Annotated in this window: 51 protein-coding genes (2 of these 51 cut by a window edge); 46 read left to right on the top strand and 5 right to left on the bottom strand. The window is 44.1% G+C overall.

All coding sequences use genetic code 11. From position 1 onward, the window contains the following. The 9 genes from J3A84_RS13615 to J3A84_RS13575 form a co-directional block, all read left to right on the top strand. Positions 1-164: the 3' portion of a CBS domain-containing protein gene (locus J3A84_RS13615; protein ID WP_207600592.1), read on the top strand. The gene continues 571 nt to the left of window position 1, outside the view; the window shows 164 of its 735 coding nt (coding positions 572-735); its start codon lies beyond the left edge, outside the window; it ends in the stop codon at positions 162-164. A gap of 281 nt (positions 165-445) precedes the next feature. Next, positions 446-1,801: a YjiH family protein gene (locus J3A84_RS13610; RefSeq protein WP_207600591.1), complete on the top strand. Its 1,356-nt coding sequence runs from the start codon at positions 446-448 to the stop codon at positions 1,799-1,801. Between the two features lie 307 nt (positions 1,802-2,108). Continuing rightward, the gene (locus tag J3A84_RS13605; protein WP_207600590.1) at positions 2,109-2,774 is read left to right on the top strand and encodes a sigma factor; all 666 of its coding nucleotides are present in this window, start codon (positions 2,109-2,111) and stop codon (positions 2,772-2,774) included. Further along, positions 2,771-3,814, top strand: coding sequence for an anti-sigma-I factor RsgI family protein (locus J3A84_RS13600; protein ID WP_207600589.1), 1,044 nt, complete (start codon positions 2,771-2,773; stop codon positions 3,812-3,814). The genes J3A84_RS13605 and J3A84_RS13600 overlap by 4 nt, the downstream gene beginning before the upstream one ends. Positions 3,815-4,264: 450 nt before the next feature. Then, entirely contained in the window at positions 4,265-4,780 is a 516-nt protein-coding gene (locus J3A84_RS13595; RefSeq protein ID WP_207600588.1) for a GNAT family N-acetyltransferase, read from the top strand. A 398-nt stretch (positions 4,781-5,178) separates the two neighbouring features. Further along, complete coding sequence (locus J3A84_RS13590; protein ID WP_207600587.1) at positions 5,179-6,528, top strand: dihydrolipoyl dehydrogenase family protein; 1,350 nt, start codon at positions 5,179-5,181, stop codon at positions 6,526-6,528. A gap of 138 nt (positions 6,529-6,666) precedes the next feature. Beyond that, positions 6,667-7,056, top strand: coding sequence for a VOC family protein (locus J3A84_RS13585; RefSeq protein ID WP_207600586.1), 390 nt, complete (start codon positions 6,667-6,669; stop codon positions 7,054-7,056). Positions 7,057-7,094: 38 nt separating this feature from the next. Beyond that, positions 7,095-7,409 carry a hypothetical protein gene (locus tag J3A84_RS13580; protein WP_207600585.1) on the top strand — a complete coding sequence of 105 codons (315 nt, stop codon included), beginning with the start codon at positions 7,095-7,097 and terminating at the stop codon, positions 7,407-7,409. A 50-nt stretch (positions 7,410-7,459) separates the two neighbouring features. Next, positions 7,460-8,593, top strand: a complete 1,134-nt coding sequence (locus J3A84_RS13575) for a plasmid pRiA4b ORF-3 family protein (protein ID WP_207600584.1) — start codon at positions 7,460-7,462, stop codon at positions 8,591-8,593. 108 nt (positions 8,594-8,701) lie between these two features. On the opposite strand, the gene J3A84_RS13570 is transcribed toward J3A84_RS13575, so the two are convergent. Further along, the gene (locus J3A84_RS13570) at positions 8,702-9,406 is read right to left on the bottom strand and encodes a ferritin-like domain-containing protein (protein WP_207600583.1); all 705 of its coding nucleotides are present in this window, start codon (positions 9,404-9,406) and stop codon (positions 8,702-8,704) included. 228 nt (positions 9,407-9,634) lie between these two features. On the opposite strand from J3A84_RS13570, the gene J3A84_RS13565 reads away from it, so the two are divergent. The 9 genes from J3A84_RS13565 (at position 9,635) to J3A84_RS13525 (ending at position 15,752) form a co-directional block, all read left to right on the top strand. Beyond that, positions 9,635-9,898, top strand: a complete 264-nt coding sequence (locus J3A84_RS13565; protein ID WP_207600582.1) for a DUF421 domain-containing protein — start codon at positions 9,635-9,637, stop codon at positions 9,896-9,898. After that, the gene (locus J3A84_RS13560; protein WP_207600581.1) at positions 9,888-10,037 is read left to right on the top strand and encodes a hypothetical protein; all 150 of its coding nucleotides are present in this window, start codon (positions 9,888-9,890) and stop codon (positions 10,035-10,037) included. Before J3A84_RS13565 ends, J3A84_RS13560 begins: the two co-directional genes overlap by 11 nt. 238 nt (positions 10,038-10,275) lie before the next feature. Continuing rightward, positions 10,276-10,794 (top strand): DUF7000 family protein, encoded by a 519-nt coding sequence (locus tag J3A84_RS13555; protein WP_207600580.1) that lies wholly within the window; start codon positions 10,276-10,278, stop codon positions 10,792-10,794. Between the two features lie 22 nt (positions 10,795-10,816). Further along, positions 10,817-12,013, top strand: coding sequence for a chromate efflux transporter (gene chrA / locus J3A84_RS13550; RefSeq protein ID WP_207600579.1), 1,197 nt, complete (start codon positions 10,817-10,819; stop codon positions 12,011-12,013). A 114-nt stretch (positions 12,014-12,127) separates the two neighbouring features. Next, positions 12,128-12,694, top strand: a complete 567-nt coding sequence (locus J3A84_RS13545) for a DUF4256 domain-containing protein (RefSeq protein WP_207600578.1) — start codon at positions 12,128-12,130, stop codon at positions 12,692-12,694. Between the two features lie 175 nt (positions 12,695-12,869). Further along, the gene (locus J3A84_RS13540; RefSeq protein WP_207600577.1) at positions 12,870-13,325 is read left to right on the top strand and encodes a DUF2975 domain-containing protein; all 456 of its coding nucleotides are present in this window, start codon (positions 12,870-12,872) and stop codon (positions 13,323-13,325) included. Between the two features lie 221 nt (positions 13,326-13,546). Then, positions 13,547-15,007, top strand: coding sequence for an asparagine synthase-related protein (locus J3A84_RS13535; protein WP_207600576.1), 1,461 nt, complete (start codon positions 13,547-13,549; stop codon positions 15,005-15,007). Positions 15,008-15,135: 128 nt separating this feature from the next. After that, complete coding sequence (locus J3A84_RS13530) at positions 15,136-15,522, top strand: VOC family protein (RefSeq protein ID WP_207600575.1); 387 nt, start codon at positions 15,136-15,138, stop codon at positions 15,520-15,522. Then, positions 15,522-15,752 (top strand): hypothetical protein, encoded by a 231-nt coding sequence (locus J3A84_RS13525; RefSeq protein ID WP_207600574.1) that lies wholly within the window; start codon positions 15,522-15,524, stop codon positions 15,750-15,752. Before J3A84_RS13530 ends, J3A84_RS13525 begins: the two co-directional genes overlap by 1 nt. Before the next feature lie 90 nt (positions 15,753-15,842). Here the strand turns inward: J3A84_RS13525 and J3A84_RS13520 are convergent, their stop codons facing one another. Next, complete coding sequence (locus J3A84_RS13520) at positions 15,843-16,109, bottom strand: late competence development ComFB family protein (protein WP_207600573.1); 267 nt, start codon at positions 16,107-16,109, stop codon at positions 15,843-15,845. Positions 16,110-16,426: 317 nt separating this feature from the next. On the opposite strand from J3A84_RS13520, the gene J3A84_RS13515 reads away from it, so the two are divergent. The 5 genes from J3A84_RS13515 to J3A84_RS13495 all read left to right on the top strand — a co-directional run bounded on the left by J3A84_RS13515 (position 16,427) and on the right by J3A84_RS13495 (position 21,596). After that, the gene (locus tag J3A84_RS13515; protein WP_207600572.1) at positions 16,427-16,861 is read left to right on the top strand and encodes a MarR family winged helix-turn-helix transcriptional regulator; all 435 of its coding nucleotides are present in this window, start codon (positions 16,427-16,429) and stop codon (positions 16,859-16,861) included. A gap of 186 nt (positions 16,862-17,047) precedes the next feature. Next, a complete protein-coding gene (locus J3A84_RS13510) occupies positions 17,048-17,701 on the top strand; it encodes a DUF2179 domain-containing protein (protein ID WP_207600571.1) in 654 nt (217 codons plus the stop codon). A 146-nt stretch (positions 17,702-17,847) separates the two neighbouring features. Further along, positions 17,848-19,650, top strand: a complete 1,803-nt coding sequence (locus tag J3A84_RS13505) for a glycerophosphodiester phosphodiesterase family protein (protein WP_207600570.1) — start codon at positions 17,848-17,850, stop codon at positions 19,648-19,650. A 58-nt stretch (positions 19,651-19,708) separates the two neighbouring features. Next, positions 19,709-20,761, top strand: a complete 1,053-nt coding sequence (locus tag J3A84_RS13500) for a 1-aminocyclopropane-1-carboxylate deaminase/D-cysteine desulfhydrase (RefSeq protein ID WP_207600569.1) — start codon at positions 19,709-19,711, stop codon at positions 20,759-20,761. 106 nt (positions 20,762-20,867) lie between these two features. Beyond that, positions 20,868-21,596, top strand: a complete 729-nt coding sequence (locus J3A84_RS13495; RefSeq protein ID WP_207600568.1) for a TVP38/TMEM64 family protein — start codon at positions 20,868-20,870, stop codon at positions 21,594-21,596. 57 nt (positions 21,597-21,653) lie between these two features. Here J3A84_RS13495 and J3A84_RS13490 read toward each other — a convergent pair whose 3' ends face one another. Both J3A84_RS13490 and J3A84_RS13485 read right to left on the bottom strand, forming a co-directional pair. Continuing rightward, positions 21,654-22,127 (bottom strand): VanZ family protein, encoded by a 474-nt coding sequence (locus tag J3A84_RS13490; protein ID WP_207600567.1) that lies wholly within the window; start codon positions 22,125-22,127, stop codon positions 21,654-21,656. A gap of 31 nt (positions 22,128-22,158) precedes the next feature. Next, entirely contained in the window at positions 22,159-23,502 is a 1,344-nt protein-coding gene (locus J3A84_RS13485; RefSeq protein WP_207600566.1) for a pyridoxal-phosphate dependent enzyme, read from the bottom strand. Between the two features lie 444 nt (positions 23,503-23,946). On the opposite strand from J3A84_RS13485, the gene J3A84_RS15490 reads away from it, so the two are divergent. From J3A84_RS15490 to J3A84_RS13470, 3 genes are all read left to right on the top strand, one after another. Further along, complete coding sequence (locus J3A84_RS15490; protein WP_207600565.1) at positions 23,947-26,196, top strand: EAL domain-containing protein; 2,250 nt, start codon at positions 23,947-23,949, stop codon at positions 26,194-26,196. Between the two features lie 467 nt (positions 26,197-26,663). Continuing rightward, positions 26,664-28,196, top strand: a complete 1,533-nt coding sequence (locus J3A84_RS13475) for an AbgT family transporter (protein WP_207600564.1) — start codon at positions 26,664-26,666, stop codon at positions 28,194-28,196. A 101-nt stretch (positions 28,197-28,297) separates the two neighbouring features. Continuing rightward, the gene (locus tag J3A84_RS13470) at positions 28,298-29,410 is read left to right on the top strand and encodes a M20/M25/M40 family metallo-hydrolase (RefSeq protein ID WP_483434096.1); all 1,113 of its coding nucleotides are present in this window, start codon (positions 28,298-28,300) and stop codon (positions 29,408-29,410) included. Between the two features lie 117 nt (positions 29,411-29,527). Here the strand turns inward: J3A84_RS13470 and J3A84_RS13465 are convergent, their stop codons facing one another. Further along, positions 29,528-30,217, bottom strand: a complete 690-nt coding sequence (locus tag J3A84_RS13465; RefSeq protein WP_207600562.1) for a pseudouridine synthase — start codon at positions 30,215-30,217, stop codon at positions 29,528-29,530. 197 nt (positions 30,218-30,414) lie between these two features. On the opposite strand from J3A84_RS13465, the gene J3A84_RS13460 reads away from it, so the two are divergent. The 20 genes from J3A84_RS13460 to J3A84_RS13365 all read left to right on the top strand — a co-directional run. Next, positions 30,415-30,804 carry a DUF1475 family protein gene (locus J3A84_RS13460; RefSeq protein ID WP_207600561.1) on the top strand — a complete coding sequence of 130 codons (390 nt, stop codon included), beginning with the start codon at positions 30,415-30,417 and terminating at the stop codon, positions 30,802-30,804. Further along, complete coding sequence (locus J3A84_RS13455; protein WP_207600560.1) at positions 30,788-31,459, top strand: DUF3159 domain-containing protein; 672 nt, start codon at positions 30,788-30,790, stop codon at positions 31,457-31,459. Before J3A84_RS13460 ends, J3A84_RS13455 begins: the two co-directional genes overlap by 17 nt. Before the next feature lie 153 nt (positions 31,460-31,612). Continuing rightward, positions 31,613-33,880 carry a putative bifunctional diguanylate cyclase/phosphodiesterase gene (locus tag J3A84_RS13450; protein ID WP_207600559.1) on the top strand — a complete coding sequence of 756 codons (2,268 nt, stop codon included), beginning with the start codon at positions 31,613-31,615 and terminating at the stop codon, positions 33,878-33,880. A 352-nt stretch (positions 33,881-34,232) separates the two neighbouring features. Beyond that, positions 34,233-35,432 carry a GGDEF domain-containing protein gene (locus J3A84_RS13445; protein WP_207600558.1) on the top strand — a complete coding sequence of 400 codons (1,200 nt, stop codon included), beginning with the start codon at positions 34,233-34,235 and terminating at the stop codon, positions 35,430-35,432. Positions 35,433-35,454: 22 nt separating this feature from the next. Next, on the top strand, positions 35,455-37,737 hold the full coding sequence (locus J3A84_RS13440; protein ID WP_207600557.1) for a putative bifunctional diguanylate cyclase/phosphodiesterase: 2,283 nt from the start codon (positions 35,455-35,457) through the stop codon (positions 37,735-37,737). Positions 37,738-37,792: 55 nt separating this feature from the next. Then, the gene (locus tag J3A84_RS13435) at positions 37,793-40,225 is read left to right on the top strand and encodes a diguanylate cyclase (protein WP_207600556.1); all 2,433 of its coding nucleotides are present in this window, start codon (positions 37,793-37,795) and stop codon (positions 40,223-40,225) included. A gap of 320 nt (positions 40,226-40,545) precedes the next feature. Beyond that, complete coding sequence (locus tag J3A84_RS13430) at positions 40,546-42,792, top strand: EAL domain-containing protein (protein ID WP_207600555.1); 2,247 nt, start codon at positions 40,546-40,548, stop codon at positions 42,790-42,792. A 77-nt stretch (positions 42,793-42,869) separates the two neighbouring features. Further along, complete coding sequence (locus tag J3A84_RS13425; protein WP_207600554.1) at positions 42,870-43,928, top strand: type IV pilus twitching motility protein PilT; 1,059 nt, start codon at positions 42,870-42,872, stop codon at positions 43,926-43,928. A 17-nt stretch (positions 43,929-43,945) separates the two neighbouring features. Continuing rightward, a complete protein-coding gene (locus J3A84_RS15355; RefSeq protein WP_207600553.1) occupies positions 43,946-44,698 on the top strand; it encodes a prepilin peptidase in 753 nt (250 codons plus the stop codon). Between the two features lie 433 nt (positions 44,699-45,131). After that, the gene (locus tag J3A84_RS15350) at positions 45,132-45,530 is read left to right on the top strand and encodes a prepilin-type N-terminal cleavage/methylation domain-containing protein (protein WP_242694247.1); all 399 of its coding nucleotides are present in this window, start codon (positions 45,132-45,134) and stop codon (positions 45,528-45,530) included. An 88-nt stretch (positions 45,531-45,618) separates the two neighbouring features. Then, positions 45,619-46,725, top strand: coding sequence for a DUF7305 domain-containing protein (locus J3A84_RS13410; RefSeq protein ID WP_207600552.1), 1,107 nt, complete (start codon positions 45,619-45,621; stop codon positions 46,723-46,725). Positions 46,726-46,736: 11 nt separating this feature from the next. Further along, positions 46,737-47,054 (top strand): prepilin-type N-terminal cleavage/methylation domain-containing protein, encoded by a 318-nt coding sequence (locus J3A84_RS13405; RefSeq protein ID WP_207600551.1) that lies wholly within the window; start codon positions 46,737-46,739, stop codon positions 47,052-47,054. A 30-nt stretch (positions 47,055-47,084) separates the two neighbouring features. Continuing rightward, complete coding sequence (locus tag J3A84_RS13400; RefSeq protein ID WP_207600550.1) at positions 47,085-48,749, top strand: GspE/PulE family protein; 1,665 nt, start codon at positions 47,085-47,087, stop codon at positions 48,747-48,749. 11 nt (positions 48,750-48,760) lie between these two features. Continuing rightward, a complete protein-coding gene (locus J3A84_RS13395) occupies positions 48,761-49,957 on the top strand; it encodes a type II secretion system F family protein (protein ID WP_207600549.1) in 1,197 nt (398 codons plus the stop codon). 13 nt (positions 49,958-49,970) lie between these two features. Beyond that, the gene (locus tag J3A84_RS13390; protein ID WP_207600548.1) at positions 49,971-51,410 is read left to right on the top strand and encodes a hypothetical protein; all 1,440 of its coding nucleotides are present in this window, start codon (positions 49,971-49,973) and stop codon (positions 51,408-51,410) included. Positions 51,411-51,448: 38 nt separating this feature from the next. Further along, positions 51,449-52,192: a hypothetical protein gene (locus J3A84_RS13385; RefSeq protein WP_207600547.1), complete on the top strand. Its 744-nt coding sequence runs from the start codon at positions 51,449-51,451 to the stop codon at positions 52,190-52,192. A gap of 290 nt (positions 52,193-52,482) precedes the next feature. After that, positions 52,483-55,563 carry a sensor domain-containing diguanylate cyclase/phosphohydrolase gene (locus J3A84_RS13380; RefSeq protein ID WP_342590975.1) on the top strand — a complete coding sequence of 1,027 codons (3,081 nt, stop codon included), beginning with the start codon at positions 52,483-52,485 and terminating at the stop codon, positions 55,561-55,563. A 27-nt stretch (positions 55,564-55,590) separates the two neighbouring features. Next, positions 55,591-56,193: a PilW family protein gene (locus J3A84_RS13375; protein WP_207600545.1), complete on the top strand. Its 603-nt coding sequence runs from the start codon at positions 55,591-55,593 to the stop codon at positions 56,191-56,193. A 111-nt stretch (positions 56,194-56,304) separates the two neighbouring features. Then, positions 56,305-57,102 carry a tryptophan-rich sensory protein gene (locus J3A84_RS13370; RefSeq protein WP_207600544.1) on the top strand — a complete coding sequence of 266 codons (798 nt, stop codon included), beginning with the start codon at positions 56,305-56,307 and terminating at the stop codon, positions 57,100-57,102. Between the two features lie 414 nt (positions 57,103-57,516). Then, positions 57,517-57,671: the 5' end (the start) of a branched-chain amino acid aminotransferase gene (locus J3A84_RS13365; RefSeq protein ID WP_207600605.1), read on the top strand. 913 nt of this gene lie beyond the right edge of the window; the window shows 155 of its 1,068 coding nt (coding positions 1-155); its start codon is at positions 57,517-57,519; its stop codon lies off the right edge, out of view.

Genomic DNA, 57,671 nt, shown 5'->3' with positions numbered 1-57,671 from the left:
TTGCCTCCCGTCATGAGACCGTGGCGGATCTGGAAGAAAGACTGAAAAAGACCAGAGACCAGAGGAGAAGGATGGAAGTGGTCTTCATCACAGAGAAGGGGAAACCTTTTGAAAAGCTTCTGGGCATGGTCACCATATGGGATCTGGCCAGCGAGATGGTTTAACAGAAAAATACAGCGAAAAGGGAAGTGCCGCTCATGAAATCATGGGGGGCGCTTTCCTTTTCCTTCTTCGGGCAGGATTATTAGAACCTTCAGCGAAAATTCACATTCACGCAATCCTTCTGAACTATTATGAGAAGAAAGGCAGGAAAGGTAACGAGAGGAACAGATCGGACGGACCGAGGAATAATTATACAAAGTTTTCGTGGAAATATGCAGAAATCTATTGCATCGTTTTTCAGTATATGTTATTTTATAATCTGCTTAAGAAATGGAGGTTAGTAATGATTAATAAATTGAAATTCATCTTTTTGTCCATCTTCGGATTTATTTTCTTTCTGATGCCTTTTTCCATCAACGGAGAAAGCAAGATCGCCATCTCTCACATTGTGAATTTCGTCACGGGAAACATCCTGGATCCCTTCATTACATTCACGGTGATTGTGGCCTGGATTGTACTGCTTGCGACGCTGCTTTTCATGTTTTATACATCCAGCAGCAACTTTCTCAACTCGTTATTCAAGGCATCGCCGCTGAATGTCGTGCTTCGTGTGGCCGGGTCCTTTCTGTATCTCATGGTCATCAACAGATGGTTCGAGGGCTTCGGATTTGCAGATATGATCCTGGATGGAAATACAGGAGGCCTCATGGCGGGCGAAGGGGGGCTTCTGACCACCCTGTACATCACTTTCTTTGTGGGGATCCTTGCACTTCCACTCCTGACCCATTTCGGCATCGTGGAATTCATCGGGATTCTTCTGGGGCCAGCTGTGGTGAAGCTCTTCAGAGTACCTGGCTATTCCACCATTGATGCCATTGCCTCCTTTGTGGGAGATGGAACCATCGGTATTGTCGTGACAGACAACCAGTATCAGAGAGGGTACTACAACAGGCGTGAAGCCTACATCATTGCTACGTCCTTTTCCATCGTAGGAATCGCCTTTGCTTCCGCAGTGGCGGAGGAGCTGGGTTTCGGGCATATCTTCCCGGTGTTTTACGGGTCCATTGCACTGATCACGGTGATTCTGGCTTTCATCACTTCCAGAATGCCGCTGAAGAAGTTCAAGCCTGAATACTATGAAGGCGTCACACCGGTGACGGAAGACATCCCTGAGGGAAAAACCGTGTTTCAGCATGCCTACGACTCTGCAATCAGGCAGGCCGGGTCCGCCAGGATATCCGATGTCATCGTGGAATCTCTGAAGAATATCCTGAACATCTATGTGGGCTTTCTTCCAGTGATCATGGCGGTGGGTACCCTGTCTCTGGTCATCGCGGAATATACACCTTTCTTCAGTCTCATAAGTGCTCCACTGGTATATCTGTATGAGCTCATCGGTTACAGCACGGAAGTGGCTAAGGCTATGGCTCCAGCATCTCTGGCCGGTTTTGCGGATATGTATCTGCCTGCACTGTTCATCGGGGGATCTGTATCGGAAGCATCCAGATTCTTCATCGGAGTATTGGCCTTCACACAGTTGGTGTTCATGTCTGAAACAGGCATGATTCTGGTGAAGACGAAGATCGGTCTCAGCTTCTGGGATGTGATCAAAGTGTTCCTTTTCAGAACACTGCTGTCCATTCCACTGCTCATTCTGATCACAAACCTTCTGGCGGCCCTGGGTGTTCTGTCCTTCTGATGAAATTTCACAATGTGACAGATGCTACTGTGCAATAAATAATAGACTGCACAGGAAAGAGCGTACAGGTGAGAACCAGAATCAATGATTTTGAAGATGAAAATGATTTCCATCCAACGGGGATGGGAATCATTTTTTTGTTGAAGTTCATGGGAGAAGAGGCATCGTCTGCCTGCACAGCCATAATGTGGAGGATAGACGATTCGTGAAAATGAAGATATAATTCCTTATGAAACATGCGATAGAACGGAAACAGAAGGGGATAGAGCATTCCTGACAGAATAAAGCTGCAGTTGGAGGAGTAACCGTGAGAGAAATAGATCAGATGGCAGTGGAAGCCACAGCAGACGAAGGGAAACTTTCCACCTTTATCACAAGACATGAACCATTCATTCTGAAGACCGCGTCTAAAATCTCCAGACAGTATATAACAAAAAGTGATGATGAGTGGTCGGTGGCACTGGTGGCCTTTTCCGGTGCTGTATCGAAATACGACTATGATCGCGGCAGTTTCATGGCCTTTGCGGAAAAGATGATTCATCAGAGACTTGTGGATCACTTCCGGACCAAAGGAAGATTCAGCGTGGAAGTGCCTGTGGACTTTATTGAAGAGGAGGCCATGGTGGAAGAAAATGATGCTTGTCTGAAGAACGAGATCGAAGCAATGACAGCGATTCTGGGAGCGTACGGGTTCAGTTTCATGGACCTGGCAAACTGTTCACCGAAGGCGAAAAAGACCCGCAGCGCCTGCGCCAGAGCAGTGCGTTATCTTCTTCATGAGCCTGTGATGATCAGGGAGATGAGAGCTTCCAGACAGCTGCCGATGAAAATAATCGAAAAAAAAGCGGAAGTACCCCGAAAAATTCTGGACCGTCATCGTAAATACTTAATAGCAGCGGTAGAGATACTTTCCGGGGATTATCCCTTTCTCTCAGAATACCTGAAATACATAAAAGAGGAGCGCTCATTATGAAAGCGACAATTGTAGAAATCAGAGGGCAAAGAGCAGTGGTTCTGAAGGAAGACGGATCCTTTGAAAAAATGAAAGCCTGCAATCATTCAATTGGAGAGGTGGTAACCATGAAAGAAAAGAGAAATTCGGGGATGGGAAGGTTTGCGTCCATGGCAGCAGCGGCTCTGTTCGCTGTCCTTCTGGGAGGCGGAGCCTATACCTATGGCCTGGCGGACTACTACGTCAGTGTGGACGTGAATCCCGGAATCATGCTGGAAGTGAACAGGTTTGATCGCGTCATCGGCGTGGAAGCAGTCAATGAGGATGGTGCGGAAGTCCTGAATGAACTGGATATCGAAAACAGAAACATCACGGAAGTCGTTACCCTTACGGTGGATCGGATCGCTGAACTGGGATATTTTGAAGAAGAAGGCGGAGAAATTCTGATTTCGGCCCTTGCGAAAGAAAACGAGGATGCGGAGGAAACCGCAGAAGAACTGGAAGAAGCTGTGCAGGAAGAAATTGAAGAAGACCAGCTGAATACTGAAGTGACATCCAAGGTAGTCGGATATGAAATGGTTCAGGCAGCCAGAGAGATCGAAGGCATGACACCTGGCAAATACAACATCATCGTGAACCTTCTAGGCATCGCACCAGAACATGCGAGCGAGTATGCAGATACGTCCATCAAGGAGATCATGAAGGAAGTCAAGGCGGCAAGAGAAGCTGAAGAATCTGAAATGGAAGTGGAAGAAGAGGCGGTGGACCAGACTGACCTGGTGGAAGAACCATCGGAAGACCAGGAAGAAACACCTGCGAAGCAGCAGGAGAAGAAACTGGAAAAAGAGGAAAGAAAAACACAGAAGGAATCCGAAAAAGCTCTGGAGAAACAGCTGAAAGAAGCGGAGAAAGCCACGCGAAAAGAAGCCAGTGAAAAAGAGAGAGAAGATCGGAAGAACCCGGCAGATGAAAAAGACAAGGACACTCCTGAAGAGTCTGAAAGGAAGTCCAACGGAAAGGTTCCTGGTGGGCTCGAAAAGGAAGAAAATAACGGCAGATAGAAAACCGGATGCATGTTTCATGGAATCGGCAAAGACCTTAGAAGCCGATTCTAGCAGCAGTCTTTTCAGGCTGGCCCTGATGCATGATGTGCGTAAAGAGATAGCCTTTCCCATGAAGGGAAACAAGATGAAAACACCCCAATGTAGTATCTGACTCTATACAATTTCAGCAACATGATGCGGCCACTGGTGAAAGCAGGCCTGCAGTTTGTCAGAAGAAAAGGTTTCTTCCTGTGATGGATGAAACGAACTCTAAGACGGAATCTGAAGATGAAACTGGTTTTTACTGTATAAGAACCTCCAAGGAAGCAGTGATCTGATATAATGGATTCAGATCTGCTTCCATGGGGGTTCTATTTTTTTCAGGAAAACACACCTTCTGAAAAGCGTGAAAGTGGTATGCGTAAAAGATAAGAAAGAAGCATGGGAGAAAAGAAGAGGGGGGATTGCATGAAAATTACGGAAACAGAAAGACTGATCCTGCGTACACTGGAAGTGAACGATCTGGATGCGCTCATGGATATCTGGGGTAGCGATGAAGTGATGAAGTACTGCGGGGGTGCAGGGACGCGAGAGCAGGAGCTTCGTTCACTCCAGTACTACATCGATATGCAGAAGGAGAGAGGGTTCTCGTCTTATCTTGTCATTCATAAAGATACTCTGAAGGTTCTGGGGGTCTGCGGATTCAATCCTCCTCATGAGGAGTATGATGCGGAGCTTATGTATCATTTTGCAAAGCCGCATTGGGGAAAAGGATATGCCAAAGAAGCGGCGAAAGGCTGCCTGGCGTATGCAAAGGAGAAGCTTGGGCTACGAAGAATCGGTGCCTTCGTGGATCCTAAGAATACTGCTTCAAAAAGGATACTTGAGAAGAATGGATTCCGATTCATCGGGAAGAAATGGTTTGAGGATACAAAGCAGGATGAACTCTGCTTTGAACTGGAACTGGAGCGCCCAGGAGAATAGCAAGCTTCAAATGAACTGATAAGGAGAAAACCAGAATGAGATCCTGTTGCATGATCTTCTGTCTGGTTTTTCTTGTGGGTAGGTTTCATCTATAAAAGCCTAGAGAACGGCTTCCTCTGAATAGGAAAGAAGACATGGACAGACACATGATTCTATTTCGCAGTTAATCAAAAGTAAGTACGAAATATTATTGAAATGATAATATTATGATGATTACAGGAAAATAATATCAATAAATTCTGAGAATTATTGAAAAATACATTGAACCTCAATGGCTTAGATAATATAATTAAACCAGATATGAAATGGTGATATGTATGATATTGCTATTTTATTAACAAACAGGGGCTTCTCACATATACATTTTGCGCAGGAAAGTCTTACAGGAGGGGAATAAGATGTTCAAATATGATCTGGTTGTAATAGGTTCAGGAGTCGGGGGGTCATCTGCAGCTTATCAATGCCGTGAAGAAGGCATGACGGTGGCGGTCATAGACAAGAAACCATTCGGAGGTACCTGCGCGCTGCGCGGCTGCGATCCGAAGAAAGTGCTTGCAGGGGTGGCTGCCCTGATGGACCAGAATCGAAGGATGAAAGGGCTGGGCATAACAGAAGGCAGCAGGATAGACTGGGAAGAGCTCATGGCGTTCAAGCGGACGTTCACCGACAAGGTGCCTCAAAGCAGGGTGGATGCCTTTGAGAACGCAGGCATAGACACCTATCATGGCAAGGCGACCTTTCTCAGCAAGAATGAGGTACTGGTGAACGGCAGGAAACTGACCTTTGACCGTCTCCTAATCGCAACTGGTGCGAAACCGGCGCCTCTTTATTTCACTGGAGAAGAACATCTCTCTACCAGTGAAGATTTTCTGGAACTGCCTCATCTACCGAAGAAACTGGTCTTTGTAGGGGGTGGATTCATTTCCTTTGAATGCGCTCATATCGCTGCACAGGCCGGCAGCGAAGTGCACATTCTCCAAGGCAATGACCAGGCGCTGGAGCATTTCGATCAGGAACTGGTGAAATTCCTGGTGAAAAGGTCGGAGGAGCTTGGCATCCGTGTGCATTTCAATGCCGCACCGTTCCTCATTGAAAAGAAGGAAGACCATTATGAGGTCTATGCGGACCAGGACGGAGAAAACATCATCTTCACCTGTGACCAGGTGTTTCATGGAGCGGGAAGAATACCCGACATAGAGGACCTGGACCTTGAAAAAGGCCGTGTGGAGTTCACTAGAGACGGCATTGCAGTCAATGAGTATCTTCAGAGCATAAGTAACCACAGGGTTTACGCTGCAGGAGATGTGTCGGCCACCAAAGGATACCCTCTGACACCGGTGGCGGCGAAAGAATCCATGGTGGCGGCGGAAAACATCTATCTGGGAGATGGAAGGAAAGTGAAATACGGGCTGATGCCTTCTGTGGTATTCACAGAGCCCAAGCTTGCCATCATAGGGCTCACGGAGGAAAGCGCTGTGAAGAAAGGCTACGATGTTTCCGTTCATCGCATGGAGACAAAAAACTGGTACACCTACAGAAGAACCAATGAACCCTACGCCATGGTGAAGACCGTTGTAAACAAGAAGACAGGAAAGCTCCTGGGCGTGCACATCCTTGGCGGCAATGCCGATGATATGATCAACTATTTTGCTCTCATCATGAACTTCGACCTGCCTTATGATGAAGTAAGAGAGATGATTTTCGCCTATCCCACTTCCGCCTCGGATCTGTCCTACCTCCTGAAGTAGTGCAGAATCGGAAGATCATGCAGTAATGTGTAATAGAACTATATACGGAGCCTCGGATGGAGTCGGTGAAAGACCCCTCTGAGGTTTCTGCCCTGAGAGGGAGAGTGCAGAGAAGGCATAACGGAGGAGGAGATTGCAATGGCGAAAATTGTCGGTGTTGGAGGATTATTTCTGGAGTTCAAAGGAGAGAAAGGAGCGCTCCACAGTTTCTATAAAGAGGTGCTGGGTATGGATATGTCGGAGTACGGCTCCGGTTTCACGGAAGGAGAGCAGATGATGCTTCTGTCTTTTAAGAGAGAAGGAGAGAATGTGCCGCTGATCAACTTCCGTGTGGACGATCTCACGGCGTTCATGGAGATTCTGAGAAAGAATCGTCTCGAAACCGATGAGATATCCGTCTATGAGTACGGGAAATTTGCCCACTTCACGGACCCCTTCGGAAACTACATCGAGCTGTGGGAACCGGAACCGGAGAAATACAAAGAGATGGTCAGAAAAGAGATGGAAGCGTATCTTGAAGAATTCTGAATACAGAAGCAGAAATGAGGAGCATCACGGAGGTTTAGATGGGGAAAAAGAAGAAAAGAAGTAAAGTGGAACGGGAACCGGAAATAGAGCAGGATGAAACCTTCTATTTCATAGCAGGCTATACGTCCTGGGGATTTCCCTATGGGGTGACCTGGGAACAGGCTTATGAAGAGGGGCTCATGGATGAGGAAGAGAAGAAGAGGTGGGAACAGGCTTATGAAGAGGGGCTCATGGATGAGGAAGAGAAGAAGAGGTGGGAACAGGCTTATGAAGAGGGGCTCATGGATGAGGAAGAGAAGAAGAGGTGGGAGAAACTCCATGCGGAAATAGCCGATGAGGACATCCCATTCTGAAAAACACCAGGAAGGGCAAGGTAAAATGAAAGCTTGAAAGGGGTTACCATATGATCATACAGTGTACCAAAGTCATGGGAGAGAAAATGGGCAGGGCTTTGCCCTTGCTGGAGGAGTCTCAGAAGGAGGCCCAGCATCCTCTGGGTCTATGGCATGCGCATATGACGAAAGTGAATCGAAGAAACACAGTAATCATGCTGAATGATCGGACCCTCTATGCTGTGGTTCTTTACGGCTTGAAAAAGAAGGAAATGCTCCATATCGAAGAAGAGTTGGAACTGGGCATACGAGAAATGCTGAAGGTCGATGGCTATAATGAGAAAGTGATCCAGTCATATTTCAACGCCGCTTCCTCTATCCTTCTGGCAAGAGAAACCAGCCGCAGGATTCAGGGTAAAATCACCATGGTGAAAAGAAGCCTCGAGTACAGTGATGATCTGGACCCTTCAAGGATTCGTCAGAAGCTTATCGGTGCAAAGATCAACAGGGGCTGTCACAGGATGAAAGACGGCAGCCTGATGGTTCCGGAAGAGGAAATGCTTCTCGAGCTTAAGAAGTCATTCAGCTCTCTTCTGGAGAACAGTCCCATCAGGGAGTTTCAGCATTATGAGCTGAAGATAAGACTGAAACTGGATTATGAAGATATCTGGAGACGGGTCTCCATTCCCTCCTGGTATACGTTCAGGCAGCTCAGTCATGTGATTCTGACGCTTTTCGACTGGCAGAACTATCATCTCCATGAGTTTCTCATGAAAGATGCTCAGGGAAAGCAGATCATTATTCAGATGGAGGACGATCCGGACAGGCTGTTCTCCGATCTGCGTGATTCCATGGAGCTCTATCAGGAGCAGTTTCTGCCTTTGGAAGAGATCCTTTCTGACGACATTTCAGAAATCACCTACATCTATGATCTGGGGGACTACTGGGAGCATGAGATTAAGGTAGAAAAAACCACCATGCGTGAAGAGAAACTGCCCTTCTATCTGGATGGAGCAGGAGAAAGACCGCCGGAGGATGTGGGCGGTCCTGGCGGCTTTGAAGAATATCTTGAAATTCTGGCGGACAAGACCCATCCTCAGTATGAGTTCATGAAAGAATGGGCAGAACCGCTGAGGGAAAGAGTGAACAGCAAAGAAGAAATCAATAGAAGGCTGAGACGCACCCTCTTCGGATACTACTGGTGACAGATATAGTCAGTGCACGATACAGCGATAAACAGATGAATACATTCTGAATAGTAAAGAAAACTGAGCGGTATCCCCATGGGGTGCCGCTCAGCTTTTTAACTTAGACTACTTCAGTCTGTCCACCTGCTTCTGGAAGGCAAGTAGATGACTTTCAGAACCTTTCATCAGTGCCTCGAAGACCGTGTAGATGTTCTCGGGCAGATCATAGGTCATGAATTTCTCGTACATGGCAATATTATCGATTTCCGCCTGGACTCCTGTTTCTGCAGCCTCAAGAAGGTTCTCCGGAATGATCAGGTGATCAGAAGAGGTGTCCTCAGGAAATGGAATCCCGTAGGATCCATAGACTTCCTCCAGAAAAGAAAGATGCATTTCTTCGGAGCGGGAGATGTTACCATAGGGCCTTTCTACATCAAATCGGTCCATGATCTCTATATACTCTCCATGAGCAAGATATTCGTCTTCCACAGCGTAGGTCAGCATATCGAGGAGGGTAAGATTCTCATCAGAAAGGGCGCCGATGGCACCATGGCCTTCCCGGGAAAGGACCAGCTCTTCTTCGGGCACAGGATCTGGAGAGCTGTCCAGATTGTGATCCACGCTAGGATTTCCAGGCTCTATGAGAGGCGCATCCGTAGCTGCATCGGGCACGCTGGTTTCCGGTGTGCTTACAGGAGGGGTTATAGTTTCCGCATCTTCCCTCGAAGTACATCCTGTGGCAAGAGATAAGGTGAGCACTGTCAGCGCTGCCAGGATTATGTATAAGCTGTGATGTTTCTTTAAATTTATTGTATGTTCTTTTCTTTTCATGGTAACGACTCCTTTGTTTTGTACTACTATAAGGATAACCCTTAATCATGTCGAAATAATGTTATTCCTGAGGCAGTACAGGGCTTTCTGTCTGCATAGAGGTGGAAAGGAGAACGAATATGAAAGATATATTTTTTGGAGATGTTTCCGATGTAACTAGAATGCTTATCATAGGTACATTGACGTATTTTCTGCGCATTCTTTTTCTTAGTGACAGGAAAGAGAGCCTTGTCTAAAATGAATGCTTTTAATCTGATCATCACCGTTGCTCTAGGGTCATCCTTTGCCACGGTGATGCTGGACAATTCCATTGCACTTATGGAGGGGGTGGCAGCCCTGGGACTTCTGATTCTATTACAGTACGTGGTGACCTTCACTGCCGTGCGTTCGGAAAGAATAAGAAGACTCATCAAATCGGATCCGACACTTCTGTACTATCAGGAGGGAATTTCTAGAGAAGAATATGAAGAAGGAGCGTATTTTGAAAGATGAGATCCATCAGCATGTTCGAAATGCCGGATATGGCAACTATGAGCAGGTGTCGGCAGTGGTGCTGGAAACAGATGGAATCTTACCGGTTCTGAGTGCGGAAGGGGAACTTCTTCCAGCAAAGAACAATGGAGCCAGATAAGATGAACCGGAACTCCTGCGTTTAGCAAGGGTTCCGGTTCATGAATTCTCTTGAAAGGGATTCTCTAGCTGTTACTGAACCATCCTGTGCTGCTGGAGAAAAAAGTACAAACTGAAAACGACCTAACAGAATCTTAAAACTAATAAAGAGAAAACCATGCTATCCTATATATATTATGAGTGAATCAGGATTCAGCGTATATCAATGCCTTTAGGGATCGAGAAGGAGATGAATCGCCATGGTAACCATTGAGGATGTCATGAAAGAATATCAGAAGCAGCTTCAGAAAGGATGGATTCAGAAAGCCTATGGAGAAATCATGGGATTCATGAATGGGCTTAAAACGCACCTGAAGCGTACCTATCCCGAGGATCAGATCGGCGGCCTTTATCAGGGGTATATGGATATGACCTACTTTTCCTTCACGCCCAGGGAACTGAAAGAGAGAAACCTCAGAATCGCGGTGGTTTATCTTCATAAGGAGAACCTCTTTGAGGCCTGGCTGACAGGCGTCAACAGATCGGCAGCCTTGAAGACCTTGGAAAAACTTAAAGAGCTGGAATCCTATGGATATGAGATGTTCGAGCCAATGAATGGAGTGGACTATATCATAAGAACGGTTCTTTCCAAGACGCCTGATTTTGAGGAGAAAAAGAAACTCATGGATGAAATCGAAAGAAAATGCCTGCTCTTCCGTCAGGAGATGATAGTTCTCATGGATCAGCTTTCTTCTGAAAACAGGAGCGGGAAACGATGAATATTGCGTATGGAGGTATCTCATGAAAGAAACAAGCGGCAGACCCCTTAAGAAAGTGGATACGAAAGCCTTCCTGAAGGATGTCCTCATCTGTTCTCTGGGCGCCTATGGCGGACCAGAAGCCCACTATGGGGTCTTTACGGATCAGATGGTGGTGAAGAAGAAGTACATCACGGAAGAGGATCTCATCGAGCTCATCGCCCTGACAGGGGTTCTTCCGGGACCCAGCAGCACCCAGACACTGGTCTCTATCGGATACAAGATGGGTGGACCGAAGCTGGCACTGCTCACCATGCTGGTCTGGGCACTGCCGGTGGTGGTGGTCATGACGATTCTGTCCTTTCTCAGTCAGATTCTGGCGGGATGGAATCTTTCCCAGGACGGTTTTCGCTACATCGGTCCCATGGCCGTGGCCTTCATCGTCATGGCGGCTTATCGCATCGGAAGAAAGGTGGTGAAGGACCAGCTGACATTTGTTCTGCTCCTTTTCGGTGCAGTGACCACCTACTTCATCAGAGAGCCCTGGATTTATCCGCTGGTGCTGGTACTGGGGGGTGTTGTCACAGTCCTCGCATCCGGAGAAAAGGATCTCTGGAACCGCGTGAAACTGGATCCGCCCTGGAAGTATCTCATTGCCTTCTCGGTGTTTGCAGCAGGCAGTCTGATTCTGGCCTGGATTTTCGACAACCGGATTCTTGATATCTTTGAAAGTTTCTATCGATACGGGTATCTCGTCATCGGTGGCGGTCAGGTGGTGGTTCCGCTGATGTATGGAGAACTGGTGGAAATTCATCAGTATATGACCAGTCAGGAGTTTCTCACGGGATTTGGTCTTGTCCAGGGTCTGCCAGGACCCATGTTCAGTTTCAGTGCCTATGCGGGAGGGATGGCAGCAAGAGGTTCCGGGGCCTTCACTCAGGTCATGGGCGCTGCGGCAGGAGCCATAGGCATATTTCTGCCGGGTCTTCTTCTCATCTACTTCATCTATCCGGTATGGGAGAAGCTGAAGAAAATTAAGGGAATCAAGGCTTCTCTGAAAGGGATCACAGCTGTGGCGGGTGGTCTCATTACCACGGCAGCGGTGGTGCTCATGCAGAGAAGCGGAATTGAAGTTGACAACATGCTGGTGATGCTCATCACCCTGGCTTTGCTCTTTTGGAAAAAGATTCCAGCACCGCTCATCGTGCTGGGCGTTCTCATCGCCGGTTTTGTTTTCTGAGGGTGCTGATAAGAAGGAACAGCGGAGCAGATGCTGCATTTTCCATTCTGATTTGAAGGGAAATGAGCTTGGCAGTATAATAAAAGAAAAATCAGTGAAAGGAGAGGATACTCTGTGGACGCGAAAAGAAGAAAGCTGAGTGCTGACGAGAAGGTGGAACTCCTTGAAATACTGGAGAAGCGATTTGAGAAGCATATGGAAAGACATCAGGATCTGAAATGGGAAGACGTTCTCAGTAAACTTGAAAAGAATCCGGAGAAGCTGGAAGCGCTCCATGCCATGGAAAGAACCGGTGGGAAACCGGATGTGGTCTCCTATGATCAGAAGAAGGATGTCTATACTTTCATGGACTGCTCGGAAGAGACGCCGGAGGGTAGAAGAAGCATCTGCTACGATGAAGAGGCACTGGAGAAAAGAAAGAAGAACAAACCGGAAACCAGTGTGGAGAACATGGCCAGAGAAATGGGCGCTACGCTTCTGGATGAAGAGGCATACAGACAGCTCCAGTCTGTGGGAGAGTTCGACAGGAAGACCTCCAGCTGGATCAGTACACCGGAATCCGTCCGGAAACTAGGGGGCGCTCTCTTCGGTGACCGAAGATACGGCAGAGTGTTCATCTATCATAATGGAGCGGATTCCTACTACGGCGTAAGGGGGTTCCGAGGCAGCCTTAAGGTTTAGATGGCGATAAAGCATTCACGAATGTGCGGAAACAGCTACTGATGATACCCATCAATAGCTGTTTCCTTTTCTATGTCAGGAAATCATAAAACTCTCTTTAATAGGTAAATTTTTATTGTTTTTCGATAAAAACAGTGGTAAGATGAAGAAAAAATAAGAAAAGTGAGATCCGATTATGCGTAAATTGAGTATACTGTTTCTGAAACTGTCCCTCCTTTTTGTGACCCTGCCTCTGATACTCTTAGCTGGCTACGGAGTCTTCAGTCTACTAGCGAATCCGGTGAATCCGGTCTATGCATGGATGCTGTATCCTGTCATTGCGGGGGTCTATGTTTCGCTCCTTCCTCTGTTCTGGGTCTTCTGCCACCTGTATAGGCTTCTTGAAGCCGTAGCGGGGAAAAAGAGCCCGGATGAAAAGGAGAGGATTCTGAAGAAACTGAGAAAAGGAAGTCTTTTCTTTGCCGGTGTCTTTGTCTTCACAGAACCTTTCGTCTTCCAGGTGGCACAGGAGGATGATGCACCAGGACTGATTATTTTCTTCCTGATTCCTGCCTTCTTCGCCCTCATCTTCAGTGCGGTCCTGACGCTCTTCATCGACAGGGAAGAAACAGGCAGGGTCCTCGGGTCCTGATCGAAGAACTGAATAAGGAAGTTAGATGCAGCAGAACTCTTTGACTGATAGGCAGAGGGATCTGCTGTTTTTTCGAGAATGTCCTTGCATCCCAGAGGATATGGCTTTTCAGTCCCGCTGAGAAAGATTCGAGTTTATGAAATCCAATTGCATAATTGTTATAATAGAAAGAAGTGAAATCCTTTCAGCGGGAAAGGATAAGGAAAACAAGGAGGCAATAAATGAACGCAATTGCAGGCATCTATGGAAGCGGAACCACTCTTTCTCAGATTGAGACTATGGTGAAGCCTATGCGTCATAGAGGCTGGAGTAAACAGATCATGAAAGATCATAGAATGACAGGAATCGAACTGGATACCATAAAAGAGGCCGAGTTTCGCAGTGACAAGAAAGAAAAGGTGCTTTTCAGCGGTAAAATCTATAACGCTGAGAAGCTTCAGAAGCTTCTTTCAAAGCCCACGTCCTATTATGAGAGAAGAGAGGATCTTCTGGTGCTGGACCTTTATAAGACCAGAGGAAGAGACTTTGTGAAGCTATTGGATGGCGTTTTCGCCTTTGCCGTTTACGACGAGGAAAAGGGCCTTCTTATGGCAAGAGATCCCTTCGGCATCGAACCGCTCTATATCAGCGAGGATGAGAAAGAGATACTTTTCGCATCGGAAATGAAAGCCATGGCCACAGCAAGGAAAGGATTCCGGGAGTTTCCCATCGGGTCCACCTATGAAAAAGGAAGAGGATTCAGGAAGTATTACAGCATCCAGAAAGAAGAGGATGAAATCAGAAGCTTTGATGCTGCGCTGGAAGGAATCCAGAATCATCTGGAGCGCGCCGTGGAAAAACGTATGGAAACTGAAAGGCCTTTTGGGGTTTATCTCAGTGGAGGCCTGGACAGCAGCATCATTGCTGCCATCACCGCGGAGAAAATCAGCGGCGTGGACTCCTTTGCAGTGGGCATGGAAGGCAGTGAAGATCTTTTTCATGCGAGACTCTGCGCGAAGCATCTGGGTACAACTCACCATGAGTACATATATGACCTGAATGAAATGCTTTCGGTGCTGCCGGAGGTGATCTATCATCTGGAGTCCTATGATGCAGCTCTTGTCAGAAGCTCTGTGGCGAACTTCATGCTGGCAAGGCTGGCGGGAGAAAAGGCGGATGTTGTGTTCTCAGGCGAAGGAGCGGATGAACTTTTCTGTGGATACAGTCAGTTCAAAGACATGGACGAAAAGGAAGCCAGGGAAGAAATGGTGGATATGCTGGGTACCCTTCACAGCACTGGACTTCAGAGAGGAGATCGCATGTCGCTCACTCAGGGCATCAGAGCAAGAGTGCCGTTTCTTGATCCGGAGATGGTGGAGTATGCCATGCGCATACCCGTCTCCATGAAGATCGGACCAGAGGGTCAGGAAAAATGGATCCTCCGAAAAGCCTATGAAAAAATGCTGCCGGAAGAGATCGTCTACAGGAAGAAAGACAAATTCAGCGTAGGTGCAGGATCTTCCCGGAAACTGGCTGAAGTGGCAGAAGAGACTATTTCAGACAGAGAATTTCTTGAAAGCAGAGTGACAGCCGGGGGGAATATGCTGAGAAGCAAGGAAGAGCTCCTATACTACAGAATCTTCAAGAGCTTTTACCCCCAGACCTCCGTGGAGAAGTCCATTGATTTCACCAAAGTGATCTAGAAAAGCGCATAGACAAGTGGGAGACAGATTTCTTTCGAACAGAAGGAGATCTGTTTTTCTTTGCTGCATACGGATGAACCATGTTAGAATAACAAGGAAAGAAAAATCATAATCATTGGAGGAATCATATGAAATTCTGCTGGAGTACATTAAAAGTGAAGAATCTGGATGAATCTGTTTCATTCTATGAAGAGGTTCTGGGACTTCCCGTGAACAGAAGGTTTGTGGCAGGTTCTGGTATGGAAATCGCATTTATGGGAGAGGGAGAGACCCAGATCGAGCTCATCGAAGTGAAGGATAAGAACACGACCCTTGTGGGACCAGATATTTCCTGGGGGTTCCAGGTGGAGTCTCTGGATCGGATGATGGAGATTCTGGAAGAGAAGGGAATTGACATCATGGAAGGGCCCTATTCACCCAATCCGTCCACGAGCTTTCTCCATATTCTGGATCCCAATGGACTCAAAATCCAGCTGGTGGAAAGGAAAGCGGAAGGGAAAGGGCAGGACGCATGATGAACAAACTCAAGGGACTGGATCAGGGGCAGTATCTTCTCGTGGTCCTGTTAAGCTATCTTCTGACCTTCGGTCTTCTTGGCTCACTGGGCGTCAGAGACTATCTCATCGCTACCTATTCGAGACTGGTGGACTTCGTGGTATTTCTCCTGATTTATCTGGCGGTGTTTCTTCTGCTGGCCTATGTTGTGGACTGGCTCTGGAAGGTGCTTAAAATCCGCGAAAAGTAGAAAAATAAGGACTGTTAAAAACCCGAAACAGTGGAAGGAAAGTGATCCTGTTCCAACTGCTTCGGGTTGTTCTCGTTCAATGACAGAAATTCAGGGTTCATGTCTTGGATGAGCTTCCACAATCTGAATTGCTCTTACAAGCTCCTGGATGATATCTGACTGAAACTGGTGATCCAGTTCTTTCATCTTGGTGAAGATGAGCCCTCGGTCGGACATGATATACTGTGGTTTCAGATGATTCAGCGCCATGGCTTTGATGTCGTTCTGGCACTTTTCGCACACACGGATATGGCTTCTGTCTTTAATGAGGACAGGCAGATGACTGTCCACTAAGGTCTCCATATGATTTTTGAGCATTTTATCCCCCCCTTGCTGTTTTTATTATATAGCTCAATAAAGGAACATGTTAAAAATAATATAACATCAGAAGATTTTCTGTACAAGATATATTTTGTATGCAAATATTCAGAAACGGCTCTACTTAGAAATACGAGATAAAAACAAAAGATAAACAGCTTTAAGGATTAATAATTGGAAGATTATGCCGATATGTTATGATATGATCAGCTAGAGCATCTGTAGGGGGATTCTTGTTTAAAAGAATCTTCGGGATTGTTGACATAAATTGTTCAGGCTGAGTCAGATTACTACAAATGAAAAATTAGGAGACCGTTATGGACCGTAGCACGAACATCAGCTTTCTGATCAAACTGATTGGTGACACCATAGAGACGAAAGCCAATAAAAGATTGAAATCTTATGGCATCACACTATCTCAAGGGAGGATTCTAGCCTATCTTTATGAAAGAAGGACAGAAAAGACTTCTCAGAAGGATATGGAAGAGTATTTTCAGGTGACTCATCCGACGATCATCGGTATTCTCAAAAGACTAGAGTCCAAAGGGCTGATCTCCAGTGAAATTGATGAGATCGATAAAAGAGTACGTAATATTTCACTGTCTCCGGATTTTGAAATAAAATCATCTGCTGTTCTCTCCTATCAGAAGGAAATGGAAGATCAGATTCTTGAGAAAATGAGTGATGCAGATACAAGGGAGCTGAAAGAATATCTGAACAAGCTTCTCGTAAATGTGGAGCAGATGGAGTAGGCAGTAGTTTCAGAGCATCAGAGGAAAGGTGCCTGTACATGGTTTAGAGAAGCCGTATACAGGCATCTTTCTTTTCTTTCATGGGCTGCAGGATCTTAAAAAATGGAGAGATTAAATATCGTATTATTTGAAATTGGAATTTTAACGTGATAAAGTGTGTTATACAAAGAGATTAGGAGATGAATCATGAAAGATATTATTCTGCTGCTGGTTTTGCAGCTTGCCTATGTACCCATGCTAGCACTTCGAACCATCAGCATGGTGAAGAAACTGACCCTGCTTACAGCGGTCTTCGGATTTCTGGAAAGCATCATCTATGTATTCGGACTGGCCATCGTCTTTTCCGGAGAACAGAGTGTGCTCCAGATGGTCGTCTATGCACTGGGATTCGCCTTAGGGCTCATCGTGGGCATCCATGTGGAAAACAAGATCGCCATCGGCTATACGTCCATACTTGTGAACATTAAGGAGCTCAATGAATCCTTCATCAAGGCACTGCGCGATGGCGGATTCGGGGTCACGGTATTCAAAGGAGAAGGGAAGGACAGTCCAAGATACAGGTTGGACATACTGACCAAGAGGACTCGAGAAAACGAGCTTTTTGCCTATATCGAGAAGTTCGAGCCGTCGGCCTTCGTTCTCGCCTATGAACCGACCCGATTCAAAGGCGGATACATGGAGATGATGATGAAAAAGCAGAGCAGATTGCGGGGACAGATGAAGAAGATCGATCCGATTCTGGAGGAAGAAGACGCTTCCTGGCTGCAGAGAGAGAAGGAAAAGATCCTTCATGAAGTGAAGGAACTGAGAAAAAGTGACGAACCAGACAATCTGAACTAGAATATATCATGGCCGCTGAAATCCGACAGGACGCTTCAGCGGCTTTTCCCTATGCAAAAGGCACTATACAGAAAGACCATTTCTGTATTATTGTAGAAGCATAGAATAAACGCAGAGTCGTCCGTCAGAGAAAGGGGAGTAGATCCATGCTGAGAGACCTATTGGACAGTATAAGGGATATGAGAAAGCATTACAGACTGTATGTGAATTTCGGCCTGCTCTACCTGATTCTTTTCGGCATCCTGTTTATACCGATTCTCTCCTATGTGATCAATCGTGTTTTTCTCTCCGTGGAGGGCGGCGTTCTTCTGAATCTGGATGTGTTCAAGATTCTTCTACAGCCAAGGGCGATGGGCTCCGCTTTGGGTCTGCTGCTGCTCAGCACCCTCTTTCTCTTTGTCCTCATGGGCACCTATCTGATTCTATCCCAGAAGAAGATCTTCCAGAAAGACATCCTGGTGACAGAAGCGTTTATGACGGCCATAAGAGCCATTCCGAGGTTGTTCCGGTTTGAAGCGCTGTATCTTCTTCTGCTCCTGTTTCTTATTTTTCCGCTGCTGGAGTTTCCCGCTAACCCCATCGTGAGAAGATTTCTGGATGTTCCACCGGCCCTTGTGAGGAATCTGGATTCTTTCCGGTTCGGTACAGTGCTGTACATGGCAGCGCTGGTTCTCATGATCTATTTTCTCATCCGCTGGATGTTCGCCTTCCATGAGGTGTTTTTTGAACGCAGATCCATCCGAGCCTCGCTGAAAAGCAGCGCCATGCTGACCAGGGGCATCAGAGGCAGACTGCTTCTGAGACTGCTCCTGGTGAACGCGGTGCTTCTTGGCCTGTTCTTTCTCTTCTTCTACCTGATGGCCCGGATTCCGCAGCTTTTAAACCTTCCTGTGAACTATATCGTGAGGAATTATTACATCACCTTCACAGGGCTCAGCCTCTTCATCTATCTCATGATTCTTCTGCCTGTGAATCTTCTCTATCTGACCAGAGTCTACTACAGAGAGCAAAGGAAACTGGGGCTGGATGTGTCGGATAAGATCACCACCGTGAAATGGCACTGGCTCATGAGGAAGGAAGAGGCCCTTCGGCATAATCTCAAAAACAAGAGAATCGCATTCACTTTTCTGTTTCTTCTAAGCCTTCTGATTTCCTTCACCTTAAGCTACAGCGTCAATGACGGTTTTCTCTATGCAGGAAGAAAGATTCTGGTGGCAGCCCATAGAGCCGACGCCATGAACGCACCGGAGAATTCCCTGAGTGCCATCGAGTCGGCACTGAATTTAGGCGCCGCTGTCATTGAGATGGATGTGCAGATGACTAAAGATGGTGTGCTGGTTCTGCATCATGACACCTCCCTTCTGCGTATGGCTGGTGTGCCGGAATCCGTGGCGGACTTCACTTATGATGGGCTCATGGACCTGGAAATCGGCAGCAGATTTCAGGAAGATTTCACCGGAGAGAAGATACCAACCCTCAAGGAAGCGCTTCAGGCTGTAAAGGGTCAAGGAGAAGTGCTTCTGGATGTGAAGGTCAGTGAGAAGAGAGGGGAAGTGGCGGTGAAAATACTGGAGGAACTGGAAGAAAACGGCATGAAGGAGTTTTCCTACATCCAGTCCTTTGAGTACAGTTTTCTCCGGGAAATCAGAGCCCTGGATGAGGACATCAGGCTGGGACAGATCCTCTATGCCGCATTCGGCAGGCTGAATCAGCTGGATGTGGATTTCTATACGGTGCAGATGAACATGCTGAGTCAGAATCTGGTGAAACGCGCCCATGATGCGGAGCGGGGGATCTTCGTCTGGGTGGTGAAAACGGAAGAGGACATGAAGAATGCTCTGCAGTATGACATCGACGGGGTCATTACAAGCAATGTGGCTCTGGTCACGGAAATGCTTGGAACAGAGACGCTGAAGGAAAAGCTGACGGAAGTGGAGACCCCTCAGTAAAGAGTGAAGCCTTGAATGGGGCAGATCTGATAATGGATGAAAATGGAAGGAGATCGGTATGAATAAACGGATCGAAGAAGCGAGAGCGATCATTGGAAATATAAAGAAAGTAAAGCTGGGGTTCTTCCCCACCCCGCTGCAGAGACTGGACAGGCTATCAGAGAGGCTGGGGGTGGAAATCTACCTCAAGAGAGATGATCTGACGGGCATCAGCCAGTTCGGAGGAAATAAAATCAGAAAACTGGAGTATCTCATGGCCCATGCACTGCAAGTAGGAGCGGATACCATATTCACCTACGGGGCCAGTCAGTCGAACCATGCCATGCAGACGGTGACCGCCTGCAGAAGGCTGGGACTTCATCCGGTTCTTTATCTGACAGATCTCATCGGGTCGGATCAGGAGAACCCTTATGGGAATCTCCTGCTGGACAGGATCATGGGCGCAGAAATCCATCTGGAGCCTTCCGATGGTGTCGACATGATGGTTGCGGAGGAGAGAATCCGTGAGAAAGTGAAGATGCGTATGGACACCTTGAAGGCGGAAGGAAGGACATGCTATGAAATCCCCATGGGCGGCGCCAATGCCATCGGTTCTCTGGGATTTTCGGAGGCCTATGTGGAGCTTGCCGAAGATCTTCAGCGCATCGGGAAGAAAGCGCAGTATCTTTATCACGCTACGGGGACAGGGGGGACGCTGGCTGGCCTTGTGGCGGGGAAAAAGCTTCTTCAGTCGGAAACGCTGATCCGCTCCATCGGTGTCGGCATCGGCGGCGAAGGCTATGAGCAAAGAGTGGTGCATCATGCCAATGGAGCGCTTGCTCTTCTGAATCGTCCAGAACGCGTCCTTCAGGAGGATCTTGCGGTGATCGGCGGCTACTACGGAGAAGGGTATGAAGTGCCCAGTAGAGAAGGCTCCAGAGCCCTCAGGCTTCTGGCGGAAATGGAAGGGATCTTCCTGGATCCGGTCTATACCGCCAAGGCCTTTTCCGGCATGCTGGACCATATCCGAAAAGGGGTCATTGAGAAGGGCAGCACAGTTGTTTTCTGGCATACAGGGGGTGCCACTGCGCTCTTCGCCGAAAGGAAGATTCTGGGGGAAATCTTCAGATGATTTGTAGTGCATTCTGCCGCTTTGTGCTAAAATAAGTGAATTACAGAAACAATGCAGAAGAAGGCTCTCTGGAAGGGCTTGATTCATAAAGAAAGAAGGAATCATCATGGATACAGGAAATGCATGGAAGAAGATCTTGAAAAGTGTGGTACTCTTGGGATTCATTTTCCTCTTCTTCTATCTGGTCCAGAATTTTGATATCTATAATGTGGACCGGATCCTTGGCACTCTTCATGAGATGGCGGAGAAAAGCTCTGTGAGGATTCCGTTCATTATCATTGCCACAGTGCTTCTGGTCTTTTTCGTTCCGATCTCTCCGGTGGCTGGCGCAGCGGGACTTCTCTTTGAAGTCAGCGGCATTTTATACATCACCCTGGCGGGTCTTCTGGCAGCGATGATTTCCTATGCCTTTGCAAAGCTCTACAGAGGAAATGTGGAGAAATGGATTAGGAGAATCTATACAAGAAAAGAGAGAGAAGTACCTCTGGAGGAGATGCTTCTTCGCATCAGAGACCATGGCTTCAGTTATGCGCTTTTCGTGCGCGCTCTTCCGTTCATGCCCTTCAGTCTGGGTAATCTCATCTTCGGCGTCAGTACCGTATCGCTCATGGATTATGTGACCACCACCTTCATCACAGTAGGCATCGGACAGGGCATCAATGTGCTGCTCATCGCCATGGCATCGGATTTCATGGAGCAGAAGACAGGAACTCTTCTGGCGGTGGCCCTGAAAGCGGCCTACTATTACATGATCTACGCCTGGTCGAAGAAGTACCGCTATCATACTGCCGAGGAAAAGGTTCTGGAAAGTGAAGAGTCTCCGGACTCCTTATGAAAACTCAAAGAAAGAAGGGCAGAAGAAACCGTATCGTTTCTTCTGCCCTTCTTCACTTTATGCGGATTTTCGGCTGGATTCTCTGACTGTTATGCGCACTCTTCGACATGTCAGGCTCAGAAACAGCAGAATGCCTGTCAGGGCACCGGCGCTGTCGAGGAGTACGTCTCTCAGTTCACCGCTTCTGCCCGGGATGAAGGACTGATGGAATTCATCACTCATGGCATACAACGCGCAGAGTATAAAGACGCTTCCGTAAGCCTTCGGGCCTTCCGGCCTCCTGGCGTAGGATACCAGGAGGCCGAGGATCAGATAGGCAGTGAAATGAGCGCCTTTTCTGACCAGAAAGTGGAAGAAATCCAGATCCAGTTCCAGCCAGGGGAGAAGCGTCGTGAGGAGGTCATGGATGGTTTTCGTGATTCCTGAACTGAGGGTGCTTGAACTTCCAGCCCCCTGATGGGACAGGAAGAAGATCACGCCCATCCAGAGGATGGCGGGAAGCCATCTGACATAGTCTGTGTGTTTCTTCATATCGGTTCTCCGGTTTTCTTTTTTTGTGATCTTAATTGGGGGAGTGGATCATGCGGTAGTATTTCGCTTTGAATCCAAGCTTCTCATAGAGCTTTCTGGCCCGCTTGTTCGGTAGGTCCACATGCAGAGACATGTTTCCACCGGTGAGCTCCAGCATCTCTGAGATCAGTGTGGTGGCGATGCCTCTTCCCTTGTTACCCTCTTTGGTAGCGATATAGGCCAGGTGATAGGTGGGGATGAAATTATCGAAGCCCGTATGAACCACAAGGCAGATGCCCTGAGGAACATTATTTCTTAGGGCCAGAAGAATATACCCGTCTTTCACACCATGGTCCAGGGCATCCAGGGTCTCTTCGATGGGATCTTTGTAGCTTTGAAGCCATTCTTCGATATAGGAACCCAGGGTGTCCCTGCTGTAGGTCTCAAAATCTTCGATTCGGATCATAGTCAGATCGCTTCTTCCATCGTTTAAGACAATGACATGCTTTCCTTTTTCCAGCTTACCGTCCTTCACCATTTTGTAGAAGCCGGCAAAAGGGTAGCCTTCTTCTGTGGAAAGCAGAATGTTCTCCTGCTTCTTCAGCAGCTGGACGCTTTCCTTGAGGAGCGCCTCATCCACGGACAGGAGATTGCCCTGGGTGTCGTAGATGGCCTGGAGGGTTTCCTCCAGGAGGAAGCTGTCGCCGGTGAAAAGATCTCTGGTATATTTGTTGACGGAGACTTTGTAGTTCTCCAGATCCGCCAGGGCATAGCTTTTTCTGAAGTCATCGAAGATGAAGTTTCCTTTGGGGATGGTGCAGGAATAGATCTTGGGCGTCATCTGAAGTTCACCTGAAACCCATTTGTCCATGAATCCGTTGTGCAGGGCGGAAACCGTATATCCGTAGCTCAGCTGGGTGAACACGGTGGTGATTTCTTCACCCAGCCGGTCCACGATCTCCTCTCCGATCTTCTGAAGGGGGATGACACTGAGATTCTTGTTGTGGTAGCCGTTGCTGGCATTGTAGATTTTATGGTCTCTGCAGTAGGAGTCGATGAGATGTGCTTTCTCGCTAGGTCGGTTGGAGAAGGAGATGAATTCCTCTCCGCTGAAAGTGGACTCTTTCCATTTTTCTCCTCTGAAGCGGGCGATTCTTACATTGATTTCGTATCGCACGGCGAAATACAGAACGGCACTGATGTAATCCAGTGCACCATCGGTCAGTAGAGTATCGTATCCTTTCATGGTACAGTCCCTGACCATTACCTCGGCAATTCGATCATATTTGTGGTGAGAAGGATTTGCACCTTCAAGCTTCAGATATATTTCTCCGACGTCAAAAATCTTCTCCAGATTTTTTGCTCTCATGAGGGGGGTTTTTCCAGAAATATTCATACATTCACTCCTCTTTCTTAAATTATTTTGGTATTTGAGCATAACAATTCCTGTTATCTCCATAATGAAAGTAAGCTTCGCTTACACGATCTATCTATTTATAAGGGTAACACAATGTGAAAAAACAGGCCACCCATCAGTTTTATGGAAAACCCTGACAGAGACTGAAATCTTTTTGTTTATTAAAGTGGTAAATGATGTATAATAAACCTTGTGCAATCTAGTGATAGCAATATACTAACTCTGTAGCGCTCCGTTATTTCAGAGAAATTATAGGTGTCTTCTGTTCAAGAATGATAACCAGTGAAGTAGAACAGATAGGCAAAAGTTATAAATCATTTTTCCTTTTATGCTTTACTTTTTTGAAGTTCAGCCGATATCTAGAATGAGTAATTACGTGGCGAAACCTCGACGTAAATTGGGATAAAGCCCTTGGAGTTTGTTGTGAAGAAAAGTATGAAATCTAAATCCGTGGATCTGAAATATTTTGTTATCCCATTTCTTTTGATAACAATTTCGTTTTCCTATCTGATCTATGGTACGATAACCAGTTGGATCAGGAATAATTACGACTATATAAAATCCGATGCCATCAATGTTGCGAGAGTCTATTCTCAGAATCTGAATAAGTCCACCAAAGCGAAGGAACTTCTCTACAGTCTTATTGATGAAAGACTCGAGACAGCGAGTAGTGCACTTTCCCAGAGAACAGGAGTGCATAGCAATGAACTAATGACTACTTTGGCAGAAGACCTCAATGTGGATGTGATCTACTCTTATGACCGAAACGGTGTGATTCGATTTTCCAGTTCGGAAGAGTATATCGGATGGAAAGCACCTGAAGGACATCCGGTCTTCGATTTCATGAGAAGTGGAACGGACTTTCATGTGGAAGAAGTCAGGAAAGACTCGGAAAGCGACAGAAAATACAAATACAGTTATACAAGATTAAGTGATGGTCGCTTTTTCCAGGTTGGCGTATCGGCTGAAAGCATAGAAGGTTTTCTGAATGACTTTGAAATGAAGCAGCTCCTTTCTGATATCGGAAAGAGCTATACGGTGGATTTCTCTCATTTCATCGGTCTGGATCATAAAATTCTTGAATCCACCCACCAGGAGTTCATCGGACAGATCATAACAGACCCGGAAATCACACTTGCCATGGATCTCAACCAGGAAGTGGACAAGATTTCTGATGTGATGAATCAGAATGCCTATCAGGTCTATGTACCGGTTTATGTGGATTCTGTAAAAATAGGTACCCTTGCTGTAGGTCAAAATGTTTCAGGATTTTTTGATGCTGCATTTCATATCATCGGCAGCGGCTTTCTGGTGCTTCTTAGTATTGTCGTGGTGATGGGCATTCTCATTGTGATCACCTACAATAAGACGAATAAGCATATGAAGCTTGCATATTTTGATCCGTTGACCAAGCTGCCGAATGACGTATATATGAAGGAGTTTCTGACTGGAAAGATTGGACAGAAGAAGATATCGAACAAAGCGATTTTTCTCATTAATATGAGAAACTTCCGAACGATCAATATCGCATTGGGTTTTGAAGTGGGAGACCTGATTATAAAGGAGATTTCTCAGAGGTTGGAGAAAGCTCTGGAAAAGAAGGGGATTCTCTTCCGGTTTTCCGGAGACAGGTTCCTCTTCTACGTGGAAGGGTATAAGGATGCGCAGGATCTTGAAAAGATCAGCAGAATCATTACGCAGGTCTTTGAGAAGCCATTTGAGTATCTGAGAAAGAATAAGCAGATCAGACCGGAAATCGGCATTGTGGAAATCAGTGACCGCTATAGAAATGTGGATGATCTCATGAAGGACGCCTCCATCACCATCACATATCTTGCGGATGGTGTAAGCGATCATATGATCTTCAATGCGGAAATGAGAAATAAGGTAGATCGTGAAGAGGTCATTGAGCTGGAACTGGTCAGATCGTATAAAAACATGAATGATGATATCATTCATCTGGAGTACCAACCCAAGATCAATGCAAAGACCAATCAGATTGTGGGATTTGAAGCTCTGGCACGTATGAATTCAAAAAAGCTGGGATTTGTTTCACCGGTAGAATTCATAGATATTGCTGAGAAAAAGCAGCTGATTCTTCCACTCGGCACCATGATCCTTGAAAAGGCCTGCATCTTTACAAGGAAGCTGGTCAGTATGGGGTATCGTGACATACGGATGGCGGTGAATGTATCAGGCATACAGCTGCTCATGGATGATTTTGTGGATACGGTATCAGATATTGTGGCGCGTACAGGTATTGAAACCAAGAATCTGGAGCTAGAGATTACAGAGAGTGTCATGCTTGAAAACTACGCGATGATCAATGACGTGCTTCAGAAGCTGAGAAATATGGGGATTGAAGTCTCCATGGACGATTTCGGCACGGGATTCTCTTCGCTGGCAAGCATTGGAGAGCTCAATATCGATATCGTGAAGATTGATCGACATTTCATCATGAAGATCATCAAAGGAACGGAGAAGAATCTGATCACCAATGATATCATCTCCATGGCCCATAAACTGGGTCTACAGGTCATAGCAGAGGGTGTAGAAAGTGGGATTCAGCGGGAGTACCTCATGCGAAACGGATGTGAGATCATGCAAGGGTATTACTTCAGCAGGCCACTGAATGAGGAAAAAGCCATCACTATGCTAAGAGCAACTTCATAAAAAATAATACAAAAGAAGGATGGAGCCATAAGGTTACCATCCTTTTTATCGCCTCGCAGGAAAAAATAAAATGAGGTACTGCAATTTCAGGAAACTCATGAAGGCATCTACAGGATGAAAGTTTGAAAAGGACATAGGGATAGTAGGAAACTCTTTTAGTAATAAATTTTTCATTTCCTCTTGTGTAATTATCAGAAGGATGGTAGTATTTCCTATGCGGACAATTCGTTTAATGATATTAAAATTCAGAATATAAAGACATGGTAATCGTTTAACAATAGCTGGATAATTTGTGATGTCAATGTTTATTTCAGCAATAAATTGAGAAATCTCAAAGGTAAAGCATGTGAGATTCAAATTTATTATGAAAATTCATTGCGATATTTGTATAGATTATCGAATTCATTGAAAAAAGGTTTACATGTTGATATAATTACGAATGTCAAAAACCTAAGGGAGGTAAACTAATGGCTAAAACAAACAACAAAGACAAAAAAGGTGTTCTGAAAACCATCGAAGTTGTAGGAAACGCTCTGCCACATCCAGCAATCATATTTGTCATTCTAAGTGTAGCAGTTGTGATCATTTCTTATATCGTATCACTGATCGGTACACAGGTAACCTACTACGATGCAAAACAGGCTGCCGACGTGACCATCGGTGCGGAGAACCTGTTTTCCGCTGAAGGACTGCGTTATATCTTCAACAGTGCAACCAGTAACTTTACAGGATTTGCTCCACTGGGAACCGTTCTTGTAGCGATGCTCGGTGTTGGTGTTGCTGAATGGTCAGGTCTGATTTCAACAGCCCTGAAGAAGCTTCTGACTAATGTTCCAGCAAGACTGCTTACAGCAGTGGTTGTGTTCTCCGGTATCATGTCCAACGTGGCATCTGATGCTGGATATGTAGTGGTTATTCCACTGGGTGCAATCATGTTCGCAGGTGCAGGCAGACATCCCATCGCAGGTCTTGCGGCAGCATTTGCCGGTGTATCTGCTGGATTCTCCGCGAACCTTCTGATCGGAACACTGGATCCGCTCCTAGGTGGTATCACAAACGCCGCTCTTGAAGCTGCAGGATCCACTGTACAGGTCCTTCCAACCGCAAACTACTACTTCATGGTAGCTTCCACATTCCTTCTGACAATTCTGGGTACCATCGTAACCGAGAAAATTGTGGAAAAGAATCTTGGTGCTTACCACGGAGATTTCGAACCAAACAAGGAAAAGATCACCGATGTTGAAAACAGAGGACTCAGAAATGCAGGTATTTCTCTTCTGATTTTCGCTGTCATCATGCTGATCCTCACTGTACCTGAAAATGCCCTTCTGAAGGCACCCAATGCGGACGGAGAGCTTGTAATCACAGAATTCCTGAGCAAGGGTCTGATCTTCATGATTCTTCTTGTCTTCATGATTCCTGGTTATGTGTACGGTAAGACTGTAGGCAAGATCAAGACCACCAACGACCTGGTTGAATCCATGACCGATGCCATGAAGAGCATGGGTGGATACCTGGTGCTGGCATTCTTTGCTGCACAGTTCGTATCCTACTTCGGTAAGTCCAATCTGGGAACCATCCTTTCTGTTAAGGGTGCGGAATTCCTGGAGGGAATCGGATTCACCGGACTTCCACTGATTCTCGGATTCATTGTGATTTCAGCCTTCCTGAACCTGTTTATGGGTTCCGCATCAGCGAAGTGGGCCATCATGGCACCGATCTTCGTACCGATGATGATGAGACTGGGACTTTCCCCAGAGCTGACACAGGCTGCTTACAGAATCGGTGACTCCACAACGAACATCATCTCCCCACTCATGAGCTACTTTGCCATGATCGTGGTATTCGCCAAGAAGTATGACAAGGAAAGCGGTATCGGAACCATCATTGCGACCATGGTACCATACACACTTGTATTCCTGGCTGGATGGGTTCTTATGATGATCGTCTGGTACGTGGCGAACCTGCCACTGGGACCTGGAGCGTTCATTCACATTTAGTTTTTAAAATAAGGCTGTTTTTCAGCCTTATTTTTTTACACAGACTTTTTATTTCTATGTTATCCTCTGACTGAAACCCGAAATACACTGATAAAGGAGAGATGAACTTGATCAACAAAGAAAGACTGGTGGACAGATTCATGCGTTATGTGCAGATCGACAGTCCGACCAAAGAAGAAAGAGAATTCGCGCTGATTCTGAAGAAAGAACTGGAAGAACTTGGCCTTAGCGTGGTCATGGATGATGCGGCAGAAAAGACAGGCAGCAACAGCGGCAATCTCATTGCAAAGCTCAAAGGAAATGCGGAGAAGGAAACCATTCTCTTCAGCTCGCACATGGATACGGTATCTCCCAGCAGAGGCGTGAAGCCGAAGATTGTGGATGGCACCATCTATAGCGACGGGACTACGATTCTCGGTGGAGATGACAAAGCGGGGATTGCATCCATCATGGAGGCCCTCACGGTGCTGAAAGAAGAGAATCTTCCTCATGGAGACATCGAAATCGCCTTCACCATCTATGAAGAGGGGGGCCTTTTCGGCTCTAAGAATCTGGATTACACAAAGATCGATGCGAAGATGGGATTTGTGCTGGACAGCGGTGGAGATCCGGGAGACATCATTGTCCAGGGACCTGCACAGAACAAGATCGATGTGAAGTTCACAGGAAAGCCAGCCCATGCCGGGGTAGCACCAGAGACAGGCATCAGCGCCATCATGATGGCGGCTGAAGCCATCAGCAGCATGAAGCTTCTGCGTGTGGATGAAGAGACCACGGCCAACATCGGTAGCATCTCCGGTGGGGGCGCCACCAACATCGTGACCAAAGAAGTGATTTTCCATGCGGAAGCGAGAAGCCTCGACAATGAGAAGCTGAAGGTGCAGTCTGACCACATGGTGAAGTGCTGTGAAGATGCGGCCAGAAAGTTTCATGGAAAAGAGGATGTTCAGGTGGAAAATGCCTATGGTGCCTTCAACATTCCGGTGGACCATCCTACGGTGAAGGCGGTGGAAGAAGCCTGCGAAAAGCTTGGCATTCCCACCAGAACCACCACATCCGGCGGAGGTAGCGATACCAATATCTTCAATGCCAACGGCGTTGCCGCCATCAACCTTGGCATCGGAGAAAGAAAACCTCATACCCTGGAAGAGCATCTGCATATCATCGATCTGGAAAATACCGCCAGAATCGTTGTGGAGCTTATGAAAGCTTAATACAGTTTAATCATTCTAATTGAGAAGGATCCTTCAAGCACCCATTTCGGTGTCGAAGGATCCTTTCCATGTGGCTGTATTTTCGATCTGTAATCCAAACGGATTCATCAGCGGTTTTCATTTATGAAGCTTCCTCTGCAGATCTTCCAGATCATCTTCCGTGAGATATCTCCACTCACCGGGATTCAGATCATGGACGGTGAGATTGAGGATCCGAAGCCTTTTCAGGAATGTCACCTGGTATCCGAGAGCTTTCGCCATGCGCCGAATCTGGCGGTTCAGGCCCTGAGTAAGAACAATCCTGAAGGTGTCCTCGGTGATTTTCTCCACCTGACAGGGCCGTGTCTGCCCGATCCGGATGTCCACACCACCGGCGAGTGTCTTAAGAGAGGATTTGCTTAAGGGTTTGTCCACGGTGACAAGGTATTCCTTCTCATGATGGTTTTCCGCAGACAGGATCTCGTGGGCCCAGTCCCCATCATTGGTGAGTAGAAGCAGTCCTTCCGACTCCTTGTCCAGCCTTCCTACAGGGAAGACGTAGAAAGGGAGATTGAGAAAGGCCATGATGTTTTCCTCCACGCTTTCCTCTCGTGTAGAGATGAGGCCAGGGGGTTTATGAAAAGCCAGATAGACCTTCTTCTTTTTCTCCAGTCTTTCTCCATCCAGAAGAATGTCATCCGTTTCTTTTACCCACTGGCCAGGGAATGCAAGGATGCCATTTATGTGTATTCTGTTATTTCGGATCCATTCATTGGCTTCTTTTCTGGAACAGTATCCATAATTGCTCAGCAGTTTATTGATTCTCATATAGTTCTTCCTTTCGCTTCTCTCATCGTATCACAGTGGAAGTGATATATTAAGTGGTTTTTTTAGTGTGATGTCATCACATAATGTGATAAGTTTAGAAGAGGAAGAAAATCAGTATTGAGAATCATAGGAATAGATTATAATGGGTGTAATACAAAATGTGATGAATTATTGAAAAGACAAGTGGAGGAATTAAAATGAAAGCAGCAAAAACAATCAGTTTCATGGGGATAGGTGCCATGAGCGCAGTTCTTCTTTTCGGGTTCACGCAAGGAAGCTTCTTTGAGGACGGAGGCAAGCTCCTTGAAAACCCCTGGGGCATTGTGTCGCTAGTGGATCTATACGTTGGCTTCACTCTGTTTTCCATGTGGATCGCATTCAGGGAGAAAAATATTCTGCTATTGGTGGTATGGATTCTCGCCATGATGATCCTAGGATTTTTTGCTGGTGCCCTTTACGTATTTATACATCTGGTCTTGTCAAAGGGGGATGTGCTTCAATTCTTCCTCGGAGATCGGAAGAAAGAAGTGCTTCGCAAAGAACGAAATGCAAGAAAGCGAAGTGAAGATTATGAATGGAAAAAGTAAGGAGATACTTGATGAACTGAAAAGTGTGCTGAGTGGTAAAACAATTGATGCTCTTTTTCCGCCGCTGGTCTTTGTCATTATCAATGGACTCCTGGGTCTGGAGGTGGCATCTGTCATATCGATACTGACTGCCGTGGGATTCGGCGTGAGAAGAATTTTCAGGAAACAGGACCTGAAATACGCGCTGGGAGGTCTGCTGGGTGTCCTAGTAGCTGTAGGTTTTGCCTATCTGTCAGGGAATGCATCGAATTTTTTCCTGCCTAAAATCATCAGTGGAACTTTCATGGTACTTCTCTCATTAGGGACACTTCTGATCGGGAAACCCCTGGCTGCATGGCTCAGCCACCTTACAAGAGGATGGCCTATGGATTGGTTCATGAGAAAAGATGTTAAGCCAGCCTACAGAGAAGTGACCATTCTATGGACGATTCTCCTTGCCTTTCGCCTTATCATCCAGATTCTTCTTTTCAGGGGAAGAAACCTCAGCCAGATGTTCTGGGTGAATACACTGATGGGCACACCGGCTACCATCATCATCCTTATACTCAGTTATATTTACGGCATCTGGAGACTGCAGAGGCTTGAGGGGCCTGGGGTAGACGAATATATGCAGGGAAAAGAAAAGCCCTGGCGGGGTCAGAGAAAAGGATTCTAGTTTGAAATGTGAACGATACATATTCGAAATGAACAGAATTTACTATTTAATCAGTGATATTTCATGGATTCAGAGTTGAATTATGTTATAATCATTAAGGTGAAATGTGATATAACAAATGACCATAAATATAGAGTGTCAACAGAGGGTTCTATGAAACACAAAAGGAAAACCAACAAGCTTGAAACAATGGATCTCAGGATCTACATCATTCCGCTTCTTCTTATAAGTGGGATTTTCATTGTTTCGGGCTTTTTTCTTTTGTCTGGAATCAGAAATCACTTCTATGATCAGAGACGGGAAGAAGCGGTGAAACTGGCGAGAAGTTATGCTCAAAGTATCTCGAGATTTTCTGAAGCCGAAGAACTCATTGATGATCTGCTGTCGGAAAAAATCAGCTTAAGTACGCAGTCGGTCGCACTATACGACAGAAGGTATTCAAACGAAAAACTGAAGGACCTTGCATCACGTCTGAAGGTCGATGAAATCGACTATTATGATCAATCAGGATATCTACGTTACTCCAATCTGGAGAACCTTATCGGGTGGGAAATCTATGAAGGACATCCCATCGATTATTTTCTGAAAAGCGGAAAACAGAGCTTGGTAGAAGGAATCAGGCGGGATGCCATCACCGGGGATTACTATAAATACGGCTATTACAAGATGGATGACGGAGGACTCATTCAGGTCGGGTTGAGAGCAAATACAGTCTATGCGTTATTGGATCGATTCAGTGTGAACAATTTGCTGCTGGAACTGAAAAACAATGAATTTGCTCTGCATATAGATCTTCTGGACCAGAATATGAATATCATAGGATCCACAGGGGGTCATCTTTCCGAAGCGCTTCCCAGTTTGGAGGAAGCAAAAGAAGCGCTGGAACAGAACAGAGAATACAGTTTCATTAATGAAGAAAGTGAATACAGGGATTTTAAAGTGATTGTACCCATAAATCTTGAGAATGAAGTAGAGGAAGACATGCATGCGCTCTCCATAGCCTATTCTTTAGAAGAGACAACGGAACAGATTCGTGATGTATCTTTCTTCAGTCTAGCTGCGCTTTCGCTGATCTATGGATCCATACTCTACAGTATGAGAGCGACCTATAATAAAAATGAAAGTCTCAGAAGTGCAGCCTATTATCATGAACTGACAGGGCTACCTAACAAGCTATATCTGGAGAATTTCATGGAAAGTGATCTGGAGAATAGGAACCAAAGAAGTAGAGGTCTGATTCTTTTAAGAATCAGCAATCTGAACAGTATCAATTTGACCTATGGGTACCATTTCGGAGACCAAGTGCTGATGGCGATCCCCGAAAAACTGAGAGAGTTTGAAGCTTCTGGAACTAAGCTTTTTCATTTCACTGCAGACCAGTTCCTTATATACAAGGAAAAACTAGAGGGGGAGATAGATTTGCGTGTCTTATCAGAGAATATCACGGCTTCTTTTGAGCGCCCTTTCAGCGTTGACGGTATCGATATCTATCTTTCGGTTAAGATAGGTATGGTTTTAGTGGATGAATCTTACGATAATGCCAACAGCATAGTGAAAGACGCATCTGTGGCTCTGGAACAGACCTTCAAAGAAGAAACGGATGTTATACTCTATGATGAAAAAATGTATCAGTCGCTACAAAGAGAAGACATACTGGTGAAGGAAATGAGAAGAGCCATTGAAGAAAAGGATGAAGACGTGCTGTTTCTTGAATATCAGCCCATCATCGATACAAGAACGAAAAAGATCATCGCATTTGAAGCTCTGGGAAGAATGAACGCGAGCCTGTTCGGTCGTGTATCTCCGCTGGAATTCATCGAAGCTGCAGAAAAGAACCTCATTATGGTGGAACTGGGCGGTTACTTCATGGACCTTGCCATGAGATTCATAAAGGATCTGGAAAACAGTGGCTATATAGATTTGAGAATTCATGTGAATGTTTCCGGAATCCAGCTGCTTCAGAGTCGTTTCAATCAAGAAATAAGAGAAAAGATCGAGCAGTCTGGAATCCGCCCGTCCCAGCTTGAAATTGAAATAACAGAATCCGTGCTCATTGACAATCTGGATATGATCAATAAAAAGTTCAGAGAGCTCAGAAATATGGGGGTAAAGATTTCTCTGGATGATTTCGGTACAGGATACTCCTCATTTGTAAGGCTTCATGAACTTCTTATAGATACATTGAAAATTGACAGACAGTTCATTCAGAAACTGGAGAATTCAAATAGAGATCTGATCATCGGAGACATCATAAAAATGGCACACAGATATGGTCTGCATGTGGTGGCAGAAGGAATCGAAGAGGAAATGCAGAGAGAATTTCTTCTACAGCACCAATGTGACTCTCTTCAAGGGTTTCTTTTCAGTCCAGCTGTTTGTCGCGAAAAGGCGTTTTTACTACTGGAAAATGAAAAACGTTAAGCTCCTATGTATGCAGCTGGTTCTTTGACAGCTGCATATTTTGATTTCAAGAGCTGAATCTTCCTGAACGACCAGGTGATGAAAGGCATTATACAGGTATATCACCTGGATAATTCAAAAAATTCACCTTTCTAAAGCACAATTAATGATATTATTTGCAATAACTATGATATATTTATAAAGTGATTGTATTTTTCACGAAATCCTCAACTGGAGCGTGATTTATGCAGAAAATTCGCATATTTCTGCAGCCTGAAGATTGTTCGGTGAAACTGAATGAAGAAGAGGATGCAGTTCATTGCAGCAAGGAATGTTCGTCTATTCACATATAATCAGTTAGATAGGAGTGACTATGGAGCAGAAAATCAAATCTTCCTGGACGGAGCCTTTATTTACAGTAATATTTTCAAAGAAACATATTACATTCTTATCGATTCTCCTGCTGGTGACGATGATCTTTTCAGGAATCGGACTAATTATTCATAGAAGTGTCCAGGGACTTCTGCTGGAAGAGCTCAGATATACAGCCACCAATACAGCAGTGACTGCAGCTGCGTTCATCGAAGAAGATATATCCCCTTATGTAGCACTCACGCAGGTGGAAAACTATGAGGAGGGGGACTATGATGTCTATTACTATGAAAGGATGCAGCGTATATTCAGAGAAATCAGAAGAGGGACAAATGTGGATTTCATATATACAATGAAACAGCTTTCTGAAAACACTGTGCTGTATCTTCTGGATGGAGAAGATCCCGCAAGTGATCTCTTTTCACCCATAGGATCCACAGAGAAAATGGATTCCTATCAGAAAGATGTGCTCACAGATAATAAGATCATCAGTACTGATATGATTCTATGGGAAGGCTGGGGTAAATATATCACAGGGCATGCACCTATAAGAGATCAGATGGGGAGGGTCATCGGTTTTGTTGGAGTAGACATCGGAACCATGACTGTCAGGAATCTGATGAGAAAGGTGGATCAGGTCATTTCAGTGGTCGCGCTCTTCATCATCTTACTGGTGACGTTCTATTCCTATAAGATCATAGAAGACAGGTCCAATGCATACAACGAAGATTACCTAACGAAGCTCTATACAAGAAGACATCACGACAGACAGCTGGAAATGCATATCAGAAAGGTCAGAAAGAAAGGTGGGGAGCTTTCTGTCATGATGATCGACGTGGATGACTTCAAGAAGATCAACGATCAGTATGGGCATGAAGCAGGTGACAGGATGCTAAGGTATGTGGCAGGTGTCATCAGAAAGAACCTTCGTAAGACGGATATCAGCTCCAGGATAGGAGGAGACGAGTTCAACATCATCCTGCCGGGAACCTCACTGGAAGATGCAGGGGAAGTTGCGACAAGAATTCTTTCGGAACTGGAAGGCGGGAAAGAAAGCGTTAAAGTAAGTGTGAGCATCGGTGTCGCCAAATGGGAAAAAACCATGGATGCATCCATTCTCACAAATATTGCGGATCAGGCTATGTATAAGGCGAAGGAGTCTGGACGAAACCAGGTGCAGATGATTCAGGGACACTGCTAGAGAAAAATATGGAGGAAGATCATTGAGTCAGAAAAACTTACTCAAGCAAGCAAATGAAATGATGAAGAAACCGCGAGATGTCGGATTTCTGACAAAAGTATCCATGTATCTGATCACGGTTTTTCTATGTCTTGGGTTGATCATTCTATCCCAAGGCATCAAGCATCACTATGTGAAGGAGCTCGAAATCAATGCAAATAATCTCGCGAAGGGATACTCCCATAGTTTGAGCCGGAGCGTTGAAGCAAGTGCGGTGGTGGAGCAACTGATTCATGATAAACTGAAGGGTCTCGCCAGCATCATCACGAATACCGATGCGGATCTGCAAAATGAGGATCTTGTTGCGCTCTCAACCCAGATGAATGTGGATGAAATTGCTATCTACAATCAGGATGGAATCTTGATGCTATCGAACATAGAGCGATTCGTAGGTTGGAATCCACCTTTGAATCATCCTGTGAGGGATTTCATGAATTCTGATTTATCATTCTATATTGAGCCAATAAGAGCCAATACCATCACTGGTGATTTCTATTTATATGGTTATGAGAAGATGGAGGATGGAAGAACAGTACAGGTGGGTATTGATGCTCAGAAAGTGAATACACTTATTGGTGGATTCCACATGAACAGTCTTCTGAAGGAAATGCTGACGCATGATCAAGTGGAGTATGTAAATTACGTTTCATCTGAAGGCATCATTCTCGGCAGCAGCAGGGATGAGGAGGTTGGAAAAGTCACAGTGATTTCGGAAAGAAAACCGCTGTCTGATACACTGAATATTGGTGAGTTTCAGCTGGTACCTATGGAAGAGATTCATGATTTTCATGAACCGGTCTATCTATCCGGTACCGAGGCGGGGACTCTTCTCATCGGGATGTCTCTGGAGGAGACCAGAAATGCCATCAGGAATCTCACCAGAAGTATGACCGTTGTGCTGCTTATGATCTACCTTGCGGCGATCATCGTCATCTACCTGCTGCATGATAAGACTCGGAAGCTTTTTGATCTGGCTTATGAGGATGACATCACGAGGCTCCCCAACGCGAAATATCTGAAACGAATGCTTCGTTATGAGCTGAAGCAGTCCAGAAGAGATCAACTGGCGCTTATTATGGTTCATGTACCCAGATTCAGCAGAATCACCATGACAAAGGGTCATGAGCGGGGAGAATCCATCCTGCAGGATATTGCAAAGAACATCAGCGCCCGAGCTATTGAAGGGGCCAGTCTTTTCCGTTTTTCCGAGGAAAAGTTCATGATGCTGGTCCGCAACTATGGCCGGAGAGAGATGCTCGTTTCGATCATGGAAAATTTAAGTCAGGTGATTCCGCTGCAGGGAGACCACAAAGAGGAAAAAAGATACAATACACTGGCTTTCGGAGCCCTTGAACTAGGCGAACAATACAATGATGAAGTGGATGTCTTGAAAGATGTACTCATCGCGTTGAACAATGTGAGTGAAGATGCACCAAAACCATATATCTTCTTTGACGAGGTCATGGAAATGAAGATCCTGCGTGAAACAGCAATTGAGAGTGAACTGAAAATGGCCATTGAAAGCAAAATGGATAATATCATTCTTCTGACCTATCAGCCGCTTATAGATGCGAAAACTGAAACCATCATCGGACTGGAAGCATTGACCAGAATGAACTCTCAAAAATATGGAATGATATCTCCGCTTGAATTCATCCAGATTGCTGAAAAGAACGGCCTTATGCCGGATCTTGGGCGGCTGATACTGGAAAAGGCCGTGGATTTTGAAAAGAAGCTTCTGGAGGAAGGATATGGAATCAGGGTAGCGGTGAATATTTCTCCTATTCAGGTGATTCAGGATGATTTTGTTTCAATGGTAAGGGGAATCATCGAATATGCGTCGATTGATCCCTCTTTTATCGAACTTGAGATTACGGAATCGGTTTTTCTGAGCAGCTACGATCTGGTGAACAGGAAACTTAAAGTTCTGCGAGAGATGGGACTCCATATATCCATTGATGATTTCGGTACTGGATATTCGTCTTTCGCCAGACTGAAGGAACTCCATGTGGATTCCGTGAAGATTGACCAGTACTTCATCCGAAAAATCACTCAGCTTGATCCATCGGATCTGATCACAGGAGACATCATCAGAATGGTGCATAAGTCTGGTCTTTCTGCTGTAGCAGAAGGAGTGGAGACAAAAGAAGAAAGAGACTATCTTATCCGTGAAGGTTGTGATGTTCTTCAAGGTTATTACTACAGCAAACCCATGCAGGAGAAGGATGCGCTTCGCTACGTCAGAAAGCAGAGTCATTTGCGGTAGATAAATGACATAAATAACATTAGATGATCGGCTAATGATCGGATAAGGAGATAATATGTGGGCAATAACACAACAAATAAATGACATCAGAGAGAACCCGCTGATGCTGCCACTAATGATTCTGGCAGTGCTTCTGATCCTTCATATACTTAATCACAGGAAGATGAAAAAGAAGCTCATGACCGCTGAAAGGTACGTGGAAATGGGGCTTCGATTCTATGATCAGGATAACAGATACCTGTCCATCAAGGATGATAAGTACCGATATTTCCTCGTGAATGAAGCGTATACAGCGCTCTTTGATAAGAGGAAGGCGGATTTTCTCGGTAAAAATGACGAAAATTTTTATGACGAAGAGATGGCTGAGAAACTGCATGAAGTCGATCGAAAGGTCCTTGAGACTGGTGAAGAAATCCAGCAGATTCTGATCTGGAGGGGAAGAACATACAGGTTGCAAAAATTTCAGCTTGTACTTCCTGGTGGTGAGAAAGGTGTTGGTACTTATACAGAAGATATCACAGATATAGTGAAAAGGCGTGAAGAACGGGAGAAAATCATAAAGCGGAATGAGATTCTCCTTGATGTTACAGTGAGTGATTTCAGCTCATCCCAGGAGCAAATGGACTACGTGCTCATGAAAGCCTTGGCTTTAACAGATTCATCCTACGGATATATCTATCTTTACAATGAAGAGGATCAACTTTTCACGTTGGAGAATTTCGCTAAAGATGGAAGAGTCATCTCCATAAGGAAGTCATCAAATATGATTTATAGTCTTGATAGAACGAAACTTTGGACCGAGTCCGTGAAGACTAGGAAACCCATGATCTACAACGGTAGAAAAAAAGTCCATGAAGAACAAGCTGAAGAATCATATCCGTTTAATCTGATGACGGTTCCTGTTATCATGGAAGATGCGGTTCTGGCAGTGATTGGGGTCGCGAATAAAGAGGAAGGTTATTCCAGTGAGGATGTAGAAGAGCTTTCGCTTCTTATGAACGGTGTGTGGAACGCAAAAGAAAGAAGAGAAACTACCCAGGAGCTACAGAAGGCGAACATCAAGCTTGCATCCAGCGAAGAAAAACTGACACTGATTTTGAATTCATCTGCAGAAGGAATCTACGGTATGGATGTCCATGGCCACTTCACGTTCATCAATAAAAGCGCATTGGCACTACTGGGTTATAGGGATGCGAAAGAGCTCATCGGCACAAACTGTCATGAGATGATTCATCACAGCACAAGAGAGGGTGTTGCTGTGAGCAGGGAAGACTGCCAGATTTATGAATCCATCGGAAAAGGAGACATCATTACGGATGAGAACGAAGTCTTCTTCAGAAAGGATGGAAGTCCGTTTTCCGTGCGATATTCTGCACATCCTCAGATTCAGGAAGGAAAAATCATCGGGTCAGTTGTGACGTTCGCTGATATCACTGAGAGAAAGAAACAGGAAGAAGAAGTGCTCTATCTCAGTTATCATGACGCGCTCACAGGTCTCTATAACAGAACCTATCTTGAAAAAATCTCAACCGAGCTTGAGAAGGAGGAATACATGCCTATGAGCATTGTGGTTGGAGATGTCAATGGTCTGAAACTTTCCAATGATATCTTTGGCCATCGCAAAGGGGATGAATTTCTAAAAAGAATCGCTGAGATCATCAGAAGTCAAACGAGAAAAGAAGATCTTCTGTTCAGGGTAGGTGGTGATGAATTCTACCTTTTTTTAAGAAACACAGAAAAAGAAGCCGCTGAAGAAATCATGCAGCGCATAACAGATTCCATACAGAGCGAAGATTTTCATGGCGTACGTGGTGGGATAGCGCTTGGCCTTTCCGTCATGGAGAACAATCAGACGACGATTGAGAGTGTCATGAATGATGCGGAGCAGAAAATGTATCGGGAAAAGACTGTATCGAAAAGTGAAGAAAGCACCAAGCAGCTGAAATCCCTTGTGGGGATCATCATGGGACGAGAAGAGGAACGCGTGCATGCTGAAAACACCGTACTCCTGGCTGATGCCATCGGTAAAGAGCTATCCTTAAGTGAGGAAGAGATGACCAAGCTGAGAGATGCCGCTTATATCCATGACATAGGTAAAATCACCAGATTTATGAGTGAAGGGGAGGATCAGTATATACTTCCAACAAGAAAAGATCACGCAGTCATCGGATACAGAATTCTTAATTCCTTTGAGGAAACAATGGAACTTGCTCGAATCGTTCTTTCGCATCACGAAAAATGGAATGGGTCAGGGTATCCTAAGGGGCTCAAAGGAAAAGAGATTCCGCTTCTCTCAAGAATCATTGCTGTGGCGGAAAGATTTGATAGACTGACATCCCGGCTAAGTGAAGTCAGTGTGCCGGAAGAAGTAGCGTTTATGGTGATGAAACGAGAATCGGGTGTGATCCTTGATGAATCTCTTGTAGACATACTCATTACGATCAGAAGAAAAAAGCCAGCGGAATCTACTGCAGATCAATGTGTATAGCGCTGATTTTGCAGTTTGGAGTCTTGTTCTTTTAGTAATACAGAATATAGAAAAAGACAATAAAGATTATCATAAAGTATTAAGGTTTTAGGTTGCTGTATGATAAAATAGATAAGTAATCCTAGAATACTGGTGAAGAACGAATAAACCGGTTTTTAGCAATGAGAAATGAAAAGAAATATCTCATGAGGGTCGGTGTCTGAGCTAGAAGGGGAAAGGTGAGCATGTTGAGTCAGAAGAAAGTGAGTAAGACATATTTTAGTCTTTATATATTGGCGTTTATCGGTGTTACTATTGTTTTCATGCTGGTAGGATTTGTTATGATCCATACTTTCAGCGATTATATAAGAGATGAAATGGTGAGAAATGCCAACTATACCGCCAAGAGTTATTCTCATACGCTAGAAAAGAATATCGAGGCCTACGAAGCAGTGACTGAGCTTATTGAAGATAAAATCGAGGCTGCGGGTAATGGAGTCATCAATGCTCGAAACCCAGAGAACCTTGACCTTGCGGTGGTGGCTGAGAAGATGAATGTGGACAGCATCGATGTATACAGCCCTGAAGGTATCGTAGTCAGTTCTGCATATCCAAAGAACGTGGGATGGAGTGTTTATGAAGGACATCCTGTTTATGATTTCTATACCAGTGATCTGACAAGTTTTTTAGGTCCTGTAAGAACCAATACCATTTCCAATCTGGATTACAAGTATGGTTACTTTCGGATGGCTGATGGAGGATTTGTACAGGTTGGTGTTTCAGCAGACCATATCAACTCCTTTGTGGATAATTTTGAAATGATCAATAATTTCAACAGGATGAAAAACGGAAACAACCTGCTGCACCTGACTTTCATTGATAATAACTATCAAGTTCTTGCGAGCACTGAATCGGACCGCATTGGAAAAATCTTCGAGGAATCAGAAATCATAGAAGGCATCGATCAGGAAAATGAGGCTGGAACCTATAGTACAATTGGAGAGGAGGAGGTCTATCAGGTTTTTGTTCCAATCTTCAATGAAAATGGACGACAAGGGACTCTGGCTGTGGCTCAGAGCGTGAAAGATACAGAGGAACTCCTGAGTAGATTGACCGGAGTGAGTCTGCTGATCCTTTTCTTTGTTTATGGTGCACTTCTTTCACTTTTCGGGTCATCATACAGACGATTCAGGAACCTTATGAATCTCGCATATTTTGACCAGTCGACGAAACTGCCTAATGAAGAGTATCTGAGAACCATCCTGACGGATGAGAAAAATCTGATCCAAAGCACAAAAAAAGCGCTGATTCTTGTAAAACATATTCACTATAAGACCCATCATTTTGAAAACCCTTATGAAAGCATTGCTCAGATTGTCGGAAGAATCGGAAGGACTATTCCTGGCCTTGTGAATTATCCAGTCCAGGTTTTCAACCTCTCAGAGGACAAATTCATTCTTCTTGCTGAGGATTATAATAGTAAACTGGAACTGATTACTCTGGTGGAAGAAGTGACAAATCTCTCCAGAGAAAATTTCAATCTTCATGGGACAATCGAATACATGAACATTAAATTCGGTATCACGGAATTGGATGACAACAGAAAATCCATGGAGCAGCTTCTGAAGGAAACGGCAGTATCACTTTCCAGTGTCGGAGAAAAAGATGAAGTGAATTATGCGTTCTTCTCTTATCACACAGGAAGAAAACTGCAGATGGAGGATATGGTTGTCAGTGAACTAAAAGAGATCATAAATGATGAAAGCAGTGGAGGGGTACACCTGCTCTACCAGCCTATTATTTCCATGAAAGATGGGTCGGTCTCTTCCTTTGAGGCTCTTGCTCGATTCACTTCGAAAAAATACGGGAAAGTACCTCCGGAAAAGTTCATTGAAATAGCGGAAAAGAACAATCTTATGATACCTCTTGGCAATCTTATTTTCGCTCAGGCAGCAAGATATGCGAAGAAAATGTACGAAAAAGGCTATAGCCATGTTCGCGTGTCAGTGAATATCTCAGCGATCCAGCTGCTGCATGAGGATTTTCTGAAGGATATCCTTCGGATATCAGAGCAGGAGGGAATCAGCGGGGGTCATATTATCCTTGAAATCGAAGAATCCGTTCTTATCGATAATTTCAAGGAAATGAATAAAAAGCTTCAGGAAATAAGAGAACATGGGTTCCTTATTGCACTGGACAATTTTGGAACAAGCTACTCCTCATTAAGGAGCCTGAAGGAGCTGAATGTGGATATTCTGAAAATCGATAAAGCCTTCATCGATCCCATATCCCCTGGAGATACCAGTGAGTATATAACCACTGACATTATATCTCTGGCTCATAGATTGGGACTAAGTGTGGTGGCGGAAGGTGTGGAGCTGGAATCGCAGATGGAGTATCTCTTCTATGCGGACTGCGACTGTGTTCAGGGTTATATCTGCGGTAGACCTGCTAAGCCCGAAGAAGCTAGTCTGACACTTATTGCCAGTCCTAACAGCTGCTGGGTTCGGGTCATGAGAAGGAAGTTTCCCATCATTACAACTGAGGATTCCGGATCAGATGAAGTTGATGGAGAACCGGTATATTAGCGTGATTGAAGAAGTGCAATCTTTTGAATGACACGTAAGAAAAGTGATGTATGTGCATAAGCAATTGGAGGGAAGGGATGAATCTTCAAGAAATCCTTGGTAAGGCAACAGAAAAAGCGGCATCTGATGTGCATCTTGCGGTAGGTTCCAGCCCGCTCATGAGAGTGAACGGGAAGCTCATACCGATAACAGAGACTGTTCTCCAGGTGGCGGATATGGATAAAATTGTACAGGAACATGTTTCGAATAAAGAAAGAGCGTTGCTTTTATCAGATGGGGAAACAGACTTTTCCTATGAAGATGAAAGTGGACGATACAGAGTGAACCTTTTTCGGGAAAGGATGGGATACGCCGCCGCATTTCGTGTAATCGGGGCCAGAATCCCTTCTTTCAGGGAACTGGGTCTACCTTCTGTGATGGAATCCTTCACGAGACTTCGGAAAGGGCTGGTCCTTATTACAGGACCTACTGGAAGCGGAAAAACGACGACGCTGGCATCGATGATCGATCGGATCAATGAAGAGCAGGAAGGTCATATCATTACTCTGGAGGACCCGGTTGAGTATCTTCATCATCACAAAAAATCCCTTATAAGTCAGCGAGAGATTCATCGCGATTCAAAAGGCTTTGCAGAAGCTCTTCGCGCCTCATTAAGGCAGGATCCGGATGTGATTCTTGTGGGAGAAATGAGAGACCTTGATACCATCGGCACAGCAATAACAGCTGCGGAAACGGGACATCTCGTTTTATCGACTCTTCATACCTCCAGCGCCGCTCAGACGGTGGACCGGATCATTGATGTGTTTCCCCCTCATCAGCAGGCTCAGATCAGACTTCAGCTCTCTATGGTGCTTGAAGGTGTGGTTTCTCAGAAACTGATACCGAAGGCCGACGGATCGGGGAGAGTGGCTGCTTTTGAAATCATGACAGGAACCACTGGAGTGAGAAACCTGATTCGAGAAGGGAAAGTGCATATGCTCCAGACACTGATTCAGACAGGAGCATCTTCAGGTATGATTTCCATGGATTCATCTATTCTAGCGCTCTATAGAGAAAAGGTCATCACAAAAGAAAGTGCAGTGGCCTTTGCATTGGATCAGGAAACCATGAAGAAGCAGATTTTTGGTTTATTTTAGTTTCAGGGAGGAGTATAGTGGGTCTTTTATATGTGGTATATGGTCTTATCATCGGTTCTTTTCTTAATGTAGTGATCTATAGGATTCCAGCTGGCATCAGCATTGCTTATCCACCAAGTACCTGTGGAAGCTGCGGGAAAAGAATCAGAGCCTATCATCTTGTGCCTGTTTTCAGTTATCTGTTATTGAAAGGCAGATGCGGATACTGCAGGGAGAAAATTTCAGCAAGGTATCCTCTGATCGAAGGACTGAATGGCTTTCTTTATCTGATGCTTTATCAGAAAATTGGTTTTGGTATTGAATCAGTACTTCTGTGCCTCTTTTCTTCTGTTCTCATAGTTGTGGGCATGATTGACTATGATACTATGGATGTCTATCTTTCAACACTGGTTCCAGGTGCGATCCTGGTAGTGTTCATTCTATTAGAAAGGACTTACAGAGGGATAAGCATTCTTCCGTTTATTCTTGCTGGTCTCATTGCTATGATTTTAATTTTTCTGGTGATTCAGATCACCAAGGGAGGGATGGGAATAGGTGATATCTGGATTCTAGGTCTTATTGGTATTGTACTGGGGCCTGTCCTGACTCTGGTATCGTTCTTTCTAACCAGCGTAATTGGAGGCGGGGTAGCCTCATTTCTTCTTGCAAGTAAGAAAAAAAATGGCAAGGAAGGCATTCCGTTTGGCCCTCTTCTCATTATAGGATTCTTTATGGCTCTGCTTTTCGGGCAGGAGCTTCTTGATTTTTATTTCAGTTTGTTCAGTTTTTGATAGATCCTTTTGTTTTTAAATTTGTTCATATTTTAATAACAAAAATAGTGAACATTAAAATTATTTTCGACATAAAACAAGAAGAAATTCTCGGGTGTTTGCGGTTTCGACTTTTATTTTAGTTGCATAAAAATTGTTGTTACAATTAATCTAAAGCCTGAGAAAGGCTTTTAGCTTGTATTGTGTAACACGTAGAGAGTCAACTGATTATTGCTAAAAAAATATAGTTTAATAGCGTAATTCCAGCTTGATATATAGAAATTTCAGTGCTAGAATATAAGCATTGAGTAAATGTGTAGGGTGAATATTTTCGACATAAATGTATATTTAATTAAAGATTCTGAAAATTGTTAAGAATTATTCTTTAATAATATATGAATGTTAAAAACAAAGCTCTATTTTTATTTATCTTGCGAAGAAAGGGGTTATTAAAATGATCAAATTAAGAAAAAAGCAAAAAGGTTTTACACTGGTTGAATTGTTGATTGTCATTGCTATTATTGCTGTTCTTGCTGCGGTGGTTACACCAGTTGCCTTAAGCGCTATCAACGATAGTAAGGCTACTGCAGTGTATGCTGAAATCAAATCTATCGAAACAGCTTATCTGACCGCTCAAATTTCAGAGGACTCTACAGAATTCGAGGATTTAGAGCTGAATGGTGTAGAAACAAATGGTAACAGCAAAAATGCAGAATACAGTATCACAACATCTGATGGTAAAGTTTCTTTAGGTGTAAATGTTGCTTCTGCAAAAGTAGTTACAGGAGTTGAAAAATTATTAGCAGATGCACCATCTTCAGTCTTTGATGAAATTATTATTACTAATAATTAGTTGTTAACATGTGGCTAAGACCACTTCGATGAGTGAAAAACTTAGCGAAGTGGTCTTGCTTCTATACAATACAATCCGGGAGGTTATCATGATGAAAAATTCATACTACAAACAAAATGGAATAATCTTACCAGTTGTATTGATCTTTTTCTCGGTATTGATGCTTTTGGGGGTTACGTTTTTATCAGTCAGTGGTTTTCAGGTTCAGCAGAGCGTGAGTAAAACGAACAGATCTCAAGCCTACTACATTGCAAAATCAAGCGCAGAATCTTTTGCGGAGTATCTTATTGATCAATCTAAAATTTCTTCAAGTGAAGAGTGGTCAGAGTTGCTTGAAAAAATTACTGATAAGTCATCGAGTATAGAAAGTATCGGGAACGCAACGGTAGTACTCCATGTTCAACTGAAAAGTGAAGATAAGCTTACAGTAAAAGCTGATGCTGAATATATGAATGAAAAGAAGTCTGCTGAAGTAATGTTAAGGTTAGGAAATGATGTAATGATCCCTAGCGGAAAGTCTGTAGTAATTGTAGATAATCCAGATTCAGTAGAATTAAAACCCAATGCCGATTTTGATGAGAACTTAATAACATATTCTGTGAAAGATAAGTATCCTGACGTTATATATCAGGACGAAATATATCCAATGAATATATATCCATTTGAGAATCCATTTTCTAAAAAGAAAATGTCCTTTACAATTGAAAAAGATTCCTATTATGATTCGATAAGTATTGATGATAAGAATAGTGAATTGATTATTGACCTTAAATATGGAACGAGGGTTATTAGGGTGAATCATCTTAATGTTGGCGGAGATATAAAACTTATAAACACTGACAGAAACAGCAGACTGATTATATTTGTTGAAGAAGAAGTGTTAATAGGTACAAACAATAAAGTTGGCATTAACTTAAATGGTGCTCCTGAAAATCTGATTATTGTTACGAATCAATCAACAGATATCGTAGTGAAAAATAAACTGGATTTTAGAGGGATATTATATGCACCAAATTCCAGTATTAGTTTTCAGACACATAGTAATGTTGAAGGAGCTATTGTGACTCATTCGCTTTCCGTTCAAAATAATACAATAATAAAACCATTGGATAACGATTATACTATTCCAGGTAATGAAGCTACAGATGGATCATCTGATATCAGAATTAATTATGATGATTCTCCGTGGAATTAGGTGAAATTATGATGAATAATAAATCAGTGAAAAATCAAGGGTTTTCTTTATTAGAAGTGTTAATAGCAATGGCCCTGGTTGCATTAATTGCAGTAGTCAGTATTCCGCTATTTTCATTTGGTCAAGTAAAGGTAAAACAGGGTGGAGATGATTCCACTCAGTTATTTTTAGCTGAATCAAGAATTGAGACTGATGATGAAAATATTTCATCATATGAGCAAGGACAATTGATGCTGAATTTTGAAGGCGAAGTAATTGAAGTCAATATAGAAATATACAAAGTAACAGAAGGTGACATTTCTATACGATTTTTCGAGTACCAGAAATGATTCAATATTATCTTTTTGTTGGAGGTAACAATGGCAGTTAAGAAAAGACTAGGAGAAATACTACGTACGGAAGGCCTGCTCAGTGATGAACAGCTCAGTCTGGCACTTGAGATACAGAGAAAAACAGAAGAAAAGTTGGGCGATATCCTAGTGAACCAGGGTATGGTTTCTTATGATGAAATTCTCACTGCCATCAAGAGGCAGCTGAATATTCCCATGCTGGAGCTGGATGAGATTCATATCAAACAGGAAGTCATAAGAGTTTTACCGGAGAAACTGGCGAGAAAGTATTCTGCAGTACCAGTAAGACTGGATAACGGAGAACTCCTGGTGGCTATGAGTGACCCATCTAACTATTTTGCCATTGATGATATTCGTCTTGCAACAGGGTATGTCATCAAACCGGCTATTTCTTCACAGGATCAGGTCCTGCGTAATATTGAAAAATATTATGACAAAGAAAAAGCGCAGAAAGCGGCAGAGGTTTTTCAGCGTTCTGTTGTCATGTCCAGAAACCAGGTGGAAAAACTGGAGACAGAGCTCAATCAGGATGCACCTATTATCCAGTTTATCAATACAGTGCTGGAAAATGCGATTATCTATAAAGCGTCTGACGTGCACATAGAACCTGAAGATGCTGAAATTCGGGTTCGATATCGTGTGGACGGATTTCTTGAAGAAATCCTGCGTTCGGATATTCAGATTCTGGAACCTGTTGTCAGTATCGTGAAGATCATGTCCAATATGAATATATCTGAGAAGAGAGTTCCGCAGGATGGAAGATTCTTATATCGTGCAAGCGGAAAGTTTGTGGACATGCGTGTTTCTGTAGTGCCTACCATTTATGGAGAGAAGATCGTAATCAGACTACTCAATAAGGATGATGCATTGCTGGAGCTATCCAGGCTTGGATTCAAAGAAAGGGAGAATGAAATCATACAGAGAACCATAAGAAAACCTTACGGCATCGTCCTCATGTGCGGACCCACAGGCTCCGGAAAGACAACAACACTTTACAGTTTCATCAATGAAGTCAATGATGTCCGAAAGAATATCGTCACCATAGAAGACCCGGTGGAATACAACCTGGAAGGTGTCAATCAGATGCAGGTGAATAACAAGATCGGATTCACTTTTGCAGATGGGTTAAGAAGTATTCTGCGTCAGGACCCTGATATTGTACTCGTAGGTGAAATTCGTGATCAGGAAACAGCGGAAATTTCCATACGTGCGGCATTGACAGGGCATCTTGTCTTCTCCACCATTCATACCAACAATGCGGTATCCACTATCTCCAGGCTGAAAGACATGGATATACAGCCATATCTTCTGGCGTCCACTCTTGCAGGCGTCATTTCACAGAGACTGGTCCGAAAAGTATGTCCGTTCTGTGCAATCAGCGAGCCTGCATCAGCATATGAAAAGCAGATTCTAGGTGTTACTGAAGATGTGATGCTGAAGAAGTCTGTAGGATGTCCCTCCTGCAACATGAAGGGTTACAAAGGGAGAACTGCAGTGTTTGAAGTGCTGGAGATGGATGACGAGATCAAGAGACTCATCGTAGAGGATGCATCCGATCTTGAGATCGAAAAATACGCAAGACAATCTGGAATGGAAAGCCTGAAAGAGTCCTGTATATCTAAGGTTCTGGCAGGAGAGACAACCATCGAGGAACTTATGAGAACAACATTGTAGGGGGATGGAATATGCCGACATATAAATATAGAGGATGGGACATCAATCGAAAGATTGTGAAAGGCACCATACTTGGTCCTGACCCTGTGACTGTAAATGAAAGAATACGAAATCTGAATGTTACACCGATCAGTATTGAGGAAAAAGAAGAACAGCGAGATCTTTTCACACCCAAAAAGAGATTCCGGGACCAGGAACTGGTGAATTTCTGCGGTCACATGGCCCTTATGATCAGGTCAGGAGTGAACATCATGCTGAGCCTTGAAATATTAGAGCAGCAGTCCACTAACAAGGAAATCAAAAAGGTTTACGGTAAAATTCTGGAAACTGTGAGAAAAGGAGAATCCCTTTCCACATCCATGGAAGCCACAGAAGATTTTCCTCAGCTTGTCGTTGACATGGTGAAAGTTGGAGAGTCCACCGGGGAGCTGGATAACATTCTATTGAACATGGAAGAATACTATCAGAGAGAAATCGCCATCAGAAACAAGGTGAAGACAGCTACTGTGTATCCGAAAATCCTAGTGGGTGCTACAGTGGCTACAATCCTGTTCTTCGTGTATTTTGTGGTCCCGTCCTTTGCGGACCTCTTCTCGGATATGGAAAGCCTTCCAATGCCCACAAAAATCCTTCTAGCCATGACGAATTTTTTCCAGAGCAATACGCTTCTACTTTTGGGCGTTACTCTTGTCGTTGCTATCCTTTTGATCATACTTTGGAGAAATCAGAGATTCGTTCTCTTCAAAGATAACCTGATATTACACCTCCCTGTTGCTGGGATTTTCAGCAAGCAGGTAATCATTTCCCGAATGGCAAGAAGTCTTGGTGTGTTTCTTAAATCCGGGGTGCCTGTACTGGAAGCTTTGGATTCTACAAAGAATATTCTTAGAAATCGTCACCTGGAGAAAGGTTTTGACAAAGCCATCAAAAGAATCATCAATGGGCAGACCATGTCGGATGCTTTTCAGGAAGAACAGCTTTTCGATCCCATGGTATATGGACTCATGAGAGTAGGACAGGAGACAGGGCAGCTGGATGAGATGCTTTATAAGTTGGCTGCAATTTATGACAGAGAGGTGGAATTCTCTCTGAATAAACTTGTGGCGAAGATCGAGCCTATGATGATTATCATCATAGGAGGAGTGGTCGGATTCATCGTCATTGCGATCGCTGTGCCAATATTGAACATGTCACAAGGTATCGGATAGAGGGGAGCATGGAATGAAAGAGCTAATTGTATATTTTTCGCAGAATAGAATAGATGCTTATTATCTGGAGAAAACAGGTAAAACTCTGACTGTTCTGGACTATCATCGTTACAAGGATGATGAAAGTTTCACGCAGTTTCTGAATAAGCGAAAGATCAGACAAGGGAAAGCAGTCATTGAGGATCGCGAGACTGTAGTCAAGAGTGTCACAGCTCCTCTGCTATTTAGTGAAGATGTGGAGAACTTTGTGACAAATAACATTAATGAATATTTTGTGCTGGATCCCAATGACTATGAAGTGGATTACCGCATTACATCCATCGACAGAAAGCTGAAAGAGCTTCATCTCATGCTTACAGCATCGAAGAAGGAGACGCTGGACGAGGTAAGAACGCTCTTTTCCAGAAACAGAATAAGACTTACAGCACTTTCTGCCATGCCGGGCCTTCTCATGAATATTGTTCAGAAAGAAAATAAGAATAGTACAGCCATTATAAGGGTTGTGGCGAATTCAGCATGGATTCATATTGAAAGACAAAACAATGTCTTTCTTCACACGGCAATTAACTATGAAGATGCAGAAGGGAAACCGACTGAAGATACACTGGAAAACATAGGGTATTATCTGAACTTCTATTCCAGACAGTACTTCGGCGAAACCATTGATCAGGTCATTATTCAGGCGGAAAAAAGGTTTGAAGAAGGGCTCAAGATATCTTTGGAGTCCATTTATGATGGGGATATTGGCACACTGAAACTACCTCTGTTTTCTGCAAAGGAAAGTGGGTTGTCCGGAACTGTGGAGCCGGAAGAAGCGTGGCTTCAAGGGTTCTATCCGGAAAGTAAGCTGACCTATAATAAAGAAATCAATTACGCAACGAAGCGTGACCAGTACATTAAATCCAATCGGAGAAATAGTGCAATCAGGCTGACTGCTGCTTTACTTCTGGTAACCCTTCTAATCCAAGGCGGGTTTATCGTTCTGGAGAACTATATGAAATCCTTCTATAACACAGAACTGGTTCAGGTACCTGAAGATCGGATTTCAGAAGTTAATGAGATCTTGAAGGAAGCCACGGCGAATGAAAAGGAACTGAGAAAGAAAGCGGAAATACTTCGTGGCATTTCTAGTGAAAATATAGATTATACGGGGTATCTCTCTGCATTTAGGGACAGACTGCCTAGAGAAGCAAGTATTGATTCCATCAGCATTCACAAGACTGGTATTGATGTAAGCTTCTATTTCGCAAAAGAGGACAGCCGAACAATGGATGCGGCAAGGACTGTGCTGGCGATCAATAGTACAGGTTTATTTGAACCAGTTAGAATGAGCGGTCTAAGTATGGATAACTCCCAGGAATATCTTCAGGTCAGTCTTCTCTATAAACAGGAAGAATCCATTTCAACGCAAGAAGCCGACGGGGGAAGTGAAGGTGGCACGGATGGATTATAAAAGGAAAGGACAACGTTACAGCAAGGGAGGCTATTATTTTGGAAAGATTAAAGAATGAGACATTTCAGATAAAGCTTCTTATAGTGCTGATATTTATTCTAATAAATATTGCTCTGATATTTTTTATCGGCATTCCGAGAATCCGAAGTGTGGATGATGTGGCCATGGAGCATAATGAAAAGCTCTTGAGGGTGGAACTCATGCTTGCCAATGAAAGAGTCATTGATGAAAAAGAAGCGGAAATCAAAAATCTTAGAATGGAAGTGGAAGGCTTTGAGGATATGGTTCCAGACTACATAGACTATCCGCAGGTGATCCATGATTTCAACATCTATTCCCTGGAAAATGAAGTAGCGCCTCAATATCTTTCCTTCAGTGATGCTGTAGTGTATGAGGAGGAAGTAATGGAGAAACCCGAGGAAGAGCATATGGAAGAAAACCTACTCTCTACACTTACTCTGAATTTTTCAGCTTCTGGAACCAGTGAAAAAATCATACGATTTCTACAGAATCTGGATGATATTTCATCATTGGCTTTGGCTGTTGAAAATGTGACATTATATCATAACGAGGAAAATCAGCTTAACGTAGACATCACTTTCAGACAATATGTAAGAGGACTTGAAGCTTCTGGAAAACCTTATGAAGAGTACAGTTTTTATTTAGACAGTATAGGGTTTGAAAATCTGTCTTCCCTCTTTACAAGCTCAGATGCTGGACAGATATCAGAAGTCGATCAGGAGCCGCCTTCTGATGCGTATCAGGATATCAATAATCCATAGTATACAGCAAAAGTTTCGACTGCAAGCATAAGAGAATGCAATATGCATGGAGAAGCTTTCTTGAGGATGGAGGGCTCCTTTAGAGAATGTACGATTTGGTTGTAATCTTAGTGACATGGAAAGTGGTTTTCAGAAAATTGGGAGTGCATGTTAAAAATTAGTTCTATATCGTTTGTACATAGTTGAATGTATAGAAATATTAAATTATAATTATATAATAAACAGCATTAATATTTTAGTAAAATAAAAATGTTTCATTGTTATGTTTTTCATGACAAGAGTGAATTTACATGGAGGGCAGAATGGAAAAATCAGATTTTCATGCCAGTTTCACCTATAAGAACTTAATGGATTCTTCAAGCGCGTTGATTCATTATGTTGATTTAGATGGGAATCTCTTATATACAAACCAAGCTTGGAGAGATACTCTGGGGTATACACCTGTGCAAGTTAAGACCAGGAGTATATTTTCTGTTCTCAGCAGCAAATCTCATAAGACATACCACAGAATATTAAACATGGCCAGAAATGGAACTGAACCTGGGCATCATGAACTGATTTTTAAACTCAGCAGCGGTAAGGAAACTGAACTGTCAGGATTGATATCACTTATGAAAGATGACCAGGGAGAAGTGATCGGGGCAACCGGATTTCTGAAACTCTCAGCATACATAGATGAACCTTTTGGTATGACGATTCCAAGACGCAGTAAGGAGCATAGAGTAGACTCCATCGTGAAGGATAAGGGGAATACTTATGGCGGGGATATGCTGTTGGGTCTCGAAGACCTTAACAGCCCTATGAATCGATTTCTGGATTCCATTTATGATCTGGTATTCTTTAAGGATCTGGATGGCTATTATCGAGGATGTAACAACAATTTTGCAGACCTTCTGAATCTTCCGAAAAACAAGATCATAGGATATTCAGATTACGATCTGTATCCGGATCACATTGCGGATCTCTTCAGGGAAAAGGATGCTCAGATTCTGAAAGATATGACACCTAGAAAAAATGAGGAATGGGTGACACTTTCTGATGGAAGCAGGAGTTTTCTGGAAACACTGAAGACGCCTTACCGGGGGCCAGACAATGAACTCATTGGTTTTCTTGGCATCAGCCGTGACATCACTGAAAGAAAGATTGCTGAAGACAAAGTGGCAGAAAATGAGATGTGGTTGAACATCTATTTCACCCAATCCGGCAATGCTAAATTTTTTCTGATGCTCGAAAATCCGATTTCATGGAAAGAAGTTCCGGTGGAGAATCAGAACCAGGTGATGAAAGAAATCTGCAGAAATCTGAAGATAAACCGGATCAATCCAGCTCTTCTTGACCTTTATGGAATTACAGAAGAAGAAATCAGAAATGAGGAGGTACCCGCAGGCTTTCTGTGTGACCCTGAGGAAGGGATCGAAGATCTGCGAACACTCCTGGAACAGAGTAATTTCAGCATAGTTTTCGAGAAGACGAGAAAAGACGGGAAAGATATCGTCATCGAAGGAGACTATATGTGTCTATATGATGATCAGGAGCGGCTCATCGGTATTTTCGGAAATCACCGGGATATAACTAAAGAAGTTCTAGCAGAAAAGGAAACAAGAGAGAGAGAGCTGTATCTTAGAACTGTTCTTGAAACCACAAGAGATGGATACTACGCTTTGGATGAAGACCTGAAAATCATAGACGTGAATGAAGCCTATTGCGGTATGTGCGGCTATAAAAAAGAAGAGCTCATTGGTATGAGCATCATGCAGCATACCATTATGGAAGATGAGAAGAGTGCAAGAGAACGAGCGCAGAGAATCTATAAAAATGGTTCTGAACTGTTTGAGTCCAGGCACAGGAAAAAAGATGGAACGATCTTCGATGTGGAAGTATCTGTATCTACTATAAAGGGGAAAGAAAGAACCCTAATTTATTTCATTAGAGACATCACGGAAAGAAAGCAACTGGAAAGTTATTTTCTTATTGAAAAAGATCTTTTCAAAAACACGATTCATTCTGCAGCAGATGCGGTGATTTCAACGGATTCCTATGGACGGGTCGTCATCATGAACAACATGGCTGAAACCATTACTGGATGGAGTCAGGAAGAAGCGAAGGGGAGACCTCTGGAGGATGTGATTCACATACATGACAGTCATGGAAATCATTTCAGTAACATAGCTCGTGAGAGTATGAAAAGCAGAAATAAGGTGGAACTCGTGGAAGATTACAGGCTTCTTACCAAAGGCAAAGGTGAAGTATTCATCGAATTAAGTGCAGCTCCAATCACTGGCAGTGAAAATGAAATCATCGGAGCAGTTGTCCTGTTTAAAGATATCACAAGAAGACGTGAAGAAATGAAGAACATTGAAGATCTCAGCTACAAAGATGCACTGACGGGTCTTTTCAATAGAAGATATCTCAATGAAGCAGTAAAAAGCATCAATGAAAATCTTAGTTTGCCTCTGACGGTGATGGTTGTGGATGTCAATGGATTGAAGCTCACAAATGATGCTTTCGGACATGCCACAGGAGACAAGCTGCTGAAAGAAGTAGCGACTATTATTAGAGAAGTCACCAGACAGGAAGATGTGATCTGCAGAACAGGGGGAGATGAGTTTATTCTCCTATTACCCAACAGTGACAGAGCTCAGGCAAAAGCCCTGAAAGACAGAGTTGTATCCCTTGCGTCCAGAACCAAAGTGGATTCACTGACGGTATCTCTTGCCATTGGCTACTCTGTCATGAGAAGAGCCGATGAAGATTTCGATGATGTATTCACGGAAGCCGATAATAACATGTATCGGAATAAACTGAGATATGGACAGACCATCAAGAGAAAAGCAATTGATAAGCTGCTGAACAAACTGAACAGAAAGAATCACGATATGTATCAGCACAACAAGGAAGTCGCACAGTATGCCGAAAAAATAGGACTGTCTATAGGTCTCAATGAGAATGAAATTGAAGATCTCAGACAGGCAGCCAGACTTCATGATATTGGTAAGGTCATGGTGCCTAAAGACATTCTTCAGAAAGCGGGCAAACTGAGTGAAAAGGAAACCAATCAAATTAGAAAGCATTCAGAAATCGGTTACCAGCTGCTGAAAGAAGTGGATGATTACAAACATCTGGCAGAAACAGTTCTAAGCCATCATGAGTGGTACAATGGAGCAGGTTATCCAAGAAGACTGAGAGGGGAAGAAATCCCACTGCTTTCAAGAATCATTGCAGTGGCAGATGCTTATGAGACCATGACCGGAGTCAGGGGCTACAGAACTTCCATCTCTAGGGATGAAGCTGTTACTGAGCTTTTATCCTGTGCAGGTACACAGTTTGATCCGGACATCGTTGAAGTATTTGTGAATCAGGTGTTAGGTTGAATATGAAAACAGATGCGGAAGTGGGACATGATAAATAAAGAAAGAATTCCAGAAGACAGAAACAAAACCAAATTCAAGGGATTTACACTGGTGGAGGTGCTCATCACTGTAGCCATCACAGCGATCATTATGGGCGTCATCGCTACACTGTTCTATAGTGGGGCAACAACCTACAGCAGCGGCTCAAGGAAAGCATTCGTACAGAATGATACAAGGCTCGGTATGGAGATGCTCCAGAATGAAGTCCGATACGCTATAAAGCTGAATATTAGGCCAAGCGGGTTTGATCCTAAGTCAGATGCTCCAGAAACTGATTTAAGCTATATATCCTATGAAGAAATTGAAAATGACATCGGTAAAATCGTGATCTACAGGAATACTGGAGATGGTTTTGACACCATGACATTGCCGGGTGAATACAGTGGGGACTCCTTCTTCAGAATGGCTTCCAACGACACTGAAAATGGAAAGATCATCCTGGAACTGCATCTGAAAGGCCTATATGAAGGTAGTGAGTCTTCGCTGACCACCAGCATCAATCTCCTTAATATGTCTGCCTCAGGAACCGGAATCAATCACGAAGAGGATACACCTCTAGATAAATCCCGTGTAATTGAATATTTGAAATAATCGTGAATAGAGTCCGATGTTCATCATCTGACTCTATTTTTGTAGTATGCTTAGTATAGCAATCATCCGATTTAATCAGACTCAGATGAAATCTGAAAGGAGAGAGAAAGTATGAATGAAAAGACACCATCCACTCCGATCAAAATTCTGGTGGCCGGAACCTATGCGGTCATGATCATCATGAATGCCCTGGCCAATATTCTACCCATCAACGGGAAAGGCACGGGTGAGATTTCCGACTCCTATCCCAATCTGTTTGCTCCTTCTGGATTCACCTTCAGCATATGGGGCGTGATCTACTTACTTCTGGCCTTATATGTGCTCTACCAGCTGGGTGTGCTGAAAAGCGGTACAAGGGATGGAAACAGAAATCTTCTGACCCGGATCGGTATCGTGTTCTCCATTTCTTCCGTTGCCAATGCATTGTGGATTCTCACCTGGCACTATGATCAGATTCTTCTATCCACGGTTCTGATGCTTGTGATCCTTGTTTCCCTCATAGGAATCAACTTCATGACGAAAAATGCAGTACTCAGCGGAAGAGAAAGACTCTTCATCCGGCTGCCCTTCAGTGTCTATTTCGGTTGGATCACCGTTGCCACCATCGCAAATGTGACGACGCTTCTCGTGGACATAGGATGGAACGGATTCGGCATATCCGAATCCATCTGGACCATTCTGATCCTCGCCGTCGGTGCCACCATCGGCATCCTGACCATGTTCTCCTTCAGAGACATGGCCTATGGTCTGGTCTTCATATGGGCCTACAGCGGTATTCTCTACAAACATATCAGTCCTGACGGATTTGACAGTCAGTACATTTTCGTCATCATTGCAGCGTCCATCTCCATCTTCCTCTTTGTCATGGCGGAAGGATATCTGTTCTTTTCGAAGAAGAAGAGATCTTAAGAACGGGGATTTAAGAACCTGTTGAAATAAAATCATAAGTGAAACACCGCCATCTTTTCGTCATCGGCAGATGAGAAAAGGTGGCGTTTTAATCTGAACCGGATTCAACAACCTGTCCTTAATGTCATATTCGCAAAATATGCGAGAATGGTTGACATAACGATAAAATAATCACAATGTAAACGAAATCTGTTTAGAAATTGTGATTTATAGTAATTAGGTACTCATCTTCGCTATACGAAGAAAATCTGTCACCTTACCTGAAAATTCATTGTGAATCAGTCAAGAAAAACAGCTTTTCATTGAAATGATATTGTTTACATCCAGTGGCTGGAAGCGCTGATGGCGTTGAACATCCCGCCTAATAAGGTATAATTAGGTCATTAGAAACAGTAAAAAGGGGTGCTTTGTGTGATACAGGATATCAGAATTGAATTAAGAGAAGACAAAAGAGAGAAACCACAGGATATGAGCAAGGTGAAATTCGGAAAGACTTTCTCTGACCATATGTTCCTTATGAACTATGACAGCCAGAAGGGATGGCACGATGCGAGAATCGTTCCACATGG

Origin of the sequence: Proteiniclasticum aestuarii (assembly GCF_017368455.1) — a bacterium.
Taxonomy (GTDB): Bacteria; Bacillota; Clostridia; order Clostridiales; family Clostridiaceae; genus Proteiniclasticum; species Proteiniclasticum aestuarii.
This window is presented reverse-complemented; position numbering and strand designations above follow the sequence as displayed.

Bases quoted from the DNA above. Each gene is read 5' to 3' on its own strand.
- J3A84_RS13610 (WP_207600591.1), top strand. From the start codon at position 446: ATGATTAATAAATTGAAATTCATCTTTTTGTCCATCTTCGGATTTATT.
- J3A84_RS13600 (WP_207600589.1), top strand. From the start codon at position 2,771: ATGAAAGCGACAATTGTAGAAATCAGAGGGCAAAGAGCAGTGGTTCTG.
- J3A84_RS13595 (WP_207600588.1), top strand. From the start codon at position 4,265: ATGAAAATTACGGAAACAGAAAGACTGATCCTGCGTACACTGGAAGTG.
- J3A84_RS13590 (WP_207600587.1), top strand. From the start codon at position 5,179: ATGTTCAAATATGATCTGGTTGTAATAGGTTCAGGAGTCGGGGGGTCA.
- J3A84_RS13585 (WP_207600586.1), top strand. From the start codon at position 6,667: ATGGCGAAAATTGTCGGTGTTGGAGGATTATTTCTGGAGTTCAAAGGA.
- J3A84_RS13580 (WP_207600585.1), top strand. From the start codon at position 7,095: ATGGGGAAAAAGAAGAAAAGAAGTAAAGTGGAACGGGAACCGGAAATA.
- J3A84_RS13575 (WP_207600584.1), top strand. From the start codon at position 7,460: ATGATCATACAGTGTACCAAAGTCATGGGAGAGAAAATGGGCAGGGCT.
- J3A84_RS13570 (WP_207600583.1), bottom strand. From the start codon at position 9,406: ATGAAAAGAAAAGAACATACAATAAATTTAAAGAAACATCACAGCTTA.
- J3A84_RS13555 (WP_207600580.1), top strand. From the start codon at position 10,276: ATGGTAACCATTGAGGATGTCATGAAAGAATATCAGAAGCAGCTTCAG.
- chrA (WP_207600579.1), top strand. From the start codon at position 10,817: ATGAAAGAAACAAGCGGCAGACCCCTTAAGAAAGTGGATACGAAAGCC.
- J3A84_RS13540 (WP_207600577.1), top strand. From the start codon at position 12,870: ATGCGTAAATTGAGTATACTGTTTCTGAAACTGTCCCTCCTTTTTGTG.
- J3A84_RS13535 (WP_207600576.1), top strand. From the start codon at position 13,547: ATGAACGCAATTGCAGGCATCTATGGAAGCGGAACCACTCTTTCTCAG.
- J3A84_RS13530 (WP_207600575.1), top strand. From the start codon at position 15,136: ATGAAATTCTGCTGGAGTACATTAAAAGTGAAGAATCTGGATGAATCT.
- J3A84_RS13525 (WP_207600574.1), top strand. From the start codon at position 15,522: ATGAACAAACTCAAGGGACTGGATCAGGGGCAGTATCTTCTCGTGGTC.
- J3A84_RS13520 (WP_207600573.1), bottom strand. From the start codon at position 16,109: ATGCTCAAAAATCATATGGAGACCTTAGTGGACAGTCATCTGCCTGTC.
- J3A84_RS13515 (WP_207600572.1), top strand. From the start codon at position 16,427: ATGGACCGTAGCACGAACATCAGCTTTCTGATCAAACTGATTGGTGAC.
- J3A84_RS13510 (WP_207600571.1), top strand. From the start codon at position 17,048: ATGAAAGATATTATTCTGCTGCTGGTTTTGCAGCTTGCCTATGTACCC.
- J3A84_RS13505 (WP_207600570.1), top strand. From the start codon at position 17,848: ATGCTGAGAGACCTATTGGACAGTATAAGGGATATGAGAAAGCATTAC.
- J3A84_RS13500 (WP_207600569.1), top strand. From the start codon at position 19,709: ATGAATAAACGGATCGAAGAAGCGAGAGCGATCATTGGAAATATAAAG.
- J3A84_RS13495 (WP_207600568.1), top strand. From the start codon at position 20,868: ATGGATACAGGAAATGCATGGAAGAAGATCTTGAAAAGTGTGGTACTC.
- J3A84_RS13490 (WP_207600567.1), bottom strand. From the start codon at position 22,127: ATGAAGAAACACACAGACTATGTCAGATGGCTTCCCGCCATCCTCTGG.
- J3A84_RS13485 (WP_207600566.1), bottom strand. From the start codon at position 23,502: ATGAATATTTCTGGAAAAACCCCCCTCATGAGAGCAAAAAATCTGGAG.
- J3A84_RS13475 (WP_207600564.1), top strand. From the start codon at position 26,664: ATGGCTAAAACAAACAACAAAGACAAAAAAGGTGTTCTGAAAACCATC.
- J3A84_RS13470 (WP_483434096.1), top strand. From the start codon at position 28,298: ATGAACTTGATCAACAAAGAAAGACTGGTGGACAGATTCATGCGTTAT.
- J3A84_RS13465 (WP_207600562.1), bottom strand. From the start codon at position 30,217: ATGAGAATCAATAAACTGCTGAGCAATTATGGATACTGTTCCAGAAAA.
- J3A84_RS13460 (WP_207600561.1), top strand. From the start codon at position 30,415: ATGAAAGCAGCAAAAACAATCAGTTTCATGGGGATAGGTGCCATGAGC.
- J3A84_RS13455 (WP_207600560.1), top strand. From the start codon at position 30,788: ATGAATGGAAAAAGTAAGGAGATACTTGATGAACTGAAAAGTGTGCTG.
- J3A84_RS13450 (WP_207600559.1), top strand. From the start codon at position 31,613: ATGAAACACAAAAGGAAAACCAACAAGCTTGAAACAATGGATCTCAGG.
- J3A84_RS13445 (WP_207600558.1), top strand. From the start codon at position 34,233: ATGGAGCAGAAAATCAAATCTTCCTGGACGGAGCCTTTATTTACAGTA.
- J3A84_RS13435 (WP_207600556.1), top strand. From the start codon at position 37,793: ATGTGGGCAATAACACAACAAATAAATGACATCAGAGAGAACCCGCTG.
- J3A84_RS13430 (WP_207600555.1), top strand. From the start codon at position 40,546: ATGATCCATACTTTCAGCGATTATATAAGAGATGAAATGGTGAGAAAT.
- J3A84_RS13425 (WP_207600554.1), top strand. From the start codon at position 42,870: ATGAATCTTCAAGAAATCCTTGGTAAGGCAACAGAAAAAGCGGCATCT.
- J3A84_RS15350 (WP_242694247.1), top strand. From the start codon at position 45,132: ATGATCAAATTAAGAAAAAAGCAAAAAGGTTTTACACTGGTTGAATTG.
- J3A84_RS13410 (WP_207600552.1), top strand. From the start codon at position 45,619: ATGATGAAAAATTCATACTACAAACAAAATGGAATAATCTTACCAGTT.
- J3A84_RS13405 (WP_207600551.1), top strand. From the start codon at position 46,737: ATGAATAATAAATCAGTGAAAAATCAAGGGTTTTCTTTATTAGAAGTG.
- J3A84_RS13400 (WP_207600550.1), top strand. From the start codon at position 47,085: ATGGCAGTTAAGAAAAGACTAGGAGAAATACTACGTACGGAAGGCCTG.
- J3A84_RS13395 (WP_207600549.1), top strand. From the start codon at position 48,761: ATGCCGACATATAAATATAGAGGATGGGACATCAATCGAAAGATTGTG.
- J3A84_RS13390 (WP_207600548.1), top strand. From the start codon at position 49,971: ATGAAAGAGCTAATTGTATATTTTTCGCAGAATAGAATAGATGCTTAT.
- J3A84_RS13380 (WP_342590975.1), top strand. From the start codon at position 52,483: ATGGAGGGCAGAATGGAAAAATCAGATTTTCATGCCAGTTTCACCTAT.
- J3A84_RS13375 (WP_207600545.1), top strand. From the start codon at position 55,591: ATGATAAATAAAGAAAGAATTCCAGAAGACAGAAACAAAACCAAATTC.
- J3A84_RS13370 (WP_207600544.1), top strand. From the start codon at position 56,305: ATGAATGAAAAGACACCATCCACTCCGATCAAAATTCTGGTGGCCGGA.